This window comes from Ideonella sp. (assembly GCF_041918995.1).
GTDB lineage: Bacteria > Pseudomonadota > Gammaproteobacteria > Burkholderiales > Burkholderiaceae_C > Ideonella.
The window spans coordinates 1-55,611 of the sequence record NZ_JAYRUN010000005.1; the positions used below are offsets into that span (position 1 = coordinate 1).

General features: G+C 71.7%; 51 protein-coding genes (1 of these 51 only partly in view). 26 read left to right on the plus strand and 25 right to left on the minus strand.

What is annotated here, in order from left to right; genetic code table 11:
• Positions 1-206 precede the first annotated feature (206 nt).
• The 7 genes from ACE3UN_RS05490 to ACE3UN_RS05520 all read right to left on the minus strand — a co-directional run bounded on the left by ACE3UN_RS05490 (position 207) and on the right by ACE3UN_RS05520 (position 7,899).
• A complete protein-coding gene (locus ACE3UN_RS05490) occupies positions 207-1,232 on the minus strand; it encodes a sulfate/molybdate ABC transporter ATP-binding protein (RefSeq protein WP_374673918.1) in 1,026 nt (341 codons plus the stop codon).
• Positions 1,233-1,251: 19 nt separating this feature from the next.
• Positions 1,252-2,142, minus strand: a complete 891-nt coding sequence (cysW, locus tag ACE3UN_RS05495) for a sulfate ABC transporter permease subunit CysW (protein ID WP_374673919.1) — start codon at positions 2,140-2,142, stop codon at positions 1,252-1,254.
• A 4-nt stretch (positions 2,143-2,146) separates the two neighbouring features.
• Positions 2,147-2,980, minus strand: coding sequence for a sulfate ABC transporter permease subunit CysT (cysT, locus tag ACE3UN_RS05500; protein WP_374673920.1), 834 nt, complete (start codon positions 2,978-2,980; stop codon positions 2,147-2,149).
• Between the two features lie 172 nt (positions 2,981-3,152).
• Positions 3,153-5,762, minus strand: coding sequence for an FG-GAP-like repeat-containing protein (locus ACE3UN_RS05505; protein WP_374673921.1), 2,610 nt, complete (start codon positions 5,760-5,762; stop codon positions 3,153-3,155).
• Positions 5,763-5,858: 96 nt separating this feature from the next.
• Entirely contained in the window at positions 5,859-6,866 is a 1,008-nt protein-coding gene (locus ACE3UN_RS05510; RefSeq protein WP_374673922.1) for a sulfate ABC transporter substrate-binding protein, read from the minus strand.
• A gap of 129 nt (positions 6,867-6,995) precedes the next feature.
• On the minus strand, positions 6,996-7,637 hold the full coding sequence (locus ACE3UN_RS05515) for an RBBP9/YdeN family alpha/beta hydrolase (RefSeq protein ID WP_374673923.1): 642 nt from the start codon (positions 7,635-7,637) through the stop codon (positions 6,996-6,998).
• A gap of 28 nt (positions 7,638-7,665) precedes the next feature.
• A complete protein-coding gene (locus ACE3UN_RS05520; protein WP_374673924.1) occupies positions 7,666-7,899 on the minus strand; it encodes a hypothetical protein in 234 nt (77 codons plus the stop codon).
• 133 nt (positions 7,900-8,032) lie between these two features.
• On the opposite strand from ACE3UN_RS05520, the gene ACE3UN_RS05525 reads away from it, so the two are divergent.
• Positions 8,033-8,854 carry a hydroxypyruvate isomerase family protein gene (locus ACE3UN_RS05525; RefSeq protein ID WP_374673925.1) on the plus strand — a complete coding sequence of 274 codons (822 nt, stop codon included), beginning with the start codon at positions 8,033-8,035 and terminating at the stop codon, positions 8,852-8,854.
• 33 nt (positions 8,855-8,887) lie between these two features.
• Here the strand turns inward: ACE3UN_RS05525 and ACE3UN_RS05530 are convergent, their stop codons facing one another.
• The 3 genes from ACE3UN_RS05530 to ACE3UN_RS05540 all read right to left on the minus strand — a co-directional run bounded on the left by ACE3UN_RS05530 (position 8,888) and on the right by ACE3UN_RS05540 (position 11,590).
• Positions 8,888-10,531, minus strand: a complete 1,644-nt coding sequence (locus tag ACE3UN_RS05530; protein WP_374673926.1) for a GMC family oxidoreductase — start codon at positions 10,529-10,531, stop codon at positions 8,888-8,890.
• Between the two features lie 133 nt (positions 10,532-10,664).
• Positions 10,665-11,108, minus strand: coding sequence for a YXWGXW repeat-containing protein (locus ACE3UN_RS05535; protein WP_374673927.1), 444 nt, complete (start codon positions 11,106-11,108; stop codon positions 10,665-10,667).
• A 77-nt stretch (positions 11,109-11,185) separates the two neighbouring features.
• A complete protein-coding gene (locus tag ACE3UN_RS05540; protein ID WP_374673928.1) occupies positions 11,186-11,590 on the minus strand; it encodes a thioredoxin family protein in 405 nt (134 codons plus the stop codon).
• Positions 11,591-11,711: 121 nt separating this feature from the next.
• Here ACE3UN_RS05540 and ACE3UN_RS05545 point away from each other — a divergent pair, with 121 nt between their 5' ends.
• Together ACE3UN_RS05545 and ACE3UN_RS05550 are read left to right on the plus strand one after the other, a co-directional pair.
• On the plus strand, positions 11,712-12,350 hold the full coding sequence (locus ACE3UN_RS05545; protein WP_374673929.1) for a methylamine utilization protein: 639 nt from the start codon (positions 11,712-11,714) through the stop codon (positions 12,348-12,350).
• Positions 12,347-14,707, plus strand: a complete 2,361-nt coding sequence (locus tag ACE3UN_RS05550; RefSeq protein ID WP_374673930.1) for a putative bifunctional diguanylate cyclase/phosphodiesterase — start codon at positions 12,347-12,349, stop codon at positions 14,705-14,707. Before ACE3UN_RS05545 ends, ACE3UN_RS05550 begins: the two co-directional genes overlap by 4 nt.
• A gap of 34 nt (positions 14,708-14,741) precedes the next feature.
• Here ACE3UN_RS05550 and ACE3UN_RS05555 read toward each other — a convergent pair whose 3' ends face one another.
• The 7 genes from ACE3UN_RS05555 to ACE3UN_RS05585 form a co-directional block, all read right to left on the minus strand.
• Entirely contained in the window at positions 14,742-15,776 is a 1,035-nt protein-coding gene (locus ACE3UN_RS05555; RefSeq protein ID WP_374673931.1) for an SLAC1 anion channel family protein, read from the minus strand.
• A complete protein-coding gene (locus ACE3UN_RS05560; RefSeq protein WP_374673932.1) occupies positions 15,773-16,222 on the minus strand; it encodes an OsmC family protein in 450 nt (149 codons plus the stop codon). The genes ACE3UN_RS05555 and ACE3UN_RS05560 overlap by 4 nt, the downstream gene beginning before the upstream one ends.
• A 38-nt stretch (positions 16,223-16,260) precedes the next feature.
• Positions 16,261-16,551, minus strand: coding sequence for a metal-sensing transcriptional repressor (locus tag ACE3UN_RS05565; RefSeq protein ID WP_374673933.1), 291 nt, complete (start codon positions 16,549-16,551; stop codon positions 16,261-16,263).
• Between the two features lie 77 nt (positions 16,552-16,628).
• Positions 16,629-16,844: a DUF2892 domain-containing protein gene (locus ACE3UN_RS05570; protein WP_374673934.1), complete on the minus strand. Its 216-nt coding sequence runs from the start codon at positions 16,842-16,844 to the stop codon at positions 16,629-16,631.
• Between the two features lie 15 nt (positions 16,845-16,859).
• A complete protein-coding gene (locus ACE3UN_RS05575; RefSeq protein WP_374673935.1) occupies positions 16,860-20,111 on the minus strand; it encodes an efflux RND transporter permease subunit in 3,252 nt (1,083 codons plus the stop codon).
• A gap of 12 nt (positions 20,112-20,123) precedes the next feature.
• The gene (locus ACE3UN_RS05580; RefSeq protein WP_374673936.1) at positions 20,124-21,230 is read right to left on the minus strand and encodes an efflux RND transporter periplasmic adaptor subunit; all 1,107 of its coding nucleotides are present in this window, start codon (positions 21,228-21,230) and stop codon (positions 20,124-20,126) included.
• Between the two features lie 133 nt (positions 21,231-21,363).
• Positions 21,364-24,078, minus strand: a complete 2,715-nt coding sequence (locus ACE3UN_RS05585; protein ID WP_374673937.1) for a TonB-dependent receptor — start codon at positions 24,076-24,078, stop codon at positions 21,364-21,366.
• 273 nt (positions 24,079-24,351) lie between these two features.
• Here ACE3UN_RS05585 and ACE3UN_RS05590 point away from each other — a divergent pair, with 273 nt between their 5' ends.
• The gene (locus ACE3UN_RS05590; RefSeq protein ID WP_374673938.1) at positions 24,352-26,316 is read left to right on the plus strand and encodes a RecQ family ATP-dependent DNA helicase; all 1,965 of its coding nucleotides are present in this window, start codon (positions 24,352-24,354) and stop codon (positions 26,314-26,316) included.
• A 36-nt stretch (positions 26,317-26,352) separates the two neighbouring features.
• Here ACE3UN_RS05590 and ACE3UN_RS05595 read toward each other — a convergent pair whose 3' ends face one another.
• Complete coding sequence (locus ACE3UN_RS05595; RefSeq protein WP_374673939.1) at positions 26,353-26,517, minus strand: hypothetical protein; 165 nt, start codon at positions 26,515-26,517, stop codon at positions 26,353-26,355.
• A gap of 206 nt (positions 26,518-26,723) precedes the next feature.
• Between ACE3UN_RS05595 and uvrA the strand changes: the two genes are divergently transcribed.
• Complete coding sequence (gene uvrA / locus ACE3UN_RS05600) at positions 26,724-29,618, plus strand: excinuclease ABC subunit UvrA (protein WP_374673940.1); 2,895 nt, start codon at positions 26,724-26,726, stop codon at positions 29,616-29,618.
• Between the two features lie 162 nt (positions 29,619-29,780).
• Complete coding sequence (locus tag ACE3UN_RS05605) at positions 29,781-32,327, plus strand: ATP-binding protein (RefSeq protein WP_374673941.1); 2,547 nt, start codon at positions 29,781-29,783, stop codon at positions 32,325-32,327.
• 87 nt (positions 32,328-32,414) lie between these two features.
• Here the strand turns inward: ACE3UN_RS05605 and ACE3UN_RS05610 are convergent, their stop codons facing one another.
• Positions 32,415-32,858, minus strand: coding sequence for an SWIB/MDM2 domain-containing protein (locus ACE3UN_RS05610; protein ID WP_374673942.1), 444 nt, complete (start codon positions 32,856-32,858; stop codon positions 32,415-32,417).
• 370 nt (positions 32,859-33,228) lie between these two features.
• On the opposite strand from ACE3UN_RS05610, the gene ACE3UN_RS05615 reads away from it, so the two are divergent.
• The 12 genes from ACE3UN_RS05615 (at position 33,229) to ACE3UN_RS05670 (ending at position 42,940) form a co-directional block, all read left to right on the plus strand.
• A complete protein-coding gene (locus tag ACE3UN_RS05615) occupies positions 33,229-33,582 on the plus strand; it encodes a phage holin family protein (RefSeq protein ID WP_374673943.1) in 354 nt (117 codons plus the stop codon).
• A 115-nt stretch (positions 33,583-33,697) separates the two neighbouring features.
• The gene (locus ACE3UN_RS05620) at positions 33,698-34,537 is read left to right on the plus strand and encodes an aldose 1-epimerase (protein ID WP_374674143.1); all 840 of its coding nucleotides are present in this window, start codon (positions 33,698-33,700) and stop codon (positions 34,535-34,537) included.
• Positions 34,534-35,442, plus strand: a complete 909-nt coding sequence (locus ACE3UN_RS05625) for an SMP-30/gluconolactonase/LRE family protein (protein ID WP_374673944.1) — start codon at positions 34,534-34,536, stop codon at positions 35,440-35,442. Before ACE3UN_RS05620 ends, ACE3UN_RS05625 begins: the two co-directional genes overlap by 4 nt.
• 97 nt (positions 35,443-35,539) lie before the next feature.
• Complete coding sequence (locus ACE3UN_RS05630; RefSeq protein WP_374673945.1) at positions 35,540-36,043, plus strand: ATP synthase subunit I; 504 nt, start codon at positions 35,540-35,542, stop codon at positions 36,041-36,043.
• Between the two features lie 35 nt (positions 36,044-36,078).
• Complete coding sequence (atpB, locus tag ACE3UN_RS05635) at positions 36,079-36,957, plus strand: F0F1 ATP synthase subunit A (protein WP_374673946.1); 879 nt, start codon at positions 36,079-36,081, stop codon at positions 36,955-36,957.
• A 70-nt stretch (positions 36,958-37,027) separates the two neighbouring features.
• Entirely contained in the window at positions 37,028-37,294 is a 267-nt protein-coding gene (atpE, locus tag ACE3UN_RS05640) for a F0F1 ATP synthase subunit C (protein ID WP_374673947.1), read from the plus strand.
• Positions 37,295-37,384: 90 nt separating this feature from the next.
• Positions 37,385-37,855, plus strand: coding sequence for a F0F1 ATP synthase subunit B (locus ACE3UN_RS05645; protein WP_374673948.1), 471 nt, complete (start codon positions 37,385-37,387; stop codon positions 37,853-37,855).
• Positions 37,856-37,857: 2 nt separating this feature from the next.
• Positions 37,858-38,391: a F0F1 ATP synthase subunit delta gene (locus ACE3UN_RS05650; protein WP_374673949.1), complete on the plus strand. Its 534-nt coding sequence runs from the start codon at positions 37,858-37,860 to the stop codon at positions 38,389-38,391.
• 86 nt (positions 38,392-38,477) lie between these two features.
• Positions 38,478-40,031, plus strand: coding sequence for a F0F1 ATP synthase subunit alpha (atpA, locus tag ACE3UN_RS05655; protein ID WP_374673950.1), 1,554 nt, complete (start codon positions 38,478-38,480; stop codon positions 40,029-40,031).
• Between the two features lie 30 nt (positions 40,032-40,061).
• Positions 40,062-40,946, plus strand: coding sequence for a F0F1 ATP synthase subunit gamma (gene atpG, locus ACE3UN_RS05660; protein WP_374673951.1), 885 nt, complete (start codon positions 40,062-40,064; stop codon positions 40,944-40,946).
• A 47-nt stretch (positions 40,947-40,993) separates the two neighbouring features.
• Positions 40,994-42,400 (plus strand): F0F1 ATP synthase subunit beta, encoded by a 1,407-nt coding sequence (gene atpD / locus ACE3UN_RS05665; RefSeq protein ID WP_374673952.1) that lies wholly within the window; start codon positions 40,994-40,996, stop codon positions 42,398-42,400.
• Positions 42,401-42,520: 120 nt separating this feature from the next.
• Positions 42,521-42,940: a F0F1 ATP synthase subunit epsilon gene (locus ACE3UN_RS05670; protein ID WP_374673953.1), complete on the plus strand. Its 420-nt coding sequence runs from the start codon at positions 42,521-42,523 to the stop codon at positions 42,938-42,940.
• A gap of 134 nt (positions 42,941-43,074) precedes the next feature.
• Here ACE3UN_RS05670 and ACE3UN_RS05675 read toward each other — a convergent pair whose 3' ends face one another.
• The 4 genes from ACE3UN_RS05675 to ACE3UN_RS05690 form a co-directional block, all read right to left on the minus strand.
• Complete coding sequence (locus ACE3UN_RS05675) at positions 43,075-43,623, minus strand: hypothetical protein (protein WP_374673954.1); 549 nt, start codon at positions 43,621-43,623, stop codon at positions 43,075-43,077.
• A gap of 150 nt (positions 43,624-43,773) precedes the next feature.
• Positions 43,774-44,286, minus strand: a complete 513-nt coding sequence (locus tag ACE3UN_RS05680) for a TPM domain-containing protein (protein ID WP_374673955.1) — start codon at positions 44,284-44,286, stop codon at positions 43,774-43,776.
• 23 nt (positions 44,287-44,309) lie between these two features.
• Positions 44,310-45,233 (minus strand): YgcG family protein, encoded by a 924-nt coding sequence (locus ACE3UN_RS05685; RefSeq protein WP_374673956.1) that lies wholly within the window; start codon positions 45,231-45,233, stop codon positions 44,310-44,312.
• Positions 45,234-45,243: 10 nt separating this feature from the next.
• Entirely contained in the window at positions 45,244-45,900 is a 657-nt protein-coding gene (locus ACE3UN_RS05690) for a LemA family protein (protein ID WP_374673957.1), read from the minus strand.
• A gap of 151 nt (positions 45,901-46,051) precedes the next feature.
• Between ACE3UN_RS05690 and hemE the strand changes: the two genes are divergently transcribed.
• Together hemE and priA are read left to right on the plus strand one after the other, a co-directional pair.
• A complete protein-coding gene (gene hemE / locus ACE3UN_RS05695) occupies positions 46,052-47,140 on the plus strand; it encodes a uroporphyrinogen decarboxylase (RefSeq protein WP_374673958.1) in 1,089 nt (362 codons plus the stop codon).
• A 357-nt stretch (positions 47,141-47,497) separates the two neighbouring features.
• Complete coding sequence (priA, locus tag ACE3UN_RS05700) at positions 47,498-49,609, plus strand: primosomal protein N' (protein ID WP_374673959.1); 2,112 nt, start codon at positions 47,498-47,500, stop codon at positions 49,607-49,609.
• A 30-nt stretch (positions 49,610-49,639) separates the two neighbouring features.
• Here priA and ACE3UN_RS05705 read toward each other — a convergent pair whose 3' ends face one another.
• Positions 49,640-50,122: a GNAT family N-acetyltransferase gene (locus ACE3UN_RS05705; protein WP_374673960.1), complete on the minus strand. Its 483-nt coding sequence runs from the start codon at positions 50,120-50,122 to the stop codon at positions 49,640-49,642.
• A gap of 105 nt (positions 50,123-50,227) precedes the next feature.
• On the opposite strand from ACE3UN_RS05705, the gene ACE3UN_RS05710 reads away from it, so the two are divergent.
• The 6 genes from ACE3UN_RS05710 to ACE3UN_RS05735 all read left to right on the plus strand — a co-directional run bounded on the left by ACE3UN_RS05710 (position 50,228) and on the right by ACE3UN_RS05735 (position 54,883).
• Positions 50,228-51,085, plus strand: coding sequence for an EamA family transporter (locus tag ACE3UN_RS05710; protein WP_374673961.1), 858 nt, complete (start codon positions 50,228-50,230; stop codon positions 51,083-51,085).
• An 81-nt stretch (positions 51,086-51,166) separates the two neighbouring features.
• Positions 51,167-51,718, plus strand: coding sequence for a cytochrome b (locus ACE3UN_RS05715; RefSeq protein ID WP_374673962.1), 552 nt, complete (start codon positions 51,167-51,169; stop codon positions 51,716-51,718).
• A 35-nt stretch (positions 51,719-51,753) separates the two neighbouring features.
• Positions 51,754-52,320 carry a YceI family protein gene (locus ACE3UN_RS05720; RefSeq protein ID WP_374673963.1) on the plus strand — a complete coding sequence of 189 codons (567 nt, stop codon included), beginning with the start codon at positions 51,754-51,756 and terminating at the stop codon, positions 52,318-52,320.
• 63 nt (positions 52,321-52,383) lie between these two features.
• Positions 52,384-52,965: a YceI family protein gene (locus ACE3UN_RS05725; protein WP_374673964.1), complete on the plus strand. Its 582-nt coding sequence runs from the start codon at positions 52,384-52,386 to the stop codon at positions 52,963-52,965.
• A gap of 36 nt (positions 52,966-53,001) precedes the next feature.
• Positions 53,002-54,147 (plus strand): 3-deoxy-7-phosphoheptulonate synthase, encoded by a 1,146-nt coding sequence (locus ACE3UN_RS05730; RefSeq protein ID WP_374673965.1) that lies wholly within the window; start codon positions 53,002-53,004, stop codon positions 54,145-54,147.
• Between the two features lie 70 nt (positions 54,148-54,217).
• Complete coding sequence (locus ACE3UN_RS05735; protein WP_374673966.1) at positions 54,218-54,883, plus strand: hypothetical protein; 666 nt, start codon at positions 54,218-54,220, stop codon at positions 54,881-54,883.
• Positions 54,884-54,907: 24 nt separating this feature from the next.
• On the opposite strand, the gene ACE3UN_RS05740 is transcribed toward ACE3UN_RS05735, so the two are convergent.
• Positions 54,908-55,611: the final stretch of a putative bifunctional diguanylate cyclase/phosphodiesterase gene (locus ACE3UN_RS05740; protein WP_374673967.1), read on the minus strand. Its footprint extends 1,462 nt past the window's final position; 704 of the gene's 2,166 nt are visible here — the last part of the coding sequence; its start codon lies off the right edge, out of view — the gene reads right to left on this strand; it ends in the stop codon at positions 54,908-54,910.

The following is a 55,611-nucleotide window of genomic DNA, read 5'->3' on the forward strand; positions in this document are numbered from 1 at the left end:
ATCAACTCGCTTCGCTCACTGCGTTCGCTGCGCTCAGGCAGTCGCCGCGACTCAGTGCACGAAGCGCGCTGCGCGCGCCAACCCGCGGCCTGCGCTTCTCGGCGCTGCCCACATCGCCAGCCGGGGCGGGCGCCGGCGCGGGCACCGGAGCGGCGCGTCCTTTGACGGGGCCTTTCGACACGCGCAGGACGGGCGGTGGCAGGCCGTCACGCCGTGGCCGTGAACCGCGTCACCTTGCGCGGGCGCAGGAAGGCGCTGCGGCCCGGGGCGAGCTGCAGGGTGTCGCGCAGCTGCAGCCAGGTTTCGCGCGAGACCTCCACGTCCACGTAGGAGCCGTCTTCCTCGCGCTGGAACTCCAGGCGGGTGTTGGGCCCCACGGTGAGCGTCTGCGCCAGGCGCACGGCCCAGGTGCCGTCGGCGGCCTCGCCGACGATGTCCAGCTCGTGCGGGCGCACGTAGCTCACGGCCTCGTCGTGGCCGGGGGCCAGGCCGGTGCGGCCGTGGAAGAGGTTGACGTCGCCCAGGAACTTCAGCACGAAGGGGGTGGCGGGGTGGTCGTACACCTCGTCCGGCGCGCCCACCTGCTCGATGCGGCCCTCGTTCATCACCACGATGCGGTCGGCCACTTCCATGGCCTCCTCCTGGTCGTGGGTGACGAACACGCTGGTGACGTGCATCTCGTCGTGCAGGCGGCGCAGCCAGCGGCGCAGCTCCTTGCGCACCTTGGCGTCGAGCGCGCCGAAGGGCTCGTCGAGCAGCAGCACCTTGGGCTCCACCGCCAGCGCGCGCGCCAGGGCCACGCGCTGGCGCTGGCCGCCGGAGAGCTGGTGCGGGTAGCGGCCCGCCAGAGGCTCCAGCTGCACCAGGCTGAGCAGCGACATCACCTTGTCGCGGATCTGCGCGTCGGACGGCCGGCTGGCCTTGGGGCGCACCCGCAGGCCGAAGGCCACGTTCTCGAAGATCGTCATGTGACCGAACAGCGCGTAGTGCTGGAACACGAAGCCCACGTGGCGCTCGCGCACGGAGGCGTTGGTGGCGTCCTCGCCGTGGAACAGCACGCTGCCGGAATCGGGCTGCTCCAGCCCCGCGATCATGCGCAGCAGGGTGGTCTTGCCGGACCCGGAGGGGCCCAGCAGGGCCACCAGTTCGCCGGACGGGATGTCGAGGTTCAGGTGGTCGCACACCGCCAGCGTGCCGAAGCGCTTGACCAGGTTGCGGACTTCGATGCTCATGGAATGGCTCCTTGATGGGTCAATGCGCCGCGGAGGCGGTGGCCTTCTCGCGCTTCACACGCTGTTCCACCGCGTACTTGAGGACGAGGGTGACGAGCGCCAGGCCGGCCAGCAGCGAGGCCACGGCGAACGCGGCGGCGAACTGGTACTCGTTGTAGAGAATCTCGATGTGCAGCGGCATGGTGTTGGTCATGCCGCGGATGTGCCCGGACACCACCGAGACGGCGCCGAACTCGCCCATGGCGCGGGCATTGCAGAGGATCACGCCGTACAGCAGCGCCCACTTCACGTTGGGCAGCGTCACGCGCCAGAAGATCTGCCAGCCCGAGGCGCCCAGCACGCGCGCGGCTTCCTCCTGCTCCTGCCCCTGCGCCTGCATCAGCGGGATGAGCTCCCGGGCGATGAAGGGGAAGGTGACGAACACGGTGGCCAGCACGATGCCGGGCACGGCGAACACGATCTTCAGGTCGTGGTCGCCCAGCCATTCGCCGAACCAGCCCTGCAGGCCGAACACCAGCATGTAGATCAGGCCGGCGATGACCGGGCTCACCGAGAAGGGCAGGTCGATCAGCGTGAGCAGCAGGTTCTTGCCGCGGAAGTCGAACTTGGCGATGGCCCAGGCTGCGGCGATGCCGAACACCAGGTTCAGCGGCACCGAGATGGCCGCGGCCAGCAGCGTGAGCTGGATGGCCGACACGGCGTCGGGCTCCACGATGGCGGCCAGGTAGACGTCCCAGCCCTTCTTCAGCGCCTCGACGAACACGGCCGCCAGCGGCACGAACAGGAACAGCGTGAGGAAGGCGAGCGCCACGCCGATGAGCGTCCAGCGCACCCAACGCGCCTCGTGGGTGGCGGCCAGGGCGGACCGGGCGGACGCCGCGGCGGGCAGGGGAAGGGTCAGCGTATTCATGGCGTTACTTTCCCTGCCGCTGGCGTGCCCAGGCTTGAATGAGGTTGATGGCCAGCAGCAGCGTGAAGGCGATGACCAGCATCACCACCGCGATGGCGGTGGCGCCGGCGTAGTCGTACTGCTCCAGCTTGGTGATGATCAGCAGCGGCGTGATCTCGCTGACCATGGGCATGTTGCCGGCGATGAAGATCACCGAGCCGTACTCACCCAGGGCGCGGGCGAAGGCCAGCGCGAAGCCCGTCAGCAGCGCCGGCATGAGCGCCGGGAAGATCACCAGGCGGAAGGTCTGCAGGCGCGTGGCGCCCAGCGTGGCGGCGGCTTCTTCCAGCTCCTTCTGCAGGTCCTCCAGCACGGGCTGCACCGTGCGCACCACGAAGGGCAGGCCGATGAAGGTGAGCGCGACGAACACGCCCACGGGCGTGAAGGCCACCTTGAAGGGCAGCCACTGGCCGATCCAGCCGTTGGCGGCGTACAGCGCCGTCAGCGCGATGCCGGCCACCGCGGTGGGCAGGGCGAAGGGCAGGTCCACCAGCGCGTCGACCACGCGCTTGAACGGGAACTCGTAGCGCACCAGCACCCAGGCCACCAGCAGGCCGAAGACGGCGTTGATGAGCGCGGCGGCGAAGGACGCGCCGAAGGTGAGGCGGTAGGAGGCCATCACGCGCGGCGCGGTGACGGTGTCCCAGAAGGCGGCCCAGGTGAGCGTGAAGGTCTTGAGGAAGACGGCCGACAGCGGCAGCAGCACCACCAGACACAGGTAGGTCAGTGCAAAGCCGAGTGCCAGGTCGAAGCCGGGCAGCACGCTGTGGCGCTTGAGGAGGGTGCGAGAGAGGATCACGGTGCCGGGTGCGCCGGCCCGTGGGGCGCCAGCCGCATGTCAATCAACGTGCAGCGATGCTAGGCAGCGTCGATTCCGCGGTGAACGAAGCAAACCGAGGCTGCTTATGCGGATCGGGGCGTCTTTGGGGGGGGCCGCCGGCCCGGCCCCCCGACCACCCCTCGGCCCGGACCTAGCGCGCGCGTGGGGCGGGCGTGAGCAGCGGCGCGTGCTTGCGGCCGATGAAGGGGCGCGCCTTGTCGCTGCGCGGTGCCGGGCCCGGTGCCGCACCGTGCGGCCGGGCCGTGGCGCGGGCCCCGGCCAGGGACTGTGCCCCGCCCAGACCCTGCTGCTGGATCAGCAGGCTGTTCTCGACCACGATGTCGACTCTGCCATCCCGGGTGAGGTCGCCCACGGCCAGCGAATTGGGGTTCCAGTTGCCGTACCAGCCGCGGAACAGCCGCTCGGCGGCCAGCGTGCCGCCGGCCGACTGCAGGTACACGCCCACCGCATCCCAGCCCTGGTGGGCCACGACAAGGTCGGTCCTGCCATCGCCGTCGATGTCGGCGGCGCGGATGGCGGCGGGGATGTCGTAGCTCGCCACCGCTTGCATGGCGCCGAGCGCGCCAGCTGCGTCCTGGTAGTAGACGCCGATCGATGTCGGCGAATTGCCGCCGGTCGCGACCGCCACGTCCGTGCGGCCGTCGCCGTTGAGATCACCCACCGCCACGCTGCGCGCGCCCCACAGCGGGTCGGCAGGCAGCTGCACCGGGCTGGCGAAGCTGCCGTCGGCATTCTGCGTGACGACGATCAGGTCGCTGATTGCGGCCAGCAGATCCACGCGGCCGTCGCCGTTGACATCGGCCACCTCCAGGTCCCACACGCCGCTGAAGCCCATCGGCACACCTGCTGCCAGCGCCAGTTGCCCGTCTGTGCCCTGGCGCAGGATGCTGAAGGTATCGAACCCCGCGCCCACGCCGACCACGTCCGAGCGTCCATCGGCGTCGATGTCGGCGATGCGCAGGCGGCCGAAACCGCCATGGTTGAAGCTCGCGCCGGCCAGGAGGCCGCCCGTGGGCGACTGCAGCAGCACCTGGACGCCGCCGAAGTCGCCGCCCACGACCACGTCGGCACGCCCGTCTCCGTTGACATCCCCGATGGCTACCGCGGTGGCATAGCCTGCGACGATGGGCGCGGGCCCGACCTGCACGGGTTCGGCGAGTGTGCCGTCCGCGCGGCCTGCCAGCATGAACAACGCCGAGTCGACACGGCCCGGGCGCTGGATCTGACTGGTCATCACCAGGTCGTTGATGCCGTCGCTGTTGACGTCGCCGATCGCCACGGCCTCCGCAAGCTGCTCCGGGGCGAGGACGACCGGGTAGGCGAAGCCGCCCTGGTCCGTGTCGAACTCGATGGTGATCCATTCCGGGATGCGGTTGCCGATCGTGTCGGCCACACTGTTGACATGGAGCCAGTAGTGACGCCCTCTCTGCAGGGACGGCACGGGCGTCAAGGTGACAGTGGCGCCGTTCGTTTCGAGGTTGGCCGAGACGGACTGGCTCCCGTCGGTGAGGTAGACGGACGAGGGCGTCACCGAGGCCGGGTCCAGCGGCTCGCTGAACCGCAGCACGATGGGCGCGTCGGGCGACACGCCGACGCTGCCGTCAGCGGGTGTCGAGCTCACCAGCATGGGACGTTCGGCGTCGATCGTGACCTGCCACGACTGTGTCGCAGCGACAGGGTTGCCGACCAGGTCGGTGGCGGTAGGGGTCACCTGGACGGTGTAGGTGCCGCTGGACCAGGGCGACTCAGGCACAAAGATGGCCAAGGAATCGGAGGTTGAGGCCTGCCCGGCGACGGCGCGTCCACCAGCATCGGTGACGGTCAGGCCGCCCGCCGCCAGCGATGCAGCGTCCATGGCCTCGCTGAAGGTGACTCTGACCATGGCCTCGTGGGCGCCCACCGTCGTGCCGGGTTCCGGCGTCATGCCCACGATGGTGGGTGCCACCGTCTCGCTGGCGAGCGCGCCGGCACGGTAGCCGCGCAGTTCCTGGTGGTAGAGGTAGGTGATGCCTCGGATGAGGACCGTGCCGCGGGTGCGCGCCAAGCCGACGCCCGGCGCATACCAATCGTCCATGTCGACCTGCACGGTGTCGGTGGCGCCGGTCGAGCTGTAGACCACCGTCTCGGTGGTGGCCGTGCGCTGGTGCAGGGACTGGGGGAACGTGCCCGCGGGGGTGTCGACGGTCTCGTGGCCGATCACCGTGACCTGGGAGCGGATGCTGTAGCGGTCGTTGCGTCCGTCGCCGTCGAAATCGAACCGGTCATCGAAGGACTCGTCCATCTGCGTGAACGTCTCGCCGGCGGATGGGGCCAACCGCAGCAGAGGGATGCGACCGATCGCCCGCGTCAGTTCGTCGTCGTCGCTGGTCGGGTACTGCCACAACTCCGTCGTCGACTTGGCGTAGACCGATGACCATGTCTGGCCGCTGCTGTCACGGCTTTGCAGGGTGTAGCCGGCCAGGCCATCGACGCTGGTCGTTCCTGTCACGCTGACCGTCAGCATCACGTCGTCGCTGCCATTGCCGTACAGCCAGCGGTTGCCCACCGACAGCGGGAAGTAGTCGGCGCCCGCGGGCGGCTCGGGGTCGCTGCCACCACCGCCACCGCCGCCGCCACAGGCGCAGAGCAGCGCCGCCAGCAGGCAAGCCGCGGACCGCCGATGGAACACTCTTGGCCGCGTCGTCGCCGCCGAAGCACGGCCGCCGGTGGGCGGCGTGCCCTGGAGTTGCCCTAGGCGCATTTCTTGTCTCCCTCGCATCCACCGCACGGTGCGGCCGGGGGATTCTAGGGACGGCCGCCCGGACCCCCCGGAATCGGCGTTAGGGGAACCCAGCACTCACTTCTTGGTGTAGATGGCGTCGAACACGCCTCCGTCGTTGAAGTGCAGCCGCTGGGCCTGGGTCCAGCCGCCCAGCTCGTCCACGGAGAACAGCCTGATCTTGGGGAACAGCTTGTCGAACTGCGCCGCCACCTTGGGGTCGGTGGGGCGGTAGTAGTTGTCGCCCGCGATCTTCTGGCCCTCGGGGCTGTACAGGTACTGCAGGTAGGCCGTGGCCACCTCGCGCGTGCCGCGCTTGTCCACCACCTTGTCCACCACGGTCACCGGCGGCTCCGCCAGGATGCTCACCGAGGGCACCACGATCTCGAACTTGTCCGGGCCCAGCTCCTTCACCGCGAGGAAGGCCTCGTTCTCCCAGCTGATGAACACGTCGCCGATGCCACGCTCGACGAAGGTGGTGGTGGAGCCGCGCGCGCCGGAGTCCAGCACCGGCACGTTCTTGAACAGCGCGGTGACGAACTCGCGCGCCTTGGCCTCGCTGCCGCCCGGTGCCTTGAGCGCATAGCCCCAGGCGGCGAGGTAGTTCCAGCGCGCGCCCCCGCTGGTCTTGGGGTTGGGCGTGATCACCTGCACGCCGGGTTTCACCAGGTCGGGCCAGTCCTTGATGCCCTTGGGGTTGCCCTTGCGCACCAGGAACACGATGGTGGAGGTGTAGGGGCTGCTGTTGTGCGGCAGGCGCTTCTGCCACTCGGCGGGGATCAGCTTGGCCTTGGCGCCCAGCTCGTCGATGTCGTAGGCCAGGGCCAGCGTCACCACGTCGGCCTCCAGGCCGTCGATGACCGAGCGGGCCTGCTTGCCCGAGCCGCCGTGCGACTGCTTCACCGTGAGGGTGTCGCCCGTCTTGGCCTTCCAGTGGGCGGCGAAGGCCTTGTTGAAGTCCTGGTAGAGCTCGCGTGTCGGGTCGTACGACACGTTGAGCAGCGTGATGTCCTTGGCCTGCGCGGCCAAGGTGCTCAGGGCCAGCAGGGCGGCGGCGAGGCCGGCGGATGCGAAGCGGGACGGCATGGGGTGTTCCGGTGGGTGGCAGACCGGGCGGATGCTAGGAAGCCACCGTCCCACACGGAACGAATGAAAACGCCGCTGCTTATGCGAAGGGCGCACAGGGGCGCGCGGTCCGCGGCCCCGGGTGCGCGCTCAGAACGCGTAGCGCAGCGGCGCGGGCGCGCGCTCGGGGCGCGGCCGCAGCTGGCGCACGCGTTGCAGGTGGTGCTCCACCCAGGCCTGGCCCTGCGGCCAGGGGCCGAAGCCGGTGGCGGGGTTGATGTGGCCGGCCTCGCCCGCGTCGACGAACTGGCTGCCCCAGCGGCCGGCGAAGTAGCGCGCGTCGGCCAGCGACATCCAGGGGTCGTTGGCGCTGGCCACGAGCGTGGACGCGAAGGGCAGTGCCCGGTTCAGCTGGGCCTCGTCGAGCGCGAAGCGGTCGGGGTTGGCCGGGGCCGCCATCAGCGCGCCCTGCACACCGCGCCCGCCGCGGGCCGCGTAGTGGGCCAGCGCCAGGCAGCCGAAGCTGTGGGCCGCCACCACCCAGCCGGCGGCCCGGTGCCGGCGCAGTGCGTCGTCGATGGCCCCGGCCCAGCGCGCCAGGTCCGCATGGCCCCAGTCGCCGAGCTCGATTCGCACGGCGCCGGGCAGGCGGTGTTCCAGCCAGGTCTGCCAGTGGTCGCTGCCGCTGCCGTGCAGGCCCGGCACCACCAGCAGGCGCACGTCGCGCGCGTGGGTGTCGTCGTCGGGGTGGGTGCCGGGGCGTGCCGGGAACCAGGTGGGGGCGATGGCCATGGGGGTCCTCACAGGCTGTCGAGGTGACTCAGGGGGTCGCTCGGGGATGGACGGAGACGGCGTGGCCGAACGCATCGCACACGCAGGCGTGGCCGTGCCGCAGCAGCGCGGCCACCAGCTGGCCGGGGTCGAAGCGGTAGCCGGCCACGCGCAGGAAGGCGGTCAGGGTGGCCAGGGCACGGGCGTCGCGCTGCTGCAGCGCGTGCTGCAGCGCCGGTCCGGTGCACGGCAGGGTCACGACAGGGGGGGTCAGCGGGTCCATGGCATGCATGCTGCGCGCCGGTGCCCCGCGGGGGAACGAATCGATCCGGCGCTGCTTATCTGCGAGGCGCATAACCGAGGGCCGCCGTGGCGCCAGGACCGCAGGGCCACCCGTGCGCGCCGAGAATGCGCCCATGCCGCGCTTTGCCGCCAACGTCAGCCTGCTGTATCCCGAGTGGCCCTTTGCGGACCGCATCGCCGCCGCCGCCGCGGACGGCTTCCGGGCCGTCGAATGCCAGTTTCCGTACGCGGTGCCGGCCGGCACGTTGGCCGCGCGCCTGCTCGACGAGGGCGTGTCCATGGTGCTGCTGAATGCGCCGGCCGGCGACTGGGCCGGCGGCGAGCGCGGGCTGGCGGCGCTGCCGGGCCGCGAGGCCGAGTGCCGTGCGGGCGTGGAGCGCGCCCTGGCCTATGCCCAGGCGCTGGGCTGCCCGCGCGTGCACCTGCTGGCTGGGGTCGTGCCGGCCGGCATGGGGCGCGACCGCGCCGAGGCCACCTACCTGGCCCAGCTGGACTGGGCCGCCGCGCAGGCGCGAGCGGCTGGCTGCGAGCTGCTCATCGAGCCGCTGAATGCGCAGGACGTGCCCGGCTACCTGCTGGCCACGCAGGCCCAGGCGCACGCGCTGGTGCAGGCGGTGGGTGCACCGAACCTGCGGGTGCAGATGGACCTGTACCACGTGGCCCGCACCGAGGGCGACGTGCTGGCCGCGCTGACCACCTGGCTGCCCAGCGGGCGGGTGGGCCACCTCCAGGTGGCGGGGGTGCCGGGGCGGCACGAGCCCACCGGTGGCCCGGTGGACTGGCCGGCGGTCTTTGCCCGGCTGGACGCGCTGGCCGCCGCGGGCGCGGCACCGGGCTGGAGCGGCTGGGTGGGCGCCGAGTACGTGCCGCGCGCCGGGGCGGCGCCGGGCGGCACCTCGGCCGGCCTCGGCTGGCTGCGCCCCTGGCGCGACTGAGTCGGCCGATCAGCCGATCAGCCGATTCACCGGTCAGGCCGCCGCCGGTTCCGGTTGCAGCTGTTGCAGGGCGGGCGCCGCGGCCCGCGCGTCGGCGCGGATCAGGTCCACCGCCTTCTCGGCCATGGCGATCACCGGCGCGTTGGTGTTGCCGCTGACCACGCGCGGCATCACCGAGGCGTCCACCACGCGCAGGCCCTCCAGGCCGCGCACGCGCAGGCGGGCGTCCACCACCGCCTGGTCGTCGGCGCCCATGCGGCAGGTGCCCACGGGGTGGTAGATGGTGTCGGCATGGCTGCGGACGAAGGCCTCGATCTGGGCATCGGTCTGCGCGCCGGCCGAGGTGGCCAGCTCGCGGCCGCCCAGCGCCGCCAGCGCCGGCTGCTGCAGGATGCGGCGCATCAGCTTGAAGCCGCGGACCAGGCGCGCGGTGTCCTCGTCGTCGCCCAGGAAGTTGGGGTCGATGCGCGGCGCGGCCAGCGGGTCGGCGCTGGCCAGCGTGAGCGTGCCGCGGCTGCGTGGGCGCAGCAGGCACACATGGCAGGAGTAGCCGTGGCCGAACACCGTCTTGCGGCCGTGGTCCACCAGCTTGCCGATCACGAAGTGCAGCTGGATGTCGGGCGTGGCTTCACCCGGGTCGGTGCGCAGGAAGCCGCCGGCCTCGGCGAAGTTGGTGGTCAGCAGGCCGCGGCGTTCGCGGCGCCAGCGGCCGATGCCGCGCCACACCGCCCAGGCGCCAGGCAGCGACAGGCCGAACAGGTCGGTGATGCGCGGCGCATCCACCACCTGCACCACGTCCACGTGGTCGTGCAGGTTGCGGCCGACGCCGGGCAGGGCATGGGCGATGGCGATGCCGTGGCGCTGCAGCTCGTCGGCTGGGCCGATGCCCGAGAGCATCAGCAGCTGCGGCGACTGCAGGGCGCCTGCGCTCAGCAGCACCTCGGCGCGGGCGCGCAGCAGCTCGCGCCGGCCGCCGCGCTGCACCTCCACGCCCACCGCGCGCCGGCCGTCCAGCACCACGCGCAGCGCCTGGGCGCCGGTGATGACGGTGAGGTTGGGCCGGGACACCGCGGGCGCCAGGTAGGCCTTGGCCGCGCTGCAGCGTTCGCCGCGCCGGTGGGTCACCTGGTACATGCCCACGCCCTCCTGCGTGGCGCCGTTGAAGTCGGCGTTCACGGGGAAGCCCGCCTGGCGACCGGCCTCCACGAAGGCCGCGCTGTGCGGGTTGGGGTCGCACAGGTCCATCACGTGCAGCGGGCCGCCCGTGCCATGCCAGGCGCTGGCGCCGCGGGCGTTGTCCTCGGCGCGCAGGAAGTAGGGCAGCAGGTCGTCGAAGCCCCAGCCGGGGTTGCCCTCGGCGGCCCAGGCGTCGTAGTCCTCGCGCTGGCCGCGCACGTAGATCATGGCGTTGACCGAGCTGGAGCCGCCGAGCACCTTGCCGCGCGGCTGGTAGCCGCGGCGTCCGCCCAGGCCGGGCTGCGGCACGGTCTCGAAGCCCCAGTTGGCCTGGCCGTTCTTGGCCAGCAGCGCCAGGCCGGCCGGGCAGTGGATGAGCACGCTGCGGTCGGCGGGGCCGGCTTCCACCAGGCCCACGCGGCACTGCGGGTCCTCGCTGAGCCGGCTGGCCAGCACGCTGCCGGCCGAGCCGGCGCCGATCACCAGATAGTCGAATTCCATGGGCCGCATCCCTCACGACGCCGGGTGCGGCGCACCCCGCTGCGGCGTGGATTGGATGCGGCCAAGGCTACCCCCGTCCATTGGGGGCAGCACCTGCGAACTCTAGAGAGGCGCCTCCAGGGCGCCAGCACCGTCAACGCGGCACCCAGCTGCCCGGCACCCACACCCAGCGCGCGTCGCGCCAGGTCCAGTGGCCCGACACCCACACATAGGCGGGTCCCGGCGACGGCCCCGGCGTCTCGTTGACCGACGGCGGCATGGCGGCGACCGGGTCGCGCACCCAGTGGCCCTTCTTCCAGCGCCAGCGCGAGCCGGTCCAGTTCCAGTGCCCGGGCACCCAGTTCCAGCCGCTGGTGCTGTCCGGCGGGGTGGGGCGGGTCTCGATGATCGGCGCCGGCATCGGCCCGGGCGGCTGGTCGGGCTCGGCCATCTCGGGCGGCGGTGAGCTAACCACGGGCACGTGGTGCGTCTCGCGCACCACGCAGGCGGACAGGCCCAGCGCCAGGGCCAGTGTGGCCAGCACCAGGGGGGCGGAGGGGCCGCGGCCGGCGCGGCGGTCGGTCGGGGAAATGGACATGGGGCCTCCGAGGGGGCGGTGGAACACGGCCGCGCCTCGGCAAGCGGCGCGCCCACTGCACGCCCGGCGCGCCGACGTCAGCGCCCCAGCCGCAGGCCGGGCGGGGCCGCCTCCCACAGGCGCTGCACCGCGCCGGCCAGCCGCACCGCCGCGGGGTCGGCCAGGCGCGGCAGGGCGCCGCTGGCGGCCTGGGCCAGCAGCCGGTCCAGCACGCCGGCATGGGGCAATACCGTGCCGAAGAAGTGAGCCTGCCCGTCGTGCACCAGCAGCAGCGTGGGGAAGCTCTCGATGTCGTCGGCCGCCCCGTCGGGGTCGTCCAGCGCATCGGCGTGGTCCTCGATGTCCACCCAGGCGAAGCGCCAGCCGGGCTGGCGGGCGGCGGCGGCGGCCAGGGTGTCGCGGTAGCCGTCGCAGGTGCGGCACCAGGCGGCGCACAGGCAGGCCACCAGCCAGCCGCCGGCGGGGGGATTCGCGTCATCCATGCGGTGGCAGTGTGCCAGTTCGGCACGCCGTCACGTGCCGGCATGTCGCCTGCCGACCGCAGGCTCAAGCCGCGCCCGGCGCGGCCGAAGACCCAGGGAACCCCTGCGCGAGCCTGCCTTCGTGTCCCCACCGCCCATTCCCGTCCCCACCCCGCTGGCGCGCCAGGCGCTCGTCCTGGCCGCCCTGTGGGGCCTGGCCGCGCCGGCGGTGGCCGGCACGGTGCAGGTGCGCGTGCTGGGCGCCACCGGCCAGCCGCTGCCGCAGGCTGCCGTGCTGCTGGAGCCCGCGGGCGACGCCCGGGCCGCGGTGAAGCCCGCCACGGCGGTGGAGATCGTCCAGCAGGGCCGGCGTTTCGTGCCGGAGCTCACCGTGGTGCCGGTGGGCACGGCCGTGCACTTCCCGAACATGGACACCGTGCGCCACCACGTCTACTCGTTCTCGCCGGCCAAGCGCTTCGAGCTCAAGCTGTACGCCGGCCGGCCGGAGCACCCCGTGGTGTTCGACCGCCCGGGCATCGTGGTGCTGGGCTGCAACATCCACGACCAGATGGTGGGCTGGGTGGTGGTGGCCGACACGCCCTGGCACGGCCGCACGGACGCCGCCGGCACGGTGACGCTGGACGCGGTGCCCCCCGGCCGCTACACGCTGCGCGCCTGGCACCCGGCGCTGGCGCCCGGCGCAGCGCTGCCCGAGCAGGCGGTCACGGTGGGCGCCGGGCCCCTGGAACTCAGCGTCCCGCTGGGCGTGGCCGCCCGATGACGCCCCGCCGCAGCCGCCTGGCCGCGCGCATCGTGGCGCTGTTCCTGGGCCTGCTGCTGCTGGTGCAGCTGAGCAGCTTCCTGGTCATCCGGCACGGCATCACGTCGAACGCCCGCCACCAGCTCGACGAGCAGCTGGCGGCCGGCGAGCGCCTGCTGGGCCGCCTGCTGCAGCAGAACGCGCAGACGCTGGACCAGGCGGCGCGCCTGCTGGCTGCCGACTACGGCTTCCGCGAGGCGGTGCTCAGCGGCGACGCGGCCACCATCGGCTCGGTGCTGGACAACCACGGCGCGCGCATCGGCGCGGGCGTGACGGCCCTGTACGACCTGGACCTGCGCCTGGTGGCGGCGGGTGCCCAGGGTGGCTCGGCGCTGGCGCCGCTGCACGAGGCACTGGCGCGCTGGACCACCGCCCCGGCCGGCGCCGCCATGGGCGGTCTGCATGTGCTGGCCGGCCGGCCGCAGCAGCTGGTGGCCGTGCCCCTGCGGGCGCCGCAGCCGGTGGGCTGGGTGGTGATGGGCGTGCCGCTCGATGCCCGGCTGGGCGCCGACCTGCATGCCTTGTCCGGCGTGCACCTGGCCCTGTGGAGCCAGCCGCCCGGGGCGGCCGCGCGGGTGGTGCTGTCCACCTGGCCGGCGGCGCTGGAGGCCCCGGTGCTGGCCGGCCTGGGCCAGCCTGGCACGGTGGAATTCACGGCGGGCGACGAGACGGTGGAAGGCCGCGTGCTCGACCTGGTGGCGCACCCCGAGGCGCCCTTGCGCGCGGTGCTGGCGCGCTCGGTGGACGAGGCGGTGGCGCCGTACCGCTGGCTGCAGGCGCTGCTCGGGGTCATCACCGTGGCCGGCGTGGCGGTGTTCGCCGCCGGCAGCGTGCTGACCGCCCGGCGCATCACCCGGCCGCTGCAGTCGCTGGTGGACGCCACCCGCCGGCTGGGCCAGGGCGACTTCGACGCACCGGTGCGCCCCGACGGCCCGCGCAGGGACGAGCTGAGTGAGCTGGCCGCCGCCTTCGACGGCATGCGCGAGCAGACGCGCCGGCGCCTGTACCAGGACGACCTGACCGGCCTGCCCAACCGCGTGCAGCTGTCGCGCCAGGCCGCGCAGGCGCTGCGCCACGGCCCCGTGGCCGTGCTGATGATCGACCTGGACCGGCTGGGACAGGTGAACGACCTGCTGGGCTACGCCGTCGGCAACCAGCTGCTGGTGGAGGTGGCGGACCGGCTGGCCAGCCTGCCGGCGCTGGGCTCGGCCGCCGGCGGCATGGTGGCGCGCCTGTCGGGCGACGAGTTCGCGCTGCTGCTGCCCGGCGCCGGGCGGTCGCAGGCGGAGCGCGTGGCCACCGCCGTGGCGCAGGCGCTGGAGCAGCCGGTGCGGCTGGGCGACAACGTGGTGGACGTCACCGGCGGCATCGGCATCGCCTGCGCACCGGAGCACGCGGACAGCGCCGAGGCGCTGCTCAGCCGGGCCGAGGTGGCCATGTACGCCGCCAAGCGCCGGCGCGCCGGCCGCCTGGTGTACGACGCGGCCTTCGACCGCGGCAGCGCCACCACCCTCACCCTGCTGGGCGAGATGCGCCGGGCCCTGCAGCAGTCCGAGCTGCGCCTGTACGTGCAGCCCAAGCGCCACCTGATCGACGGCTCGCTGGCGGGCGCCGAGGCGCTGGTGCGCTGGCAGCATCCCGAGCGAGGCCTGGTGCCGCCGCTGCAGTTCATCCCCTTCGCCGAGGAGACCGGCTTCATCCACGAGCTCAGCCTGTGGGTGGTGGGCGAGGCGGCGCGGCTGCTGGCCGGCTGGCAGCAGGGCGGCCGGCTGCCCCGGCTGTCCGTGAACCTGTCGGTGCACGACCTCATGAAGGCCGACCTGGTCGAGCAGATCGAGCGCCGGCTGCAGGCCCATGGCGTGGCGCCGTCCATGCTGTGCCTGGAGATCACCGAGAGCGCCATCATGAACGACCCGGCGCGGGCGCTGCAGACGCTGGGTGCGCTCAAGCGCCTGGGCTGCAAGCTCGCCATCGACGACTTCGGCACCGGCTACAGCTCGTACGCCACCCTGCGCGACCTGCCGGTGGACGAGCTGAAGATCGACATGTCCTTCGTGCGCGCCATGGAGCGCGCACCCAAGGACGCCATGATCGTGCGCTCCATCATCGAGGTGGCGCACAACCTGGAGCTGAGCGTGGTGGCCGAGGGCGTGGAGAACGCGGCCATCTGGCAGCAGCTGCGGCTGCTGGGTTGCGACGAGGCGCAGGGCTGGCACATCGCCCGGCCCATGCCGGCCGACGAGCTGGCGGCATGGATGGAGGCGGCGGACCTGCCCGCGCCGGCGCGCGGCCCGGTGGCCCACGGCCTGCCCGGCTGAGCGGCGGGCCGGCGGGCCGGGCCCGGGGCCGTGTTCAGGCGGCCGGCGTCGCCACCGCGATCGGCGCCACCGGCTCTGGCGCCAGCAGGCTGCCGTCGCGCAGGCCGCGCCAGGTGCCGGCCAGCAGGCCCAGGATGACCAGCGAGGCCAGCGCCAGCAAGGCCGGGCCGGCGACAGCGAGCACGCTGCCCGGCGACGCCAGGCGCAGCGTGAGCGCGGCAAAGGCCGCCAGCGGGAAGCTCATGCCCCAGTGCGGCATGGAAAAGGGCAGCTCGCGCAGCCGGCGGGCGGTGCTGGCCACCGACACCAGCGTGAAGGCGGCCGCGCCCCAGCACATCCAGCCCACCACCGGCGGTGCGCCCAGCTGCAGCGCCGACATGCCCACCACCGTGGGCGGCGCCACCAGCACGAAGAAGGTGGGCAGCAGCCGCTCCGGCGGCATGCCCTGCGTGGCGATGCGCACCACCAGCAGCACCAGCACCACCGGCCAGAACACCAGGCCCACGCCGAACTGCGCCGCGGCCCAGTCGGCATGTCCCAGCGGCACGCCACCCAGCGGCGCCAGCACGTTGCCCACGATGGGGATGAGCAGCGCGGGCGTCACGGCGGCCCAGGGGAGGTGGCCGCTGCCGGGGCGCCACCAGCGCTGCAGCACCCAGGCCGTGACGACCAGCTGCGAGACCGCGCCGGCCCACCACAGCGCCTGCGCGGCGACGGACGGCCCGAACAGCGTGACCGCCAGCGTGCCCAGCAGCATGGTGGCGATGGGCAGGGTGGCCACGAAGGTATGGCGCACGGGGTGGCGGCGGTCCTCGGCCCAGGCGGCGGGGTGCAGGCGCCAGCGCAGCAGCGTGGCCCCCGCCAGCGCCACGAAGATGGCGGCGGCGAGGGTGCCGACCACCAGCGCCACGCCATCGGCCATCGCGCCCATGAGCGGCACCGCGCGGTGCCAGGCCAGCGCCAGGCCGCCCAGGCCCATCACGATGGCGTACCAGCCGGGGTACAGGTACCGGAGCCGGGCCAGCCGGGGCGAAGGCGCCAGCGCGGCGGAAGGGGGCGCGGTGGTCATGCCAGCACCGCGCCGGTGGCGTCGATCACGCGCAGGCTCACGGGCACCGCGCCGGCCACCGACTGCGTCACGGTGCAGTAGGCCTCGAAGCTGCCCAGCACCCGGTCCAGGTGGGCCAGCGAGGCGGCCGGCACGCCCAGGTGCAGGTCGGCCTGCAGGCGCAGCACACGCAGCCGGCCCTCGGCGTTGCGGCCCACCTCGGCACGCACCTCGGCGGTGATCGGCTCGGGCGCCTGCCTGAACTTGCGCAGCGCGAACAGCAGCGAATCGGCCAGGCAGTTGCCCACCGCGGCCGCGAGCAGCTGCACCGGCGTGGGACCCTGGCCCTGGCCCAGCGGGGCCGGCTCGTCCACCGCCAGCGGCGGCAGGCCGTCGCCGAAGTGCACGTCGAACTGGTAGTCGTGCCGTTGCGTCAGGCGCACGGTCTGCAGGGCGGAAGCGGCCATGGGGTCCAAGTGGGGAGGGGGAAGGGAAAAGGGCCGGCTCAGCGCACCTTGCCCAGCAGGGTCTGCACGTCCTGCAGCACCTCGGCCAGCTGCTTCTGGCCCTTCTCGTTGGTGGTGAGGCGGGCGCCCAGCTCCTGCTGCATGAAGCACACGGTCATGCGCACGTAGGTGCTGTCCAGCGCCTTGCGCACGGCGGCCATCTGGCTGGCGATGTCCAGGCAGGGCTCGCCTTCCTCGATCATGCGTTGCACGCCGCGCAGCTGGCCCTCCGCCCGTTTGAGGCGGTTGAGCAGGTCGGTCCGGGTCTTGTCGTCGGTCAGCATGGCCATGGGGCAGAACTCCGTCGCAGGCGAGGCCTTGGATTGGGGGATGGCGGCCATTGTCGTGCGCCGCCGAGGCCGTGCGGTCAGCGGGGGCAGGCGCTGGGCACGCCCAGCTTGCCGAGGATCCAGCCCAGCGGGCACACGTTGGTGACGCCGTACTGCAGCAGGTTGGCGCCCACGAAGGCGGTGAAGGCCAGCCACCAGGGGCTGACGTACAGCGGGCTGGCCTCGATGCCGAGGGCAAGCGACAGCAGGATGAAGCTGCCGGCAAAGACGTGGATCAGGCGTTCGACGGTCATGGAAGGCTCCTTGGGTCAGGCATGGCGGCGCTGGACCACCGCGAAGTACAGGACGGGAATGACGACCAGCGTGAGCAGGGTGGACACGCCGATGCCGAAGATCAGCGACACCGCCAGGCCGTTGAAGATGGGGTCGTCGAGGATGAAGAAGCCGCCGGTCATGGCGGCCACGGCCGTCAGCGCGATGGGCTGGGCGCGCACGGCGGCGGCGTTCACCACCGCCTGTGCGAAGGCCATGCCCTGCGCGGCCTGCAGCTCGATGAAATCCACCAGCAGGATGGAGTTGCGCACGATGATGCCGGCCAGGGCGATCATGCCGATCATGGACGTGGCTGTGAACTGCGCGCCCAGCAGCGCGTGCCCGGGCATCACGCCGATCACCGTGAGCGGGATCGGCGCCATGATGATCAGCGGGGTCAGGTAGCTGCGGAACTGCGCCACCACCAGCAGGTAGATCAGCAGCAGGCCCACCGCGTAGGCCGCGCCCATGTCGCGGAAGGTCTCGTAGGTCACCTGCCACTCGCCGTCCCACTTGATGGCGTAGGCGCGGTACGGGTCGGCCGGCTGGCGGACCCAGTGTTCCTGCAGCTCGCCCGTGCCGGGCAGCGCAGCGTCGCCCAGGCGGGTGCGGATGTCGAACAGGCCGTACAGCGGCGAGTCGGTGCCGCCGGCGACGTCGCCCCACACGTAGGACACGCCCAGGAGGTCCTTGGTGTAGAGCGGCTTGTCGATCACGCCGTGCTCCACCCGCACCAGCTCGGACAGCGGCACCAGCTGGCCGCTGGCGGCGCGCAGCGGCAGCGCCAGCAGCCCGTCCAGCCCCACCTGTGCCTCGCGCGGCAGCTGCAGGCGCAGCGGCACCGGGTACTTGCTGTGGCCGTCGTGCAGCCAGGCGGCGTCGGCGCCCGACAGCGCGCCCTGCACGGTCTGCGCGATGGTGGCCACCGGGATGCCCAGGGCGTCGGCGCGCGGCCGGTTCACGCGCAGGAAGGCGCGCGGCGCGTCGGCTTTCAGCGAGGTGTCGATGGCCACGATGCCAGGCGTCGCCGTAAAGGCGCGCTCCAGCCGCGCGGCCACCTGCTGGCGGCCCGCCTCGTCGGGGCCGTACACCTCGGCCACCAGCGGGCTCATCACGGGCGGGCCCGGTGGCACCTCGACCAGCTTGATGCGGGCGCCGTGTGCCGCGGCGATCTTCTCCAGGGCCGGCAGCAGGCGCAGCGCGATGGCGTGGCTCTGCTCGGCGCGCTGCGCCTTGTCGACCAGGCTGACCTGCAGATCGCCCTGCTCGGGATCACGGCGGTGGTTGTACTGGCGCACCAGGCCGTTGAAGGTGATGGGGCTGGCGGTGCCGGCGTAGCCCTGCAGGTGCACCACCTCGGGCTGGGCGGCCAGGTGGGCGCCGAGCGCCTGCAGGGTGGCCGCGGTGTCCTCCAGCGGCGTGCCGGCGGGCATGTCCACCACCAGCTGGAACTCCGACTTGTTGTCGAAGGGCAGCATCTTCAGCACCACGGCCTGCACCACGCCCAGGCCCACCGACAGCAGAAGTGCGGCCACGATGCCGGCCAGCAGCAGCCAGCGCTTGCGGGCGCTGGCCAGCAGCGGGCCGAGCAGGCGGGTGAACACGCCGGGCAGGCGGGCCGCAAAGCCCGTGGGCGGGGCCGCGTGGCCGCTGCCGGCCGCGTGCGGCTTCATCAGCCTGAGCGCGAGCCAGGGCGTCACCGTGAACGCGATCGCGAGTGACAGCGCCATGCCCAGGCTGGAGTTGATCGGAATGGGGCTCATGTACGGCCCCATCAGCCCGCTGACGAAGGCCATGGGCAACAGCGCGGCGATCACCGTGAGCGTGGCCAGGATGGTGGGGCCTCCCACCTCGTCCACGGCGGCCGGGATGATCTCCGCCAGCCCCTTGTGCGGCTCGAGCTGCTGGTGGCGGTGGATGTTCTCCACCACCACGATGGCGTCGTCCACCAGGATGCCGATGGAGAAGATGAGCGCGAACAGCGACACGCGGTTGAGCGTGAAGCCCCAGGCCCAGGACGCGAACAGCGTGGCGGTGAGGGTCAGGATCACCGCGGCGCCAACGATCACCGCCTCACGCCGGCCCAGCGCCAGGCCGACCAGCAGGATCACCGAGCCGGTGGCGAAGGCGAGCTTCTGGATGAGCTTGTTCGCCTTCTCGGCGGCGGTCTGGCCGTAGTCGCGCGTGACCGTGGCCTCCACCCCTTCCGGGATCACGCTGCCATGCAGCGCGGCCAGGCGCTCGCGCGCGGCCTGCGCCACGTCCACCGCGTTGGTGCCGGGCTTCTTGGTCAGCTGCAGCGTGATGGCCGGCTGGGCACTGCCCGGCCCCTGCGGCGCGCTCGCGGCGGAGGCGGCGCCCGGGGTGAACCACACGTACTGGCTGGGTTGCGCACTGCCGGCTTGCAGCGTGGCCACCTCGCGCAGGTACACCGGGCGGCCGGCGTGCACGCCCACCACCAGGTCGCCCACGTCGTCCACCGAGCGCAGGAACTCGCCCGTCTCCACGGCCAGCGTCTGGCCGCCCTCCGGCCGGGCCACGCGGCCCGCGGGCAGGCCCACGTTCGCCGCGGCCAGCGTGGCCTTCAGGCGCAGCACGTCGACGCCGCGTTCGCGCAGGCGGGTGGGATCGAGCAGCACCTGCACGCTGCGCGGCGGCGCCCCGATGGAGCGCAGCTCGCGCGCGCCGGGCACGCGCTTGAGCTCGGCCTCCAGGGTGGCGGCCACCGGCTGCAGCTCGGCGGCGGGCCGCCCGTCACGCGACCACAGGGTCACGGCCAGCACCGGCACGTCGTCGATGCCGGTGGGCTGCACGATGGGGGGCAGCGTCCCCAGGCCGGCCGGCAGCCAGTCCTGGTGGGCGTTGAGCACGTCGTACAGGCGCACCAGCGCCTCGGTGCGGGGCACCCCCACCTCGAACTGCACGGTGACCACCGCCAGGCCGGGGCGCGACACCGTGAAGGTGTGCTCGATGCCGGCGATCTGCCCCAGCACCTGCTCGGCCGGGCGCGCCACCATCTGCTGCACGTCCGCGCTGGTGGCCCCGGGGAAGGGGATCAGCACGTTGGCCATGGTCACGTTGATCTGCGGCTCTTCCTCGCGCGGCGTGACCAGCACGGCGAACAGGCCCAGCAGCAGCAGCACGAGTGCCAGCAGCGGCGTCAGCGCATGCGCCTGGAAGGTGCGCGCGAGCCGGCCGGAGACGCCCAGCGCCGGCCCGCGGGCATCGGTGGACAGGGGGGTGCCCATGTCAGGCGCCCCTCAGCGGCTGGACGCCGGCACGGCGCCGGCCAGCCCGGCGCGCTCGGCCTGCGCCGCGACGCGTTCGCCGGCCTGCACGCCGGCCAGCACTGGCACGCGGCCATCGGCGCCCACGGTGCCCACATGCACGGCGCGCAGGGTGAAGCCGTTGTCGCGCGCCACATAGACGGCCGTGAGCTCGCCGCGCCGCAGCACGGCCTCGGCGGGCACGGAGAGCGGTCCACGCGGCGCGGCGGACGACGGCGCCGCGGAGGGCGGGGCGGCGCCCGACCACCGCACGCGCACATGCTGGCCCGGGCGGCCGGGCAGGCCGGCGGGCAGGTCCAGCCGCCATTCGACCGTCTGGCTCACCGGGTCGGTGCCCGGCAAGGCGGTGCTGCGCAGGGGGGTGACCCAGCGCGGCGTGCCGGCCGCCGGGCCCTCGCCCGGCAGCTCGATCTGCGGCGTGGCGTGGCCCAGGCCGCCGGCGCGCGAGGCGGGCACCTGCACCACCGCGCGCAGCGCGCCCGGCGCATACAGCGTCAGGATGGCCCGGCCGGGGCTGGCGAGGTCGCCCGCCTCCAGGTGCGTCTGCAGCACCACGCCGTCGAAGGGCGCGGTGACGGTGGTGAAGCCCTGCTGCACGGCGGCCTGGCGCTGGCCGCCTTCGGCCTGGCGCAGGGCCGCGTCGGTGGCCTGTGCCTGCGTCTCGGCGGTGTCCAGCCCGGCCTGGCTGATGAAGCCCTGGCGTCGCAGCTCGCGGGCACGTTCGGCGGCCAGGGTGGCGTGGCGGCGCTCGGCCCGGGCCTGCGCCACGGCCGCCTGGGCGCGCGCCAGGGCGGCCGCGGCGTCGCGGTCGTCCAGGCGGGCCAGAGGCTGGCCGGCGCGCACCGCATCGCCGGCCTTGACGAGCAGGGCGAGCACATTGCCACCCACCTGGGCGGCCACGGTGGCCTGGCGCACGGCCTGCAGGGTCGCGTCGGCCTCCCGGCCGGCGGCCGCGTGGGCCGCCGCCACCGGGACCGTGGGGACGGCCAGCGTCGCAGCGGCCAGCCCGGCCGGGGCGGCGAGCCACGCCACCGCGAGCGCAGGCAGCGCCAGGGGCATGAGACGGGTGAGGGTTGCCATGGCCGGCATCCTACCATATACCCCACTGGGTATGTGGGACGACCCCCAATGGGCCACCCGGAAAGGCAGCGGGGCGCCCTGCCGTGCTCCGGCTGGCGCCCCGCCTGAGGCCCGCGCATGGCGGGCCCGCGCGTCAGAACTTGTAGGTGGCCGACGCGTAGTAGAACCGGCCGCGCGGGTCGGTGAAGGAGCCGGCGAAGCCGGCCGCGTGCGAGCCGTAGGACGACACCGCCGTGAAGGGCGGCTCCTCGTCGAACAGGTTGCGCACGCCCAGGCGCAGGGTGAGGTGGTCGAAGCCCGTGTACCGCATCTGCAGATTGAAGCGATTGGAATCCTTGACCTTGTGGTCCACGAGCACGCCCACGTTGGCGTCCACCAGGCCCGCCGATTCCGTCCAGCCCTTGACGAACACGTTCTCCAGGCGCACGCCGAAGCTGCCCCACTGCCAGTCGCCGGCCAGCGTGTACTGGAACTCGGGCACCGGCTGCACGCCGCCGCCATCACCAGCCGTGCCCAGGTAGTCCACGTAGGGTTGGCCCTTGCCGGTCTGCTGCTCCCACTGGGTGAGGTAAGTGGTGTCGAACTCCACGCCGAAGCGGCCCATGCCGGCGACGTTCCAGCGCGTGCGCAGGCTCAGGTCGATGCCGGCGGTGCGCAGGCCGCCCAGGTTCTCCACCGGCTGGTCGATGTAGGTGATGAAACCGTCGCTGCCCCGCACGATGCGGCTGTTGTAGCGCTCGTAGAGCGCCGGGTCGGACATGATGGCGTCGCCACTGACCTGCCCGATCTGGTCCTTCTTCTCGATCTGCCAGTAGTCCACGGTGGCGTTCAGCCACGGCAGGGGGTCGGTCACGAGACCGACGGCCCACTGGCGTGACTTCTCGGGTTTCAGGTTGGGATCCGACGAGTTGCGCACGGTGAACTGGGTCTCGCAGCGCGCGCTGTTGGCGAAAGGACAGTCAGGGTCGACGAGCGAGTTCGCCGTGTTGGTGAAGGCCGGTGGCGCATTCACGTCCCACAGGGTGGGGGCACGGAAGCCCGTACCGGCCGACGCCCGCAGGGCAAACTGCTTGTTGGGTTGCCAGCGAAGGGCTGCGCGTGGATTGAAGGTGTTGCCGAAGTCGCTGTACCGGTCGTAGCGCGCCGCCAGGGTCGCCTCGAGGCCCTTGGCGAACGGCATCACCAGTTCACCGAAGACTGCATACACGTTGCGCGAGGCGGCGGTGACGGGCACGGTCCCTTCACCACCGATGTGCAGTCCCAGGCGATAGTCTTCGTTCACCGGCCGATCGTCGGCCTCCTCTCGCCGGAAGTCCACGCCGACGGCCAGAGACATGGGACCCCCAGCGAGGGTCGTCAGCTCCCTGCTGGCCTTGGCGTCGATGGCCGCGACTGTGCTGGTGGATTCGCGCATCGGCCCTTCCATCAGCGTCGTGCGCAGCAGCGCATTGCCGGCCTCGTCCATCGGGCCGAACGGGTTGATGCCGCCGGTCGCGAGCGCCTCGATGAAGCGGCCCTCGTGCACATAGCCGCGGTATTCCAGGCTGCCCGACGCCTGCGACCAGTTGAGGCCAGCGTCGTAGTCCCACCCCATGGCGACCCCGCGCACGCCTGCCACGACGCGCGTCTGCTCGTTGGTGTTGTCGTTGACGCGGTTGCCCACGGGCACCGAGCGCATCATGATGTCCACCGTGCCCGTGTCCGGCACGTCGTAGCCCAGCGCTTCCAGCAGTTCCCGGGGGAAGTAGGGGCTGGTCACCGGCATGGCGAAGTGTGGGTACTCGCCCGTTTCCGGGTTGACCTTGCCCGCGTCGTTGGAGATCGGTACCGGCGCGATGCGGCCGATGTGGTGGCTGCGGGCGTAGGACGCCTCCGCATACAGCTCGGTGTCTTCGTTGAGGTTGTAGCTCACCCGCGCGAAGACGTCACCGCTTTCCTTGTCCGGCAGGTTGTCCAGCGCTGCGGCATAGATGAAGCGGCAGGCCTTGGCCTGCTGGCCGCCGGGGGTGAGGTAGGGCGTGCCGTCATCGTTGGTGAACTCCTGGATGACATTGAACTTCGGGTCGCAGGCGGCGATGTTGGGGTCGTTGGTCACGTCGCCGGCGTAGGCGCCGGGGCTGATGGTGTCGAACTCGTCCCAGAAGCGGCCAGGGAAGCCTCGGCCCGAAGTCGGGGGGGCGGAACCAGGGATTTCGCTGAGGCCGCGCATGTACCACTGCTGGTCGATGGCCTTGATGCGGGTCTGCTTCTGCAGGTTGGCGGTGACCAACAGGTTGAACCGGTTCTCGGCCGGGTCGCCGATGCCGAAGGCGAGGTTGACGCCGGACTCCGTGCCGCCTACCCCGGCCTCCGTGTCGCCGTAGCGCACGGTGAGCTCGCCGCCGCGGTAGTTGCGTCGGGTGATGAAGTTGACCACCCCGCCCACGGCGTCCGAGCCGTAGACGGCCGAGGCGCCATCACGCAGTACCTCCACCCGCTCCAACGCAGCGAAAGGAATGCCGTTCAGGTCGACGGCGGCCGCACCCCCCGCATTGCCGAAGGCGAAGTTGGCGAGCCGCCGCCCGTTCAGCAGCACCAGCGTGGAGTTGGCCCCCAAGCCACGCAGATTGGCCGTGGCCTGCCCGTACCCGATGCCCTGGGTGGTGTCCGAGAACATTGCGCCGCTGGCGCTGACCTTCTGCAACAACTCCTGCACCGTGACGGCGCCACTCTTTTCGATCTGCTCACGGGTGATCACGGTGACGGGCAGGGCGGTCTCGCTGTCCACCCGCTTGATGGACGAGCCGGTGACCTCCACCCGCTGAACGGGTGCATCCTGGGCGATCGCCGGCAAGGTGCCGACGGCCAAGAGCACAGCGGTGCAAAGCCTAGTGCGCTGGAACATGCTTCCTCCTGAGAAACAATGGCCTCGCGGCGCTGCGCCTTCTCGTGGACAGCGCCGCCCCTGGCATGCTCCGTTCGGTGCGCGTACCCAGCGCCTCGCGCGGAGCATGAGCGGGCGATGTTTCGGCGCCAGGGGCCGGATGGGCCCTGGGGCCAACCCGCGACTTGGCGCTTTCGCCACACACTCCCCCCAAAGCAACAGACGGGCCATCTGACGCCTGTGTCGATCCGGTAACCAATGCTTTCAGACACTTCGCCGACCGACCCCCACGCCGTCCTGAACGAGGTGTTCGGCTACACCGCCTTCCGCGGCCACCAGGCGGAGGTCATCGGGCACGTGGTCGGTGGCGGCGACGCCCTCGTGCTCATGCCCACGGGCGGCGGCAAGAGCCTGTGCTACCAGGTGCCGGCCATCGTGCGGCACCGGGCCGGGCAGGGCGTCGCGGTGGTGGTGAGCCCGCTGATCGCGCTGATGCACGACCAGGTGGGTGCGCTGGAGGAGGCGGGGGTGCACGCGGCCTTCCTCAACTCCACGCTGGACGCCGCCGGGGCCCAGGCGGTGGAGCGCGAGCTGCTCTCGGGCCGCCTGGTGATGCTGTATGCCGCGCCCGAGCGCATCACGCATCCCCGGTTCCTGGCCATGCTGGATTCGCTGCGCGAGCGCGGGCAGCTCAGCCTGTTCGCCATCGACGAGGCGCACTGCGTCAGCCAGTGGGGCCACGACTTCCGCGAGGAGTACCTGCAGCTGGGCCTGCTGGCCGAGCGCTACGCCGGTGTGCCGCGCATCGCGCTGACGGCGACCGCCGATGCCCACACCCGCGCCGACATCGTCGAGCGCCTGCAGCTGCAGCAGGCGCGCACCTTCGTCAGCAGCTTCGACCGGCCGAACATCCGCTACACCATCGTGGAGAAGGACAACGGCCGTGCCCAGCTGCTGCGCTTCCTGCGCGACGAGCACGAGGGCGACGCCGGCATCGTCTACTGCCAGAGCCGCAAGAAGGTGGAGGAGACGGCCGAGTGGCTGAACGCCGAGGGCCTGAACGCGCTGCCCTACCACGCGGGCCTGGACGCCGACCTGCGCCGCCGTCACCAGGACCGCTTCCTGCGCGAGGAGGGGCTGGTGATGGTGGCCACCGTGGCCTTCGGCATGGGCATCGACAAGCCCGACGTGCGCTTCGTGGCCCACCTGGACCTGCCCAAGAACATCGAGGGCTACTACCAGGAGACGGGCCGCGCCGGCCGCGACGGCGAGGCGGCAGACGCCTGGATGGCCTACGGCCTGGCGGACGTCGTGAACCAGCGCCGCATGATCGACGAGAGCACCGCGGGCGAGGAGTTCAAGCGCCTGCAGGTGGGCAAGCTCGACGCGCTGCTGGCGCTGGCCGAGAGCCTGGACTGCCGGCGCCAGCGCCTGCTGGCCTACTTCGGCGAAGACACCCCGGCCGCGGCCGTCGCCGGGCCGTCCCAAGTCGGCCGCAGCCCCCTCGGGGGGCAGGGTGACGGCGAAGCCTCGCCCGTGGGGGCCCGCTACCGCTGTGGCAATTGCGACAACTGCCTGTGGCCGCCGGAGCGTTGGGACGCCACCGAGGCCGCCCGCAAGGCGCTGTCATGCATCTACCGCTTCCACCAGCACTCGGGCATCGGCTACGGCGCCGGCCATCTCATCGACGTGTTGCGCGGCAAGTCCACCGACAAGACGCGCGAGCGTGGCCATGAGCAGCTGTCCACCTTCGGCATTGGGGCCGAGCTGTCCGAGACCCAGTGGCGCGGGGTGGTCCGCCAGCTGATCGCGCTCGGCCACGTGGCCAGCGAGGGCGAATACAACACCCTGGTGCTCACGGCGAGTGCGCGCGAGGTGCTGCGCGGCGGCGTGAAGATCGAGCTGCGCGTGCCGCGCGAGCCGGCCCCCCGCAGCCGCGGGGGCCGCACCCGTGGCGCCACGGCCGGCCGGGCGGCCAAGCCCGCGTTGCACCTGGACACCGACGCGCAGCAGCGTTTCGAGGCGCTCAAGGCCTGGCGGGGCGAGGTGGCGCGGGAGCACAACCTGCCGGCCTACATCGTGTTCAGCGATGCCACGCTGCGCCAGATGGCCGCCGAAGCGCCGGACTCGCTCAGCGCCCTGGCGGGCGTCAGCGGGGTGGGCGCCAAGAAGCTCGAGGCCTACGGCCCGGAGATCCTGCGCGTGCTGGACGACTTGCGCTGAGCGCGGGCCGCCCGGCCGGGCGCAGGAAGCGGCCTCTCAGCGCTTCTGGTCCGCCAGGCGAAGCCGGGCCAGGCTGTGCCGGTCGGTGCCGAAGGCGGCGCTCCAGAACGGCTCGTACTTGGCCCCCTTGTCCTGCGCGGGCACGGGCGGCGGGCCGTCCGGACGGCGGGGTTGGGAGTGGGTAAGGACTGACTTCTGCATGTTCATCGGAATCAACGATCCCCCTTGTCCTGGGGGTATACCCCGCCCAACGCGCTCCGTCTGGATCCGGATGACACCGAGTTGTCACCAGGGCAAAGAAATGTGTAGACGCCCGTGTCGGCCCCGCCGCGTCCCGCCGGGGGTGACCCGCACGCTCCCCGGGAGGGGGCGCGTCGGTATCATGGCCGGTTGCCCTCGAGCCACCCATGCCAGACCCCACCGACCTCAGCGCGCCCGCCATCCGCGTCCGCGGCGCCCGCACGCACAACCTGAAGAACGTCGACCTCGACATTCCGAAGCACGCGCTGGTGGTCATCACCGGCCTGTCGGGATCGGGCAAGTCCAGCCTGGCCTTCGACACCTTGTACGCCGAAGGCCAGCGGCGCTACGTGGAGAGCCTGTCGGCCTACGCGCGGCAGTTCCTGCAGCTGATGGACAAGCCCGACGTGGACGTCATCGAAGGCCTGTCGCCCGCCATCAGCATCGAGCAGAAGGCCACCAGCCACAACCCGCGCTCCACCGTGGGCACCGTGACGGAGATCCACGACTACCTGCGCCTGCTCTACGCGCGCGCCGGCACGCCGTATTGCCCCGAGCACGCCGAGCCGCTGGCCGCGCAGAGCATCAGCCAGATGGTGGATGCCGTGCTGGCGCTGCCGGAGGACACCCGGCTGATGGTGCTGGCGCCCGTGGTGCGCGACCGCAAGGGCGAGTTCGTGGAGGCCTTCGCCGACTGGCAGGCGCAGGGCTACGTGCGCTTTCGGGTGGACGGCCAGGTGGTCGAGGCCACCGAGCTGCCCAAGCTGAAGAAGGCCGAGAAGCACGACATCGACGTGGTGATCGACCGCCTGAAATCGCGGCCGGACGCCAAGCAGCGCCTGGCCGAAAGCTTCGAGGCCGCCCTGCGCGTGGCCGAGGGCCGCGCCATCGCGCTGGAGATGGACAGCGGCCGCGAGCACCTGTTCTCGTCGCGCTTCGGCTGCCCGGTGTGCAGCTACTCGCTGCCCGAGCTGGAGCCGCGCCTGTTCTCGTTCAACTCGCCGGTCGGCGCCTGCCCGCACTGCGACGGCCTGGGCCAGCAGACGGTGTTCGACCCCGAGCGCGTGGTCGCCTTCCCGTCGTTGTCCATGGCCGCCGGCGCGGTGAAGGGCTGGGACCGGCGCAACGCCTACACCTTCTCGCTGCTGGAGAGCGTGGCCCGGCACTACGGCTTCGACATCGACGCCGCCTTCGAGGACCTGCCCGAGCGCGCCCGCCAGGTGCTGCTGCACGGGTCCGGCGACGAGGACATCGAGTTCGTCTACGAGGCCGAGGGCAAGGGCGGCCGGCAGCGCGTGGTCAAGCGCTCGCACCCGTTCGAGGGGATCATCCCCAACTTCGAGCGGCGCTTCCGCGAGACGGACTCGGTGGCCGTGCGCGAGGACCTGGTGCGCTACCAGAGCGCGCGGCCCTGCGCCCATTGCCACGGCACGCGGCTCAAGCGCGAGGCGCGCCATGTGTTCATCCCGGGCACGGCGGTCGACCGCGGCAAGCCCATCTACGAGGCGGAGCACCTGACGCTCGCCGACGCACTCGCCTGGTTCGAGGGCCTGAAGCTGGAGGGTGCCAAGGCCGAGATCGCCGACAAGGTGGTGCGCGAGATCCGCGCGCGGCTCAAGTTCCTCAACGACGTCGGCCTGAACTACCTGAGCCTGGACCGCAGTGCCGACACGTTGTCCGGCGGCGAGGCGCAGCGCATCCGGCTGGCCAGCCAGATCGGCTCGGGGCTCACCGGCGTGATGTACGTGCTGGACGAGCCGTCCATCGGCCTGCACCAGCGCGACAACGAACGACTCATCGGCACCCTGCAGCACCTGCGCGACCTGGGCAACAGCGTGCTGGTGGTCGAGCACGACGAGGACATGATCCGGGCGGCCGACTGGTGCGTGGACATGGGCCCCGGTGCCGGCGTGCACGGCGGGCGGGTGATCGCCGCCGGCACCCCGGCCGAGGTGGCCGCCCACCCCGAGTCGCTCACCGGCCGCTACCTCGCGCATGCCCTGCGCATCGAGCTGCCGCAGCGCCGCCCCTGGGCGGCGGAGGGCCCCGCCGACCAGGCTGCCTCCCGGGCGTTGCGCATCGTCAACGCGCGCGGCAACAACCTGCGCAGCGTGACGGTGGAGATCCCGGTCGGCCTGTTCACCTGCGTCACCGGGGTGTCGGGCTCGGGCAAGAGCACGCTGGTCAACGACACGCTGTACACGGCGGTGGCCCGCAAGCTCTACCACAGCCACGCGGAGGCCGCGCCGCACGACGCCATCGAGGGCCTGGAAGCCTTCGACAAGGTGATCAACGTGGACCAGAGCCCCATCGGCCGCACGCCGCGCTCCAACCCCGCCACCTACACCGGCCTGTTCACCCCCATCCGCGAGCTCTTCGCCGAGGTGCCCACGGCGCGCGAGCGCGGCTACGGCGCCGGCCGCTTCAGCTTCAACGTGGCCGGTGGCCGCTGCGAGGCCTGCCAGGGCGACGGCGTGCTCAAGGTCGAGATGCATTTCCTGCCGGATGTGTACGTGCCCTGTGACCTGTGCCAGGGCAAGCGCTACAACCGCGAGACGCTGGAGATCCTCTACAAGGGCCGCAACATCGCCCAGGTGCTGGACATGACCGTGGAGGACGCCCACGGCTTCTTCAGCGCGGTGCCCACCATCGCCCGCAAGCTGCAGACCCTGCTCGACGTGGGCCTGGGCTACATCACGCTCGGCCAGGCGGCCACCACGCTGTCCGGCGGCGAGGCGCAGCGCGTCAAGCTGGCGCTCGAGCTCAGCAAGCGCGACACCGGCCGCACCCTGTACATCCTGGACGAGCCGACCACCGGCCTGCACTTCCACGACACGGCGCAGCTGCTGCGCGTGCTGCACGCCTTGCGCGATGCCGGCAACACCATCGTCGTGATCGAGCACAACCTGGACGTCATCAAGACGGCGGACTGGGTCATCGACATGGGGCCCGAAGGCGGCGCGGGCGGCGGCATGGTGGTGGCGCAGGGCACTCCCGAGCACGTCGCGGACTGCGCCGCCAGCCACACCGGGCGCTTCCTCGCGCCCTTGCTCGGGCGGTAAGGCACGGCGCCTGCCCGGATCCCCGGCGGGCGCGACGGATTGCACGCCCGTCGGCTCGGGGCGAGCGGTTGCCTTCAGTCACAATCTGCGTTTCGCTGGCGTGGCCTCGGCTTTCTCGCGGCAGTCCGCCAGACCCGTTCCGGGTTCTCTGGGAGTGCTCGCATGGCTTGGCGACCCGCGCCTGTGCCGGCCGATGAACCTCTTCGCCAGGCCGCGCTGCGGGACCTGGGCTGGTTCAGCGCCCATACCGACGGCCTGAGTGAGGCCGTGCCTGTCGGCGCCCTGCGGGCGCTGGCGGACGCGGCGCGCCGGCTCTGCGGCTGCCCCGTGGGCCTGGTGTCCCTGGTGGACACCGACCAGGCCTGGCAGGTGGGCGTGGAGGGCGGTGTGGACAGCGCAGCGGAGGGCGCCGGCACCGATGCCCCCGTGCCGCGCTGGCATGTCTCGCCGCGCGCCCAGGCGATCTGCGCGCATGCCGTGGCCGCCAACACCTTCCTGCAGGTGCCCGACGTGCTCGACGACGCACGCTTCGCCGGCGCCATCGCCCACGCGGCCAGCGAAGGATGGCGCTTCTATGCCGCCATGCCGCTGCGTGTGGCGGGCCACCCGGTGGGCACGCTCGCCGTGGCCGCGCCGCGTCCGCACCGGCTGTCACCCGCCCAGCGCCAGCAGCTCGAGCAGCTGGCCCATGCCGCCGAGGCCCTGCTGGCCGCCCAGCATGCGCGCGAGGCCCTCGCCCGGGAGGCCGCGCGCCTGGGCGACCTGGCCCGGGCCTCGGGCGACTGGCTCTGGGAGCTCGACGCGCAGGGGCGGCACCGCTGGCTGTCCGAGGATTTCGAGCGCCTGGCGGGTGTGCCTGCCAGCAGCCTGATCGGCCAGGTGATCGCCGACGAACCCTGCGTGGACCCCGTCGGCGAGCCGCTCGGGCCGGGGCTGGGCCTGCATGCGCGGCTGGCCGCGCAACCCCCGCAACCGCTCACCCGCGTAGTGACCCGGCTGCTCACGCCGCGGGGGCCGCTGTATGTGTCGCGCAGCGCGGTGCCCGTGTTCGACGCGCAGGGCCGGCTCGAGGCCTGGCGCGGCAGCGCGCGCGACGTGACCGCCCAGGTGGTGGCCACGCGCCGCACCCAGGCGCGCGACCGTCGGCTGCACACGCTGCTGGCGCAGCTGCCCGGGGCGGCGTTCCAGCTGCGCCTGCGCGCCAATGGCAGCCAGCCGCATTTCCTGTACGTGAACGATGGCCTGCGGGAGCTGCTCGGCGCCAACCCCGAGGAGGGGCCGGGCAGCGTGCTGCCCCTGTGGCAGCGGGTCGCCAAGGCCGACCGCCGGGCCTTGGCACAGGCCCTGCGCGCTGCGCTGCGCCAGGGCCGCCCCATGCACGTGGAGCTGCAGTTCCTGCGCGCCGATGGCCAGTGGCGCTGGCTGGAGACGCGCGCGACGGCCGAGCCGCAGCCCGACGGCCGGGTCGTGCTGCACGGCTTCACCTGGGACGTGAGCGATCGGCGTCGGGCTCAGGACGCGCTGCGCCAGCACGAATCGCTGCGGCTGGCGCACGAAGGCGCCGAGCGCGCCAGCCGCGCGAAGTCGGAGTTCCTCTCGCGCGTCAGCCACGAGCTGCGCACCCCGCTGAACGCGATCCTCGGCTTCACCGACCTCATGGCCCTGGACAGCCGCCAGCCGCTGGGGGACACGCAGCGGCGCCGGCTCGAAGGCGTGCGCCAGGCCGGGCAGGGCTTGCTGGCGCTGGTCGACGACGTGCTGGACGTCTCGCGCATCGAGCAGGGCCAGCTGCGTCTGCGGCATGACCCGGTGCCCCTGGCGGCGCTGCTGCGGGCGGCCGGCGAGGCGGTGGAGCCGCTCGCGCGCAGCCACGGCGTGTCCTTGTCCGCCCTCGAGCCGGGCCCCGCCTGCGCGCGGGGCGACGCGGCGGCCATGCAGCAGGTGCTGGTGAACCTGCTGAGCAACGCGATCAAGTACAACCGGCCCGGTGGCGCCGTGCGCGTGTCCTGCGAGACGGCGTCCGACGGCCACTGGTCGGTGCATGTGGACGACGAAGGCCCGGGGCTGCGCCCTGACCAGCTGGCACAACTGTTCCAGCCCTTCAACCGCCTGGGTGCCGAGCGGCGACGCATCGGCGGCACGGGCCTGGGGCTGGTGATCGCGCGCGCGCTGGCGCGCGCCATGGGAGGTGACGTGATGGCGACGAGCACGCCGGGACAGGGAAGCCGATTCACCATGCGCCTGGCGCCTGCTGCGCCGGCGGAATCGGGGGGCGGTGCATCCGGCGCCGCGCAGGCGGCGGGCCCGTCCACGCCAGCGGCGACTGGCCGCGAGGTGCTCTATATCGAGGACGAGCCGCTGAACGTGCTGCTGATGGAAGAGGTGTTCCGCACGCAGCCCGGCTGGACGCTGCACGTGGCGCGCGACGGCGAGACAGGCGTGGCGCTCGCGCGGCAGCTGCAGCCGCAGCTCGTCCTGATCGACATGAACCTGCCCGACATGAACGGCCTGGAGGTGCTGCGCCGGCTGCGCGCGGATGGCCGCACCGCGGGCCTGCTGTGCGTGGCCCTCTCGGCCGACGCCATGGGTGAGCAGATCAGTGCCGCGCGCGCCGCGGGTTTCGACGACTACTGGACCAAGCCCATCGACCTCACGCGGCTGCTCGACGACGTGCGCCGCATCATCGAGCGCCGAGCGGGCGACGCCTGAGCCCCGCCCGCAGCCGCGCCCGCCAGCCGGCGGGCCCAAGAAAAAAGCCGGCTTGCGCCGGCTTCTTCATGTCTGGGCGGGATCCGCTCAGCTCAGGTGGCTGTTGATCAGCTTGGTCATCTCGAACATCGAGACCTGCGCCTTCTTGAAGATCTCCTTCAGCTTGGCGTCGGCGTTGATCATCGTCTTCTTGGCCTTGTCCTGCAGGCCGTTCTTCTTGATGTATTCCCAGACCTTCTTCGTCACCTCGGTGCGCGGCGCGGGCTTCTCGCCGATGACGGCGGCCAGCTGCGGGCTGGGCGTCATGGCCTTCATGAACGCCGGGTTCGGGGTGCGCTTCTTGGCCGGGGCGGCCTTCTTCGCCGGGGCCTTCTTGGCGGGCGCCGCCTTGGCCGGAGCGGCCTTCTTCGCGGGCGCCGCCTTCTTCGCCGGGGCGGCCTTCTTGGCCGGGGCCGCTGCCTTCTTGGCGGGGGCGGCCTTCTTCGCCGGAGCGGCCTTCTTGGCCGGAGCGGCCTTCTTCGCAGTTGCCATGTCGATTCTCTCCATCAAGGGTTGATGTGCCGGGCCCGGGTGGAAGCCGCGTGAGCTTCCATTTCTCGCAAGACTCTCAGCGTGGGGAATGGTACTGCCTGCACGAGGGGCTGAGAAGCCGTTTTCCCTCTGAAAACGGCCTGTCCACCCTCGAAAAACGGCTGTTCTGTCGCTCCTGGGCATCACCTGGGGCGCGTTGGATACCGTCACCCGTATTTTCACGAGGGAGAACACGGGGGCGCGGGTGGCCGGACGCGATGGCCCGCCCGCGCCGCGCTTGCGCGCCCCGCCCGTCACCGCACAATGCGCGGGTCCGTGGCCGCCGGCGCCACCTGGTCCACTGCCCGATTCCACGAAAGGACACTGCCCGATGAAGCTCGTCGCCCGCTGGATGCTGCTGGCCGCCGCCCTGCTGCTGGTCTCCTACGTCTACACCGGCGTCACCGTCACCAGCTTCGGCGCGGCCCTGGTGGCGGCGCTGGTGCTCGGCCTGCTCAACACTCTCGTGCGGCCCCTGCTCGTGCTGCTCACGCTGCCTGTCACGCTGATCACGGTGGGCCTGTTCCTGTTCGTCATCAATGCGCTGATGTTCTGGTCGGCCGCCTCCCTGCTTGACGGCTTCTCCGTCACCGGCTTCGGCGCCGCGCTCATCGGCTCGCTCATCTACAGCGCCTGCGGCGTGGTCATCGACCTGGCCGTGGAGCGCCTCTTCGCCGCGGACTGAACCCCGAGGACGCGCCGGGGCGCCTGCGCCCCGTCTGTCTTCGCCACCGATCCACTTCGCCCGCTGACCGGGCGGACCTACCTGGAGGGCCCACGCCATCGCCTCGAACCCCGTCATCCTCGAACTCGCCGCCGGTGAACTGCGGCTGGCCCTGCGCCCCGACCTGGGCGCCAGCATCGCCGGCCTCTGGCATGCCGGCCTGCCGGTGATGCGCAGCACCGAGCCCGAGTCCCTGGCGTCGTCGCGCCTGTCGGCGTGCTACCCGCTCGCGCCGTATTCCAACCGCCTGGGCTTCCGCAAGTTCCGCTGGCAGGGCCGCGACCACACCACCCAACCCAACTTCGACGACAACCCGCACTCGGTGCATGGCGTGGCCTGGCAGCGGGCCTGGGACGTCGTGTCGCACGACGCGCAGTCGGCCGAGCTGGTCTACGAGCACGCGGGCGACGCGCACTGGCCCTTCGCCTTCACGGCGCGCCAGCGTTTCACCCTTTCGCCCGGCGAGCTGAAGGTCGAGCTGTCCGTCACCAACCGCGCCGACGAGGCGCAGCCCGTCGGCCTGGGCTGGCACCCCTACTTCCCCAAGCGCAGCCGCAGCCGCCTGCACATCGAGCTCACCGACCGCTGGGAGCCGGATCCCACGGGCCTGCCCACGCGCAAGGTGCCGCAGGCCGGCATCGACGCCGACATCGCGCACCTCGATTTCGACAACTGCTTCGATGGCTGGCCCGGCCAGGCGCGCATCCGCGACGAGAAGCTGCGCATGGTGCTGCGCTCCAACCTGCGCCACCTCGTCGTCTTCACACCGCAGACCAAGCCCTACTACTGCGTCGAGCCGGTCAGCCACGTGAGCAACGCCATCCACATGGCCGACCCGCTGGCCCACGGCCTGGTGAAGCTGGAGCCGGGCGAGACGGTGGAGGGCTGGATGTCGCTGGAGGTGGCGCCGGTATGACGAGCGGGCCGCCGCCGTGGTCGCCGCTGCCCGTGCCGCCGTGCGGGCTGGGCGAGTCCCCGTTCTGGCACCCGTCCGAGCGGGCGCTGTACTGGTGCGACATCCCCGGCCGGCGGCTGCATCGCTTCGAGCCGGCGTCCGCTCGCCACCATGCGTGGGCGCTGGACACCGAGCCGGGCAGCCTGGCGCCCCTGCCGGACGGGCGCCTGCTGCTGGCCATGCGCGATGGCCTGTGGCGCTTCGACCCGCGTCGCGGCGAGCGCCACCGCCTGGCCGCTGCGCCCTACGACACCGCGCACGAGCGGTTCAACGACGGCAAGGCCGACCCGCAGGGCCGCTTCTGGGTCGGCACGATCTACGAGCCGCGCGACCCGGCCCGCGCGGCGCTGTACCGCTACGCCCATGGCCGGCTCGACCGCGTGGCCGGCGACGTGACCGTCAGCAACGGCCTGGCCTGGAGCCCGGACGGGCACACCATGTACTGGACCGACACCAAGGCGCACACGGTGTACCGGCTGGCGTTCGACCCCGCGGACGGCAGTGTGTCGCAGCGCGAGGTGCTGGCGCGCTTCGCGCCCCGCGCGGCGGACGAGCCGCTGGCCCACTATGGCGGCCGGCCCGACGGCGCCGCGGTCGACGCGGAGGGCGCCTACTGGGTCGCCATGTTCGAAGGCCAGCGCGTGCTGCGCCTGTCCTCGGACGGGCAGCTGCTGGAGGAGCTGCGGCTGCCCGTGCGCTGCCCCACCATGGTGTGCTTCGGCGACGACGACCTGCGCACGCTGTACGTCACCACCGCGCGGGACAAGCGGCCGGCCGACGAGCTGGCCGCGCAGCCGTGGGCCGGGCAGGTGCTGCGACTGCGCGTGAATGTGCCGGGCCTGCCGGTCAACTTCGCCCAGGTCTAGGGCCCGCGCGCACGCACCCGCAGCGGGAGGTCAAGGCCGGGCGAGGGTTTGCCCATATAATCCCGCGGCTTTGCCCACCACCACACCGGACCTGCCCTTGACTGAGCCTGCCACTGCCCGACCGGGCACGCCGCGGCCGGACCCCTGGGCCGATCTGGATGATGAGGGCGCCAAGCCGCCAATCAAGGCCCTCACCCGCGAAGAGGCGCGGGCCCTGGTGGCGACTCTGCCTGCCGTGTCACCGTGGCGGGTGGTCGCGGTCCAGGCCGCGGTGGGCGTCGTCGTGGCCGCGCTTGCGTGGCTGTGGACGGGTGAGTTGTCTCATGCCTGGTCGGCGCTGTATGGCGCCGGCGTGGTGGTGGTGCCGGGGGCCTTGATGGCCCGTGGCATGACCAGCCGCTTCAGCAGCGTGGCGCCCGGCGTGTCTGCCGTCAGCTTCATGTTGTGGGAGATGGTCAAGATCGCGGTTTCGCTCGCGCTGCTCGTCGGCGCGCCGAAGCTGGTGCCGCAACTGAGCTGGCCGGCCCTGCTGGTGGCTCTGGTGGTGTGCATCAAGGTGTATTGGGTCGCGCTCGCTTGGCGTGGGCGACGGGCAAGTTGAACGCTGGTTGAACAGTTAGCACGGACGATCAATTCATGGCAGCCGAAGGTCAAGCCGCAGCACACGGACCCACCGCGGGCGAGTACATCGTCCACCACCTGACCCACGCGCGGAACAAGGAACTGAACGGTCCCTTCGACCTGTCGGTCGTGGCGTGGGACTCCATGTTCTTCTCCATCCTGCTGGGCGCGCTCGGCTGCTTCCTGCTGTGGCGCGCCGCGCGCCGCGCCACCTCGGGCGTGCCCGGCCGCTTCCAGGCGGCGGTGGAGCTCCTCGTCGAGATGGTCGAGTCGCAGGCCAAGGGCATCGTGCACAACGCCCAGAGCCGCAAGCTGGTGTCCCCGCTGGCGCTCACCGTGTTCGTCTGGATCTTCCTGATGAACGCGATGGACCTGCTGCCCGTGGATCTGCTGCCCTTCATCTGGGAGAAGATCGTCGGCGCCACCGGCGGCGACCCGCACCACGCCTACCTGCGTGTCGTGCCCACCGCGGACCTGTCGGTGACGATGGGCCTGTCGGTCGGCGTGCTCATCGTCTGCCTGGTCTACAACGTCAAGATCAAGGGCATCGGCGGTTGGGTGCACGAGCTGTTCTCCGCCCCCTTCGGCAGCCACTGGGCGCTGGCGCCCTTCAACTTCCTCATGCAGATGATCGAGTTCGTCGCCAAGACGGTCTCGCACGGCATGCGACTGTTCGGCAACATGTACGCCGGCGAGCTCATCTTCCTGCTGATTGCCCTCATGGGCGGCGCCTGGGGCACCGTGGGTGTCGGCACCGCGCTGGGCCTGTCGATCGGCCACATCATCGCCGGCTCCGCCTGGGCGATCTTCCACATCCTGATCATCACCCTGCAGGCCTTCGTGTTCATGATGCTCACGCTGGTCTACATCGGTCAGGCACACGACGCGCACTGACCCCCGGGCGGCCGTCTCGTTCTTTTCCTTTCCCTTCCTCCAACACAACCCTTCTCTCCTAGGAGTCATCATGGAAGTCATCAGCTTTGTTGCCCTCGCCGCCGGCCTGATCATCGGTCTGGGTGCCGTCGGTGCCTGTATCGGCATCGGCATCATGGGCAGCAAGTACCTGGAGTCCGCCGCTCGCCAGCCCGAGCTGATGGGCGAACTGCAGACCAAGATGTTCCTGCTGGCCGGCCTGATCGACGCGGCCTTCATCATCGGTACCGGTATCGCCCTGTGGTTCGCCACCGCGAACCCCTTCCTGGGCCAGATCGCCCAGGTCGCCGCCCGCTGAACCCGGCTCGGTCGTGTTGAGAGGGCCGGGTGCGCGGCGTGATGCCGCGCACCCGCGCTGAATGTCCCCGCCACCGTTCGAGGCAATCAAGTGAGCATCACCGGTACCCTCATCGTCCAGATGATCGTGTTCCTGATCCTGGTCTGGTTCACGATGAAGTTCGTCTGGCCGCCGATCACCGCCGCGCTGGACGAGCGCGCGAAGAAGATCGCCGAAGGGCTGTCGGCCGCCGACAAGGCGAAGGCCGAATCGGCCGCCGCCGCCAAGACGATCCAGGCCGAGCTGTCGGCCGCCAAGGATGACGCCGCGAAGCGTCTGTCCGACGCCGAGCGCCTGGGCCAGCAGCTGGTCGAGGAAGCCAAGGCGCGCGCCAGCGAAGAAGGCGCCAAGATCATCGCCGCCGCCAAGGCCGAGGCCGAGCAGGAAGCCGTCAAGGCCCGCGAGGCCCTGCGCGAGCAGGTGGCTCTGCTGGCCGTCAAGGGCGCCGAACAGATCCTCAAGCGCGAAGTCAACGCCGGCGTGCACGCCGACCTGCTGAACCGCCTGAAGACGGAGCTCTGACCATGGCTGAGCTCGCCACCATCGCCCGCCCCTACGCCGAGGCCCTGTTCAAGGCCAGTGCCGGCGAAGACGCCCGCACCCTGGCCGACCAGCTCGAGACCCTGGGCCAGGTCGCCGGCCACGCGCAGCTGCGCCAGTTCGCCGACAGCCCCAAGGTCAGTGCGGAGCAGGTGTTCGAGCTGGTCGTGGGCGTTGCACGCCTGAACCTCTCGCCCAAGGTCGCCAACCTGCTGCGCACCGTCATCGAGAACGGCCGCCTCTACGCCCTGCCGGAGATCGCCGCGCACTACCGCGCCCAGGTCAACGCCGCCACCGGGGTGTTCGATGCGCGCATCACCAGCGCCTTCCCGCTCGACGCCGGCCAGCTGGCCGACGTGGTGGCGACGCTGGAGAAGCGCTTCGGCCGCAAGCTCAACGCCTCGGTCTCCGTCGATGAATCCCTGATCGGCGGCATCCGCGTCGAAGTGGGTGACGAGGTGCTGGACACCTCCGTCAAGGCCCGCCTCGAGCAGATGAAGGCCGCCCTGACGCACTGACGGCGCCATCCACCGCGGCAGCCCGCCCGGCACACCCAATCGGCGACCAGCCCGACGCTAGCGCCCACACGCTTTCGGAGAAAGCCATGCAACTGAATCCCGCTGAAATTTCCGAACTGATCAAGAGCCGCATCGAAGGCCTGGGCGCCTCGTCGGACATCCGCAACCAGGGCACCGTCGTCTCCGTGACCGACGGCATCGTCCGCGTCCACGGCCTGTCCGACGCGATGCAGGGCGAAATGCTCGAGTTCCCCGCCGGCAAGGACGGCCAGCCCTCGTTCGGCCTGGCGCTGAACCTCGAGCGCGACTCCGTCGGCGCCGTGATCCTGGGCGAGTACGAGCACATCTCCGAAGGCGACACCGTCAAGTGCACGGGCCGCATCCTGGAAGTGCCCGTGGGCCCCGAGCTGATCGGCCGCGTGGTCAACGCGCTGGGCCAGCCCATCGACGGCAAGGGCCCGATCAACGCCAAGATGACCGACGTGATCGAGAAGGTCGCGCCGGGCGTGATCGCGCGCAAGTCGGTGGACCAGCCGGTGCAGACCGGCCTGAAGTCGATCGACTCGATGGTGCCCGTCGGCCGTGGCCAGCGCGAGCTGATCATCGGCGACCGCCAGACCGGCAAGACCGCGGTGGCGATCGACGCGATCATCAACCAGAAGGGTCAGAACATGACCTGCGTCTACGTCGCGATCGGCCAGAAGGCGTCGTCGATCAAGAACGTGGTGCGCGCTCTCGAGCAGGCCGGCGCGATGGAGTACACCATCGTCGTGGCCGCGTCGGCGTCCGAATCCGCCGCCATGCAGTACGTCGCTGCCTACTCCGGCTGCACGATGAGCGAATACTTCCGCGACCGCGGCCAGGACGCCTTGATCGTCTACGACGACCTGTCCAAGCAGGCCGTCGCGTACCGCCAGGTGTCGCTGCTGCTGCGCCGTCCGCCGGGCCGTGAAGCCTTCCCGGGCGACGTGTTCTATCTCCACAGCCGTCTGCTCGAGCGTGCCGCGCGCGTGAACGCCGACTATGTCGAGGCCTTCACCAAGGGTGAGGTCAAGGGCAAGACCGGTTCGCTGACCGCGCTGCCGATCATCGAGACGCAGGCCGGCGACGTGTCCGCCTTCGTCCCGACGAACGTCATCTCGATCACCGACGGCCAGATCTTCCTGGAGACCAACCTGTTCAACGCCGGCATCCGTCCCGCCATCAACGCGGGCATCTCAGTGTCGCGCGTCGGTGGTGCCGCCCAGACGAAGCTGATCAAGTCGCTGTCCGGCGGCATCCGTACCGACCTGGCGCAGTACCGCGAGCTGGCCGCCTTCGCGCAGTTCGCGTCCGACCTGGACGAAGCCACCCGCAAGCAGCTGGACCGCGGTGCCCGCGTGACCGAGCTGCTGAAGCAGGCGCAGTACTCGCCGCTGCCCATCAGCCTGATGGCTGCCACGCTGTACGCCGCCAATAAGGGCTACCTCGACTCGATCGACGTCAAGAAGGTCCTGGACTTCGAGCGGGGTCTGCACCAGCACCTGCGCTCCAGCCACGCCGCGTTGCTGAACAAGCTCGAGACCGAGAAGGCCATGGACAAGGCGGCCGAGGAAGAGCTCGGCGCAGCCATCGCTGCGTTCAAGAAGTCCTTCGCCTGAAGCACTGACCCCTGAACCAGGAGAACCGTCATGGCGGTCGGCAAGGAAATACGCGGCAAGATCAAGTCGGTGGAGAACACCCGCAAGATCACCAAGGCCATGGAGATGGTCGCCGCGTCCAAGATGCGCAAGGCGCAGGAACGCATGCGGTCCGCGCGCCCCTACAGCGACAAGATCCGCAACATCGCGGCCAACCTGTCGCAGGCGAACCCTGAGTACCACTCGCCCTACATGCGCACCGGCGGCAACGCCGGGACGTCCGGCTTCATCGTCGTCACCACGGACAAGGGTCTGTGCGGCGGCCTGAACACCAACATCCTGCGCGCCGTCACCAACAAGATGCGCGACGTGCAGGGCGCCGGTGGCCAGGTCCAGGCGGTGGCCATCGGCACCAAGGGCAACGGCTTCCTCAACCGCATCGGCGCCAAGGTGGTGTCGCATGCGCTCGGCCTGGGCGACGCGCCGCAGATCGAGAAGCTCATCGGCCCCGTCAAGGTGATGCTCGATGCCTTCGTCGAGGGCAAGGTGGACGCGGTCTACCTCTGCTACACGAAGTTCATCAACACGATGAAGCAGGAGCCGGTCGTCGAACAGCTGCTGCCGCTGGCGCCCGCGGCGCTGGCGCAGAGCGAAGCCGAGAAGAAGGCCTATGGCTGGGACTACCTCTACGAGCCGGACGCCGCCACCGTCATCGACGAGCTGCTGACCCGCTACATCGAGGCCCTGGTGTACCAGGCGGTGGCCGAGAACATGGCCTCCGAACAGTCCGCGCGCATGGTGGCGATGAAGGCGGCCACCGACAACGCCGGCAACCTGATCAATGAACTGAAGCTCATCTACAACAAGACGCGTCAGGCAGCGATCACCAAGGAACTGTCGGAAATCGTCGGCGGCGCGGCCGCCATCGGTGGCTGAAGCCGGCCCGCCGAACGCATCGCATTCGAATTTGAAGGATCCGAAAAATGACTCAAGCCCAAGGCAAGATCGTTCAGTGCATCGGCGCCGTGGTGGACGTGGAGTTCCCGCGTGACCGCATGCCCAAGGTGTACGACGCCCTGAAGATGGAAGGCTCGGCCCTGACGCTGGAAGTCCAGCAGCAGCTCGGCGACGGCGTGGTGCGCACCATCGCGCTGGGTTCGTCCGAAGGCCTGCGCCGCGGCCTGACGGTGTTCAACACCGGCAACCCGATCACCGTGCCGGTCGGCAAGGCCACGCTGGGCCGCATCATGGACGTGCTGGGTTCGCCCATCGACGAGCGCGGTCCGATCGACCAGACCTACACGGCCTCCATCCACCGCAAGGCCCCCGCCTACGACGAGCTGTCGCCCTCCACCGAGCTGCTGGAAACCGGCATCAAGGTGATCGACCTGATCTGCCCGTTCGCCAAGGGCGGCAAGGTGGGTCTGTTCGGCGGCGCCGGCGTCGGCAAGACCGTGAACATGATGGAGCTCATCAACAACATCGCCAAGGCGCACTCGGGTCTGTCCGTGTTCGCCGGCGTGGGTGAGCGCACCCGTGAGGGCAACGACTTCTACCACGAGATGTCGGACTCCAAGGTCGTCGTGCAGGAGAACCTGTCCGAGTCCAAGGTGGCGATGGTCTACGGCCAGATGAACGAGCCCCCGGGCAACCGTCTGCGCGTGGCGCTGACCGGCCTGACGATGGCCGAGTCGTTCCGCGACGAAGGCCGTGACGTGCTGTTCTTCGTGGACAACATCTACCGCTACACGCTGGCCGGCACGGAAGTGTCCGCGCTGCTGGGCCGCATGCCGTCCGCGGTGGGCTACCAGCCGACGCTGGCCGAGGAAATGGGCCGCCTGCAGGAGCGCATCACCTCCACCAAGGTGGGCTCGATCACCTCCATCCAGGCCGTGTACGTGCCGGCGGATGACCTGACCGACCCGTCTCCCGCCACGACCTTCGCCCACCTGGACGCCACGGTGGTGCTGTCGCGTGACATCGCCGCGCTGGGCATCTACCCCGCCGTGGACCCGCTGGATTCCACCTCGCGCCAGATCGACCCGAACGTCGTGGGCGAGGAGCACTACAGCACCACGCGCGCCGTGCAGGCTACGCTGCAGCGCTACAAGGAACTGCGCGACATCATCGCCATTCTCGGCATGGACGAGCTGGCGCCGGAAGACAAGCTGGCCGTGGCGCGCGCCCGGAAGATCCAGCGTTTCCTGTCGCAGCCGTTCCACGTGGCCGAGGTGTTCACCGGCACGCCGGGCAAGTACGTGCCGCTGAAGGAAACCATCCGCGGCTTCAAGATGATCGTGGCCGGCGAGTGCGACCACCTGCCCGAGCAGGCCTTCTACATGGTCGGCACGATCGACGAGGCCTTCGAGAAGGCGAAGAAGATCCAGTGATGGCCCACCCCCGAGGCGCCTGCGGCGCCTCCCCCTCAAGGGGGCGCCACACGCGGCCCGGCGAAGCCGGCTGCGCGGTGACCGCCGGGTTCGGTCTGAGGCACGCAACGGAGTACTGACATGGCAACCATTCACGTCGACGTCGTCAGCGCGGAGGAGTCGATCTTCTCGGGCGAGGCGAAGTTCGTCGCGCTGCCGGGAGAGAACGGCGAGCTCGGCATCCTGCCGCGCCACACGCCGCTGATCACGCGCATCAAGCCGGGTGCGGTGCGCATCGAGCGGGCCGACAACGGCGAGGAGGAGTTCGTCTTCGTCGCCGGCGGCATCCTCGAGGTGCAGCCCGGTACGGTCACGGTGCTGGCCGACACGGCCATCCGCGGCCATGACCTCGACGAGGCCAAGGCGCTGGAAGCCAAGAAGCTCGCCGAGGACGCGATGAAGAACGCCAAGAGCGACATCGACTTCGCCAAGGCGCAAGGCGAGTTCGCGGCCATGGCCGCGCAGATCGCGGCCATCCAGAAGCTGCGCCGCACGCGCTGACCGCGCCAGCCGCCCCGCCCACCGGCGAGGCGCACCGAGAACCCGCCCGGCCCGCCCGCCCGGCGGGTTTTCTCTTTCCTGGCCACGCGCCGCGCCAGGCACTCAGCGCCGGGCGCCGAGCGGGGGCCCGACGATCAGCCTGCCGGGCCTGGGGGCCGGCGATGGGGCGCCAGCCAGCCCTCCAGCCAGCGCAGTGCCTGCCCCTCCTCACGCGCACGGCGGGCCTCGTCCAGGCACACCGCACCCGGCGCCACGACCGCCAGCCACAACGCCCACAGGCGCTGGCGTTCGGCCTGGGACAGCGTGGTGTCGAACAGCCAGCCATCCAGCGCGTCGTGCAGGGGGGAGCCTGCCAAGGCGTGCCACCGGGCAGCGCTCACCTGCTGCCGCATCCACGCCTCGGCCGCGTCGGCCGGCCACAGTCGCAGCAGGCGGGTGAACCACGCCAGCCGATCCGCCAGCTCACCCGCACGCAGGCCCAGGCGCACTGGCTCGCCGCCGTCGAGCAGCTGCCGGGCAGCCTCACGCAGCCGAGGTGAGTCGCCGGCTGGCGATTCGCTGCCTGCCAGGTGCGCCAGCAGCGCACCGTCCGCAGGGCCCGGCTCGGCGGCGATCAGCACCGTGGCCGGTGGCATGGCGCGGTGCCGTGACAGGCGCCGGTGGACGCGGGACTGCAGGTTCATGGCTGGTCGCCTCCGCGAGACAGCGTGAACCACCCGCGGTCGGGGAGGGGCTCGACATGCATGCGGGCTTTGTAGGGGCAGGCCCCCCTTGTCGACAGCCCCCGATCTAGGGGCGCGGTGCGAGCTAGGGGGCCGCCAGCCGCCCCGGCCTCAGGCGATCACGTGGACGGTGTTGGTCAGCTCGTTGGCATTGGGTGCGTCGCCCGCCAACGGGTAGTGCTGCACGAGCAGGGCGTCGACCGCCGCCAGCGCCTGCGACAGCCCTTCCTCGAAACGCCCCGCACGCAGCGCCCTCGAGAGCTCGCGGACCATGGTGGCCCAGTGCTCGGCGGGGACGCAGCGGTCCAGGCCCCGATCGACCACGAGCTCGATCTCGTGGTCGGCCAGGAGCAGGTAGATCAGCACGCCGTTGTTGTGCTCGGTGTCCCACACCCGCAGCTTGCCGAACAGGGCGACCGCGCGCTCGCGGGCGGGCGCGCCGCGCCACAGGTAGGACAGCGGCAGGCCCGCCTCGACGCACACGCGGATCTCGCCACTGTGGTGGCGCTCGCTCTGCGCCACCTGCGCCTCCAGCCGGTCCAGCGCCTCGGCGGGCAAGGCGCGCCGCACGCTGCGCTCGTCCACCCAACGGTGCCGCAGCAGCCGAGCCAGACGCGACCCCATGCCAGGGCGATTGCCTGCCTGCATCACCAGTCTCCCGACGCACCGCCGCCGCCGAAGTCGCCCCCGCCACCGGAGGAGAAGCCACCGCCGCCGCCGAAGCCGCCGCCACCACCGAACCCGCCACCGCCCCAGATGATGGGCACGCCACCCCCGTGACGGCCCGCTCGCCGGCCGGCCGCACCCACCCCCATCACCCCCACCAGCACCAGCGCCAGCACGCCCGCGACGCCGGCCAGCAGCAGGGGGGCGCCCAGCCACCAGGCCAGGCCGCCGGCCGTGCCGGCGGTGGCCATGCTGCCCAGGCGCCGGCCGAGCACGCCGGTGAGCACGGCGCCGACGATGGGCACGCCCACGAAGAAGAACATGGCGAGGGCTTCCCAGTCGAAGCCACCCCCGCCGCCACCGACGCCGCCGCCGCTGCGCTGGCGGTCGGCCGGCACGGGCATGCCTTCGCCCCGCACGCGCGCCGCCAGCGCGTCGACGCCCGCGTTCAGGCCGCCCGCGAAATCGCCTGCCCGGAATGCAGGGCGCATGTGGCGGTCGATGACCTGTCGCGCCGCCAGGTCGGGCACCGCTCCCTCCAGCGCCTTGGCCACCTCGATGCGCACGCGCCGGTCGTCGCGGGCGACGAGCACCAGCAGCCCATCGCCCACCTCGCGTCGCCCGACCTTCCACTGGTCGGCGACGCGATGCGCAAAGGACGTGATGTCCTCCGGCTGCGTCGTGGCCACGAGCAGCACCACGACCTGGCTGCCCAGCTCACCCTCCAGGGCCTGCAGCTTGGACTCCAGCGCCGCGCGCTGCGGGGGCGTCAGGACGCCGGCCGTGTCGGTGACGCGGGCCGACAGGGCGGGCACCGGCTGCAGGTCCTGCGCCCGCACCGGGGCCGCCACGGCACACGCCCAGGCCAGCATCAGCCACCCCCAGGCGGCCAGCGCGCGTGCCATGCGCGGTGCCTCAGCGCGACGCGGCCGGCGCGGCCGGCGCGGCCGGCGCCGCCGGCTTGTCGAAGCTCACCGCGGGGGGCGTCGCGATCGCGCGCTCGTTGTCCACGGTGAAGCTCGGCTTCACCTCGTAGCTGAAGACCATGGCCGTGAGGTTGGTGGGGAAGCTGCGCGCCAGCACGTTGTAGGCCTGCACCGACTGGATGTAGCGGTTGCGCGCGACGGTGATGCGGTTCTCCGTGCCCTCGAGCTGCACGCGCAGGTCCTGGAAGCCCTGGTTGGCCTTCAGGTTCGGGTAGTTCTCGCTCACCACCAGCAGCCGGCTCAGCGCACCGCTCAGTTCACCCTGGGCCGCCTGGAACTTCTGGAAGGCCTCGGGGTTGTTGATGAGCTCGGGGGTGGCCTGGATGGAGGTGGCCTTGGCGCGCGCCTCGACCACCTTGGTGAGGGTGTCCTGCTCGAAGCCCGCCTCGCCCTTCACGGTGGCCACCAGGTTGGGCACCAGGTCGGCCCGGCGCTGGTACTGGTTCAGCACCTCGGACCAGCTGGCCTTGACGGACTCGTCCAGGCGCTGGAAGTCGTTGTAGCCGCAGCCGCCGAGCGCGAGGCTCGCGCTCACGGCGAGGGACAGCCACAGGGTGCGCAGCACACGAGGAAGCAGGGGGCTCATCGGTCGGTCTCCAGGCAGGTCTCGGCAAGGCGCCGGCAGGGCGGCCGGATGTTAACCGCCGCCCCGCGCGCCACACGCCAGATGGGGCGGATTTGGCCGGGCGCAAGGTCGGCCCCACCCCGGGGGCGGCGCGCGCGCCGATAATCCACCGATGTACGCGCCGCTCCAGAACGACACCTTCCTGCGCGCCTGCCTGCGCCAGCCCACCGACCACACCCCCGTCTGGCTCATGCGCCAGGCCGGCCGCTACCTGCCCGAGTACTGCGCCACGCGCGCGCGCGCCGGCAGTTTCATGGGCCTGGCCACGAACGTGGACTACGCCACCGAGGTCACGCTGCAGCCGTTGGAGCGCTATCCGCTCGACGCGGCGATCCTGTTCTCCGACATCCTCACCGTGCCTGACGCCATGGGGCTGGGCCTGAGCTTCGCCCAGGGCGAGGGGCCGCGCTTCGCCCACCCTGTGCGCGACGAAGCCGCGGTGCACGCGCTGCAGGTGCCCGACCTCGAGCGCCTGCGCTACGTCTTCGATGCGGTGAGCTCCATTCGCCGCGCCCTGCACGGGCGGGTGCCGCTCATCGGTTTCTCCGGCAGCCCCTGGACGCTGGCCTGCTACATGGTCGAAGGCGGCGGCTCCGACGACTACCGCCTGGTCAAGACGATGCTCTACAGCCGTCCCGACCTGATGCACCACCTGCTGGCCATCAACGCCGACGCCGTGGCCGCCTACCTGAACGCCCAGATCGACGCCGGCGCCCAGGCCGTGATGGTCTTCGACAGCTGGGGTGGCGTGCTGGCGGACGGGGCCTTCCAGGCCTTCTCGCTGGCCTACACGCGCCGCGTGCTGGCCCAGCTGCAACGCGAACACGACGGCCAGCGCATCCCGGCCATCGTCTTCACCAAGGGCGGCGGCCCCTGGCTCGACGAGATCGCCGACAGCGGGGCGGACGTCGTCGGCCTGGACTGGACGGTCAACCTCGGCCGGGCCCGGCAACGCGTGGGCAGCCGGGTGGCGCTGCAAGGCAACCTCGACCCCAACGTGCTCTTTGCCCCGCCGCCCGCCGTGCAGGCCGAGGCCCGCAAGGTGCTGGACAGCTTCGGTCCGCCGCGCCGCGCCGACGGCAGCTGGGACGGCCACATCTTCAACCTGGGGCATGGCATCAGCCAGTTCACGCCGCCCGACCACGTGGCGGCGCTTGTCGAGGCAGTGCACGCTCACTCGCGCGCCCAGCGGCGCGCCTGAGGGTGTGTGCCCACTTGGACACAGTTTCAGGGTTTTCCCCCGTGAGCACTCGCTCAGGGCTTGACTTATCCCCAAAAAGCCGTCTGCGACGAATCACCGGCGCGGCGCCGTCACGGAACTGCCACATCGCCAAGGCTTTCGTGGCAAGTCGTTGATTTATAAGGGAATTTAATCCCGTGCTGCGAAAGCGGGCAAAGCCGCCGGCCCCCGCTGCATCAAGCAGTTAGCGCGCTTCGCGGCAGCTTTCCCACAAAGTTATCCACAGACTGCGTGGGTAAGTCCAAAAGCCGTTTTCAATCATGGACTTAAGCCGGCAACTTCAACCGTCGTGTCTGCCCGGGCCGCGGCACTGAGCGCATGCAGCGGCTGCAGATCGCGGTGGACACCCCCGCCTACGCGGGGCTGGCGCCCACGCTGGACTACCTGAGCGGCACGGCGCTGCCGGCCGGCACGCTGGTGCGCGTGCCGCTGGGCCGGCGCGACGTGCCGGGTGTCGTCTGGGAAGACGCCGAAGCGGCACCGCCGCCTGCGCCGCAGGCGCCGCCCGCCGACTATGCCGTGCGCCCCATCACCGAGGCGCTGGCCAGCCTGCCGCCGCTGCCTGCCGCCTGGCGCCGCCTGGTGGCCTTCTGTGCCCGCTACTACCAGCGCTCGCTGGGCGAGGTGGCCCTGTCGGTCCTGCCGCCCGAACTGCGCAAGCTGGACGACGCGGGCCTGGCCAAGCGCCTGCGGCTGCAGGACAAGCGTGCCGCGGCCAGCGCCCGCCCCGCGCCGGCCGCCGAGGCCCCCAGTCGGCCGCCGCTCACGCCGGAGCAGCAGGCCGTGCTGGGCGCGGTGGACATGGCGGGCCACGCGTGCCACCTCCTGCACGGCGTCACCGGCAGCGGCAAGACCGAGGTCTACCTGCGCCTGGCCGAGGCGGCGCTGGCGGCCGGCCGCCAGGCGCTGGTCATGGTGCCCGAGATCAACCTGACGCCGCAGCTGGAGGCCCGCTTCGCTGCGCGCTTTCCGGGGCGGCGCCTCGTCTCCCTGCACAGCGCCCTCACGCCCGCCCAGCGCCTGGCGCACTGGCTGGCCGCCCACCGGGGCCAGGCGGACATCGTGCTGGGCACACGCCTGGCGGTCTTCTGCCCGCTGCCCCGGCCGGGCCTGATCGTGGTCGACGAGGAGCACGACCCCAGCTACAAGCAGCAGGACGGCGCCCGCTATTCCGCGCGCGACCTCGCCGTCTACCGGGGCCGGCTCGAGCAGGTGCCGGTGGTGCTGGGCTCGGCGACGCCGTCCCTGGAAACCTGGCAGCAGGCGCAGGTGGGGCGCTACCGCCTGTTGACGATGGCCGACCGGGTGGGCCAGGGCGCGCTGCCGCAGGTGCGTGTGGTCGACATGCGGCAGCAGCCGCGGCCCGTTGCGGGGCAGCCGCCGCGCGCGCTGTCCGCGCCGCTGCAGGCGGCGCTGGAGGCCTGCATCGCGCGCGGCGAGCAGGCGCTGCTGTTCCTGAATCGCCGCGGCTTCGCGCCGGTGCTGCAATGCACCGCCTGCGGCTGGAAGAGCGGCTGCCCGCACTGCAGCGCCTGGCGCGTGTTCCACAAGCTCGACCGCACCCTGCGCTGCCACCACTGTGCGTTCACCGAGCGGGTGCCGCGCGCCTGCCCCGACTGCGGCAACCTGGACATCCTGCCGCTGGGCCGAGGCACCGAAAAGCTCGAGGAGCAGGTCGGCGAGCTGCTGCAAGGCGTGTGCCGCCCGGATGGTGCGCCCGCGCGCGTGGCCCGCATCGACGCCGACACCACCCGCCACAAGGGCGCCCTGGAGCACCAGCTGGCGGCCGTGCATGCAGGCGACGTGGACGTGCTCGTGGGCACCCAGATGGTGACCAAGGGGCACGATTTCCGCCGTGTCACGCTGGTGGCGGCGGTGGACCCGGACGGGGCCTTGTTCACGGCCGACTTCCGCGCGCCGGAGCGGCTGTTCGCCACGCTCATGCAGGCGGCGGGCCGCGCGGGCCGGGACGCGGGCGTGGCCCGCCACGCCGAGATGTGGATCCAGACGGCCAACCCCGAGCACCCCCTGTTCGGCGCGCTGCGGGTGCACGACTACGCGCGATTTGCCGACAGCCAGCTGCGTGAACGCGAGATGGCCGGCCTGCCGCCCTTTGCCCACCTGGCCCTGCTGCGGGCCGAGGCGCGCGACGCCGCCGTGGCCGAGGGCTTCCTGCGCGCCGCCCGCGAGCGCGCCCGCGCGCTGGCCGAGGACATGGGCCTGGCCGACAGCCTGACCCTGTACGCCCCCGTCCCGCCGCACGTGGCGCGGGTGGCCGGCCAGGAGCGCCGGCAGATGCTGGTCGAATCGCCCTCGCGGGCGGTGTTGCAGCGACTGCTGGCGCCCTGGTCGGCCGAGATGCCGGCCCTGCGGCAGCAGCACCGCGGCATCGTGCGCTGGGCGGTGGACGTGGACCCGGCCAGCATCTGAACGCGCCCGGGCCCCCGGCACGGTCTGCTGTCAGGCCAGGCGCTTCTGCAGTTGCAGGCCCGTGGGCTCGAAGCCCAGCGCGCGGTACAGGCCCTGCGCCGCGCGGTTGTGCATGAAGACATGCAGGCCCAGCTCGGTGACGCCCCAGGAGCGGGCGATCGCCTCGAGCGCCGCCAGCGCGCCACGCCCATGGCCCTGGCGGCGGAAGGCGGCGTCGATGACGAGGTCGTACACGTAGCCCGCCCGCCCGGTGGGGTGCTCGCTCAGGGCCAGCCACACGGCACCCACGGCCTGGCCGGTGTGCGCCTCGTGCACGGTGAACAGGTGGTGGCCCGGTGTGCGCAGGCCCTGCGGCAGCAGCCGCTCGTAGGCCAGGCGTGAGCGCTCGGGCGCCTCGTGGGCCGGCCAGCGGCCGGCGGTGATGTTCTCGCGGGCAAAGCTCTCGACGGAGCGCTCGCGGAAGTCGGCGAAGGCCGATTCGCCCATCGGCCGCAGCAAGGTGGCGGATGCCATGTGTGTTGTTCCCCCTGACCCCTATTGTCAGCGGCATCGCGCCGGTCGCCATGCGGACAAGCCCCGGCCCCCACGCGCCCGTGGCCGGCTGCCTACACTGGCTGCATGCCGCCCTCGCACCTCGCGCTGGCCCTGGCCGTGGTAGCGGTGTGGGGCACCAACTTCGTCGTCATCAAGTGGGGCCTGGCGGAGCTGCCGCCGTTCCTGCTGGCCGCGCTGCGATTCGCCGGGTCATCCTTGCCCTTCCTCGCGTTCATCGCCCGGCCGGCCGTGCCCTGGCAGCGCTTGGCTGCCTTCGGCGTGCTGCTGGGCGTGGGGCAGTTCGGGCTGCTGTTCCTGGCCATGCAGGCCAGCATCTCGCCTGGCCTGGCGTCGCTGGTCGTGCAGTCCCAGGTGTTCTTCACCATCGCCCTGTCCGGCCAGCGGCTGCAGCGCCTGCAGTGGGCGGCCATGGCGATGGCGGCGGCCGGCATGGGATGGATCGGCTGGCAGGCCCACGCCGGCGGCGCCGACCTGTCGCTGCTGGGCCTGCTGCTCGTCCTGGCCGCCGCGCTGTGCTGGGCCGTGGCGAACGGCGTGGCGCGCGCGGCGGGCCGCGTCGACCCGCTGGGCTTCATGGTGTGGTCCAGCGCCTGGGCCGTGCTGCCGCTGACGGCGCTGAGCCTCGGCCTCGAAGGCGGGCCCGCCGCGGTGGGGGCCGCGGTGGCCGGCGCCAGCGCCGGCGCCTGGGCCGTGGTGGCGTGGCAGGCGGTGGGCAACACCCTGTTCGGTTACGGCGCCTGGAACTGGCTGCTGGCGCGCCATGCGCCCGCCACGGTCACGCCGGCCGCGCTGCTGGTGCCGGTGTTCGGCATGGGCGCGTCGGCATGGGCGCTGGGCGAGCCGCTGCCCGCCTGGAAGCTGGGTGCCGCGGCGCTGGTGATGTGCGGCCTGGCACTCAATCTCTGGGCCGCCCGCCGATAGCGGGCATTCAGCCATCTTGAATCGCCGCCTCAAGGCCGCTGAACCGCCGGCGGCTCGGCGCTGGTGACACTGCCTCCCACCATGCACACGTCCCCGACCTCCCTGTCCGGCCGCCGCTACAGCGGTGTGGCCATCGCGCTGCACTGGCTGCTGGCCGCCCTGCTGATCGGCACCTTCGCCGCGGGCGTCTACATGCACGAGCTGCCGATGTCGCCGACGCGGCTGAAGCTCTACAACTGGCACAAGTGGGCCGGCGTGACGATCCTGGCGCTGTCCGTGCTGCGCCTGCTGTGGCGCCTCACGCACCGCCCGCCCGCGGACCTGCCGGCACCGGCCTGGCAGAACCGCACCGCGCACGCGGTGCACTGGGCGCTGTATGCGCTGTTCCTCCTCGTGCCGCTGGCCGGCTGGGCCTACAGCTCGGCGGCCGGCTTCCCGGTGGTCTGGTTCGGCGTGCTGCCGCTGCCCGATTTCGTGTCGCCCGACAAGCCTTTCGCCGAGCTTATGAAGGAGCGCCACGCGCTGCTGGCCTGGCTGCTCGCCATCCTGGCGGGGCTGCACGTGGCGGCCGCGCTCAAGCACCACTTCGTCGACCGCGACGGCCTGCTGGACCGCATGCGGCCGGGCCGTTGAACTGCGCGCACCGATTCCACTCCGAGGTGATCCCCATGGTTCGACCCCTTCTTCCTTCCCTGGCGCTCGCCGCCTGGCTGCTGGGCGCGTCCGCGGCGATGGCGCAGCAGGTGGTGCCTGCGCAGAGCGAGATCAGCTTCACCTCGCGCCAGATGGGCGTGCCGGTGGACGGCAAGTTCAGCCGCTGGACCGCGCAGATCCGCTTCGACCCCAAGCAGCCCGCGGCCGGCCAGGTGGCCTTCAGCATCGACACCGCGAGCGCGGGCTTCGGTTCGCCCGAGACGGACGCCGAGGTGCCCAAGCCGGCGTGGTTCCATGTGGCCAGGTTCCCGCAAGCCACCTTCCAGTCCACCGCGATCAAGGCCACCGGGCCCGGTCGCTACGAGGTGGCGGGCAAGCTCGCCATCAAGGGCAGCACCCGCGACGTGGTGGTGCCCGTCACCCTGGTGCAGTCGGGTGCCGCCAGCACGGCCACCGGCAGCTTCACGATCAAGCGCCTGGACTTCAAGATCGGTGACGGCGAATGGGCCGACACCTCCATGGTGGCGAACGACGTGCTGGTGAAGTTCAAGCTCGCGCTCACCGGCATGGCGCCCCTGTGACACCTCCCCACCTCCCCACCTTCCACCTTCCCACCCCGCATCCCTGAACGAGGAGCCGCTCCCATGAAGACCCCCCTGATCGCCGCCATCGCCGGTGCCGTCCTGACCGTGGCCGCCGCCGGTGCCCAGGCCCAGGCCGCCACCTACGCCATCGAGCCGACGCACACCTTCGTCACCTTCGAGATCTCGCACTTCGGCACGTCCACCAACCGCGGCCGCTTCGACAAGAAGGAAGGCACGGTCACCTTCGACCGCGCCGGCAAGAGCGGCAAGGTGGACATCACCATCGACACCACCTCCATCAACACCGGCACCGCCCCCTTCGACAAGCACCTGAAGAGCGCCGAGATCCTCAACACCGAGGCCCAGCCGACCGCGCGTTTCGTCGGCGACAAGTTCAGCTTCAACGGCGACAAGGTCACCGAGGTGGCCGGCCAGCTCACGTTGAACGGCAAGACCAACCCGGTCACGCTGAAGGCGGTGAACTTCAACTGCTACCAGAACCCCATGCTCAAGCGCGAGGTGTGCGGTGGCGACTTCGAGGCCACCATCGTGCGCAGCCAGTACGGCGTGAACTACGGGCTGAACTACGGCTTCCCCGACGCCGTGAAGCTGGTGATCCAGGTCGAAGCCGTCAAGCAGTGAACCGCTGCGGCGTGCGCGCCGGTCGATAATCCGGGCATGAACCGCCCTGACGACTGGCAGCACGACCACGAGGTCGGCGGCCGCTCCACGCTGCCGCCGGCCGACGCGTTGGCGACGCTGGATTCCACCCGCGTCGACGACGTGCGCATCGGGGCCGTGCGCCCCCTCATCTCCCCGGCCCTGCTGCAGGACGAGATGCCCATGCCGGCGGCCGCGCAGGCGCTGGTGGAGTCGGCGCGGGCCGACATGTCGGCGGTGCTGGCCGGCCGCGACGACCGGCTCATCGCCGTCGTCGGCCCCTGCTCCATCCACGACCACGACCAGGCCATCGAGTACGCGCACCGCCTGCGCGCGCTGGCAGGTGAGCTCTCGCCGGAGCTGCTCGTGGTGATGCGGGTGTACTTCGAGAAGCCGCGCACCACCGTGGGCTGGAAGGGCTTCATCAACGACCCGCGCCTGGACGGCAGCTTCCGCATCAACGAGGGACTGCGCCGGGCCCGCGCCCTGCTGCTCGAGGTGGCCGCGCTCGGGCTGCCGGCCGGCACAGAGTTCCTCGACCTGCTGTCGCCCCAGTACATCGCCGACCTGGTGTCCTGGGGCGCCATCGGCGCCCGCACCACCGAGAGCCAGAGCCACCGGCAGCTCGCCTCGGGCCTGTCGTGCCCGGTGGGCTTCAAGAACGGCACCGACGGCGGCGTGAAGGTGGCCGCCGACGCCGTGGTGGCCGCGCGCGCCTCGCATGCCTTCATGGGCATGACCAAGATGGGCCAGGCCGCGATCTTCGAGACGCGTGGCAACGACGACTGCCATGTCATCCTGCGCGGCGGCAAGGCGCCCAACTACGCGGCGGCCGACGTGGACGCGGCCTGTGCCGTGCTGCGTGGCGCGGGCCTGCGCGAGCAGGTCATGGTCGATTTCTCCCACGCCAACTCCAGCAAGCAGCACCGCCGCCAGATCGAGGTGGGCGCCGACGTGTCGGCGCAGATCGCGGCGGGCGAGCGCCGGATCACCGGCGTGATGATCGAGAGCCACCTGCACGACGGCCGCCAGGACCTGGTGCCCGGCCAGCCGCTGCGCCCGGGCGTGTCCAACCCCGCCGCCTGCCTGGGCTGGGCGGACACCGACCCCCTGCGGCGCCAGCTCGCCGCGGCCGTGCGCCGGCGCGGGCGCGCCACGAGCTAGGGGTGCCACGGCGGACAAGCGCCCCGCAACATCGGCCGATGTTGACCTCCGGCCCGCCCGTGGAGCTGCCATGCCGATCTCCTTGACCACTGTCGACGACCTGCAGGAGCACCTGCTGGGCGTGTTCGAGCGCTCCGCCCACCACGCGGGCGAGGTCAACGAGGTGCTCCTCGCCCTGTCGGGCGCCATCCTGTGGCGCAAGCGCCCCGGCGACCCGGTGAAGGTGAACACCAAGGAAGGCGCGGGCGGCAACGTCATCTGGTTCCGCGTCGACGGCACGCGCTACGCGCTGCTGTACGACCACGATGCGCGCCACATCGAGTTGCGCGAGACCGGCCGCAAGGGCGCGCTGCTGCACACCTTCACCAACGCGACGCCCACGTCGGTGGTGTCGGAGGTCTTCGCCGGCCTGGGCGGCAGCGTGCCGTCGCTGGCCGCGGCCCGCAAGGAGCGCAAGCCCGGCAAGGAACACCTGAGCAAGCCGGAGCGCCACGCCATGCGGGCCGAGCGCGCCGAGCGCCTGCAGCGCAAGGCCGAGCGCATCGCCGCCAAGGCGACGCCGGCCGCCGCGGACGCCACGCCCGGCGACGGCGACACCGCGCCGCCCGCCAGCCCCGACGAGGTGGTGGTGCGTCCGGACCGCGCCGGCAAGGCGGAGAAGCTCGCCCAGCGCGCGGCCAAGGCGGCACGCAAGGTCAAGCACAAGCCCGAGCCGGAGCTGGCCCCGGGCGGCTGACGCCGCCTGCCCGCCGGCTGCGCGCTACTGCAGCGTGGCCGGCGCCGCGGCGAACAGCGACGGGCGGAAATCCGCCCGGTGCACGCCCTCGTCGCCCATGGCCCAGAGCGTCAGCCGCTCGGCGGTCATGGGGCGGGCGAACAGGTAGCCCTGCAGCTCGTCGCAGCGCAGCGTGAGCAGCATCTTGCGCTGCTCGTCGGTCTCCACGCCCTCGGCCACCACCCGCAGGCCCAGGGCATGGGCCATCTTGACGATGGCGTCCACCACGGCCAGCGCGTCGGCGCTGTGCTGGATGTCGGTGAACAGGCTGCGGTCGACCTTCAGCTGCGTCACGGGCAGCTTGCGCAGCAGCGCGAAGTTGCAGTAGCCGATCCCGAAGTCGTCGATCGAGAGGCCCACGCCCAGCTGCGCCAGGCTGGCGAACGCGGCCACCGCCTCGTCGTCCAGCAGCACCGACTCGATGATCTCGATGGTCATGAGCGACGGCTCGACGCGGTGCTGCATGAGGGACCGCCGGATGCGCTGCAGCAGGTGCTCCTGGCGCAGCTGGTGGGCCGACATGTTGATGGACACGCGCATGTGCAGGCCCAGCGCCTGCCAGCGGGCCAGCTGCTCGCAGGCGGCGTCCAGCACCCACTGGCCCAGCGGCGCGATGAGGCCGAAGCGCTCGGCCACCGGCACGAAGACGCTGGGCGGCACGACACCCCGCGTGGGGTGCTCCCAGCGCA

Bases quoted from the DNA above. Each gene is read 5' to 3' on its own strand.
- ACE3UN_RS05490 (WP_374673918.1), bottom strand. From the start codon at position 1,232: ATGAGCATCGAAGTCCGCAACCTGGTCAAGCGCTTCGGCACGCTGGCG.
- cysW (WP_374673919.1), bottom strand. From the start codon at position 2,142: ATGAATACGCTGACCCTTCCCCTGCCCGCCGCGGCGTCCGCCCGGTCC.
- ACE3UN_RS05505 (WP_374673921.1), bottom strand. From the start codon at position 5,762: ATGCGCCTAGGGCAACTCCAGGGCACGCCGCCCACCGGCGGCCGTGCT.
- ACE3UN_RS05510 (WP_374673922.1), bottom strand. From the start codon at position 6,866: ATGCCGTCCCGCTTCGCATCCGCCGGCCTCGCCGCCGCCCTGCTGGCC.
- ACE3UN_RS05515 (WP_374673923.1), bottom strand. From the start codon at position 7,637: ATGGCCATCGCCCCCACCTGGTTCCCGGCACGCCCCGGCACCCACCCC.
- ACE3UN_RS05520 (WP_374673924.1), bottom strand. From the start codon at position 7,899: ATGGACCCGCTGACCCCCCCTGTCGTGACCCTGCCGTGCACCGGACCG.
- ACE3UN_RS05525 (WP_374673925.1), top strand. From the start codon at position 8,033: ATGCCGCGCTTTGCCGCCAACGTCAGCCTGCTGTATCCCGAGTGGCCC.
- ACE3UN_RS05530 (WP_374673926.1), bottom strand. From the start codon at position 10,531: ATGGAATTCGACTATCTGGTGATCGGCGCCGGCTCGGCCGGCAGCGTG.
- ACE3UN_RS05535 (WP_374673927.1), bottom strand. From the start codon at position 11,108: ATGTCCATTTCCCCGACCGACCGCCGCGCCGGCCGCGGCCCCTCCGCC.
- ACE3UN_RS05540 (WP_374673928.1), bottom strand. From the start codon at position 11,590: ATGGATGACGCGAATCCCCCCGCCGGCGGCTGGCTGGTGGCCTGCCTG.
- ACE3UN_RS05550 (WP_374673930.1), top strand. From the start codon at position 12,347: ATGACGCCCCGCCGCAGCCGCCTGGCCGCGCGCATCGTGGCGCTGTTC.
- ACE3UN_RS05555 (WP_374673931.1), bottom strand. From the start codon at position 15,776: ATGACCACCGCGCCCCCTTCCGCCGCGCTGGCGCCTTCGCCCCGGCTG.
- ACE3UN_RS05560 (WP_374673932.1), bottom strand. From the start codon at position 16,222: ATGGCCGCTTCCGCCCTGCAGACCGTGCGCCTGACGCAACGGCACGAC.
- ACE3UN_RS05565 (WP_374673933.1), bottom strand. From the start codon at position 16,551: ATGGCCATGCTGACCGACGACAAGACCCGGACCGACCTGCTCAACCGC.
- ACE3UN_RS05570 (WP_374673934.1), bottom strand. From the start codon at position 16,844: ATGACCGTCGAACGCCTGATCCACGTCTTTGCCGGCAGCTTCATCCTG.
- ACE3UN_RS05575 (WP_374673935.1), bottom strand. From the start codon at position 20,111: ATGGGCACCCCCCTGTCCACCGATGCCCGCGGGCCGGCGCTGGGCGTC.
- ACE3UN_RS05580 (WP_374673936.1), bottom strand. From the start codon at position 21,230: ATGGCAACCCTCACCCGTCTCATGCCCCTGGCGCTGCCTGCGCTCGCG.
- ACE3UN_RS05590 (WP_374673938.1), top strand. From the start codon at position 24,352: ATGCTTTCAGACACTTCGCCGACCGACCCCCACGCCGTCCTGAACGAG.
- ACE3UN_RS05595 (WP_374673939.1), bottom strand. From the start codon at position 26,517: ATGCAGAAGTCAGTCCTTACCCACTCCCAACCCCGCCGTCCGGACGGC.
- uvrA (WP_374673940.1), top strand. From the start codon at position 26,724: ATGCCAGACCCCACCGACCTCAGCGCGCCCGCCATCCGCGTCCGCGGC.
- ACE3UN_RS05605 (WP_374673941.1), top strand. From the start codon at position 29,781: ATGGCTTGGCGACCCGCGCCTGTGCCGGCCGATGAACCTCTTCGCCAG.
- ACE3UN_RS05610 (WP_374673942.1), bottom strand. From the start codon at position 32,858: ATGGCAACTGCGAAGAAGGCCGCTCCGGCCAAGAAGGCCGCTCCGGCG.
- ACE3UN_RS05615 (WP_374673943.1), top strand. From the start codon at position 33,229: ATGAAGCTCGTCGCCCGCTGGATGCTGCTGGCCGCCGCCCTGCTGCTG.
- ACE3UN_RS05625 (WP_374673944.1), top strand. From the start codon at position 34,534: ATGACGAGCGGGCCGCCGCCGTGGTCGCCGCTGCCCGTGCCGCCGTGC.
- atpB (WP_374673946.1), top strand. From the start codon at position 36,079: ATGGCAGCCGAAGGTCAAGCCGCAGCACACGGACCCACCGCGGGCGAG.
- atpE (WP_374673947.1), top strand. From the start codon at position 37,028: ATGGAAGTCATCAGCTTTGTTGCCCTCGCCGCCGGCCTGATCATCGGT.
- ACE3UN_RS05650 (WP_374673949.1), top strand. From the start codon at position 37,858: ATGGCTGAGCTCGCCACCATCGCCCGCCCCTACGCCGAGGCCCTGTTC.
- atpA (WP_374673950.1), top strand. From the start codon at position 38,478: ATGCAACTGAATCCCGCTGAAATTTCCGAACTGATCAAGAGCCGCATC.
- atpG (WP_374673951.1), top strand. From the start codon at position 40,062: ATGGCGGTCGGCAAGGAAATACGCGGCAAGATCAAGTCGGTGGAGAAC.
- atpD (WP_374673952.1), top strand. From the start codon at position 40,994: ATGACTCAAGCCCAAGGCAAGATCGTTCAGTGCATCGGCGCCGTGGTG.
- ACE3UN_RS05670 (WP_374673953.1), top strand. From the start codon at position 42,521: ATGGCAACCATTCACGTCGACGTCGTCAGCGCGGAGGAGTCGATCTTC.
- ACE3UN_RS05675 (WP_374673954.1), bottom strand. From the start codon at position 43,623: ATGAACCTGCAGTCCCGCGTCCACCGGCGCCTGTCACGGCACCGCGCC.
- ACE3UN_RS05680 (WP_374673955.1), bottom strand. From the start codon at position 44,286: ATGGGGTCGCGTCTGGCTCGGCTGCTGCGGCACCGTTGGGTGGACGAG.
- ACE3UN_RS05685 (WP_374673956.1), bottom strand. From the start codon at position 45,233: ATGGCACGCGCGCTGGCCGCCTGGGGGTGGCTGATGCTGGCCTGGGCG.
- ACE3UN_RS05690 (WP_374673957.1), bottom strand. From the start codon at position 45,900: ATGAGCCCCCTGCTTCCTCGTGTGCTGCGCACCCTGTGGCTGTCCCTC.
- hemE (WP_374673958.1), top strand. From the start codon at position 46,052: ATGTACGCGCCGCTCCAGAACGACACCTTCCTGCGCGCCTGCCTGCGC.
- priA (WP_374673959.1), top strand. From the start codon at position 47,498: ATGCAGCGGCTGCAGATCGCGGTGGACACCCCCGCCTACGCGGGGCTG.
- ACE3UN_RS05705 (WP_374673960.1), bottom strand. From the start codon at position 50,122: ATGGCATCCGCCACCTTGCTGCGGCCGATGGGCGAATCGGCCTTCGCC.
- ACE3UN_RS05710 (WP_374673961.1), top strand. From the start codon at position 50,228: ATGCCGCCCTCGCACCTCGCGCTGGCCCTGGCCGTGGTAGCGGTGTGG.
- ACE3UN_RS05715 (WP_374673962.1), top strand. From the start codon at position 51,167: ATGCACACGTCCCCGACCTCCCTGTCCGGCCGCCGCTACAGCGGTGTG.
- ACE3UN_RS05720 (WP_374673963.1), top strand. From the start codon at position 51,754: ATGGTTCGACCCCTTCTTCCTTCCCTGGCGCTCGCCGCCTGGCTGCTG.
- ACE3UN_RS05725 (WP_374673964.1), top strand. From the start codon at position 52,384: ATGAAGACCCCCCTGATCGCCGCCATCGCCGGTGCCGTCCTGACCGTG.
- ACE3UN_RS05730 (WP_374673965.1), top strand. From the start codon at position 53,002: ATGAACCGCCCTGACGACTGGCAGCACGACCACGAGGTCGGCGGCCGC.
- ACE3UN_RS05735 (WP_374673966.1), top strand. From the start codon at position 54,218: ATGCCGATCTCCTTGACCACTGTCGACGACCTGCAGGAGCACCTGCTG.